Genomic DNA, 56,269 nt, shown 5'->3' on the forward strand with positions numbered 1-56,269 from the left:
CGTGCGCAGGGTCTCCGACCACAGCGGGGCTTCCACGCCGAGGATCGAGGACTCGCCGACGCCCTTCAGCGCGGTGGCGGGGTTCCACTCGTAGGCGTCCTTGACCTCGATGTACCCGGCCCATTTCAGGCCCAGCTTGGTGTTCTCGTCGTACTTCATGTCGAGATACGACTTGTTCGCCGGGGACAGCAGGACCTTGTTCCCGCGCGCGGCCGCGGCGGCCGTGGCCGCGTCCTCACCGTCGGTGTCCCAGAACTGCGGGACGGCGGTGGTCGGCGGGTTGACCTTGGCGATCTCGTGCCAGCCCTGCAGCTTCTTGCCGTACTTGGCCACCATCGGGATCACCCGGGCCTCGAACTTCGCGTAGTCCTCGGGCGTGGTCGCGTGCGCCTCGTCCCCGCCGATGTGCAGGTACGGCCCGGGGGTCATGGCCGCGAGTTCGCGGATGACGTCCTCGACGAACTTGTAGGTGATCTCGCTGCCGATGCACAGCGAGCTGTAGCCCACCTCGATGTCGGTGCGCGGCGGCGGGGCCTTCCCGTCGCAGTTCAGCTCGGCGTAGGTGGACTGCGCCGCGTTGGTGTGCCCCGGCATGTCGATCTCCGGCACGATCGTGACGTGCCGCGAGGCCGCGTAGGCGTTCAGCTCGGCGTAGTCGGCCTTGCTCAGGTAGCCGCCGCCGACGCCGTCGACCCCGGTGCCCGGGCCGCCGCCGACCGGCGCGAGCTTCGGCCAGCTGTCGATCTGGATCCGCCAGCCCTGGTCGTCGGCCAGGTGCAGGTGCAGATAGTTGATCTTGTACTGGGCGATCTCGTCGACGTACGCCTTGACCTCGTCCAGCGTGTGGAAGTGCCGGGCCAGGTCGAGCATCGCGCTGCGGTAGGCGAACCGCGGGTAGTCCACGATGCTGCCGCCGGCGACCGTCCACTTGCGCCACTTCTGCTGCCCGCCCTCGATGTCGGCGGGGAAGAGCTGGCGCAGCGTCTGCACGCCGGAGAACAGCCCGTCGCCGGTGTTGGCGCGGATCGTCACGCCGCTCCGGTTCACGTCGAGCTGGTAGCCCTGGTCGCCGACCCGGTCGGTCCGGCCGATGACCAGCGAGATCGCCGACGGGCCGCCGTAGTGCGAGGCGACGACCGGCAGCCGGTAGCCGGTGGACTTGCGCAGCAGCGCGGCGAGGTATTCACCGGTCTGCCTGGCTTTCTGGGAACCGGGCTGGACCCGGATTACGGTTCCCGGGCTGAGCCGGAAGTCCCGGTTCGCATTGGGTTTCGCTTCGACCGGCGCGGGGATCACGTCGGTGAGCCTGGAACCTTGGGCGGTCTGGCCCGCGGCCGTGTCCGGCTCGGCGAGTGCCGGTGTACCCAGCACCGACAGCCCGAGCACGGCGGCCCCGAGGAGACCGACCAGGGATAAGCGCTTCCTCACGGAGCACCTCCGATGGGGGACTAAGGAGTCCGTAAAGGTATAGACCAATATGTCGTGACTTACAACACCCGATCGGCGTAGTAGCCCAATATTTCGGCACGCTGCGTTGCCAACCATTACCCGTTTATGGCTGGGGTATGTTCCGTACCGGCGTAATGGAATTCGTCGCGAGTGGACGGGCCGGTGCGGGAATGTTTCACTGAGTCACCGTGAGCAGGATTCCCTGGCCGGTCCCGGAACCCGAGCTGCCCGAAGGCGTGCACCCCGCCCTCGCGGCCGCGGCCCGGGCGGTGTCGGCCGCTTACGCCGCCGCGCGCCGCGACCACACGCGTGCCGAGCTGGCGGAAACCGTGGCGGACGGCGCCGACGGCACCCCCACCATGCGCGTCGACCGGCTCGTCGAGGACGCGATCACCGAGGCCGTCGAGCAGTTCGGGGTCAACATCCTCAGCGAGGAATTGGGTTTCCTCGACCGCGGTTCGGCCGAAACCCTGGTCGTCGACCCGATGGACGGTTCGGCGAACGCGGCCGCCGGGGTGCCGCTCTGCGCGTTCGGCGGCGTGCTGGTCGCCGACGAGGAAGCCCGCGAGGCGCTGACCACCTGGCTGGACACCGGCCGCGCCTGGCACGCGGTCGCGGGAACGCTCACGACGTACCGGACCTCCGGCCGGGACGCGCTCACCGGCGCGTCGATCAGCCTGCTGCGCCCGAAGCCCCGGAGCGCCGAGACCTGGTCCCGGATCGCCGATCGCGCGGGACGCGTCAAGATCCTGTCCACCTCGGTGCTGGAATCCGCGCTGGTGGCCGAGGGCGCGATCGACGCCTTCTGTGATCCGGGTTCGGACACGCACCGGATCATGGACCTGGCGACCGCGATGGTCACCGTCCCGGCGGCAGGGGGGCGGGTGCTGGACGCGCACGGCCGCCCGCTCACCTTCGACCCGGACCTGACCCGCCGCTACTCCGGCGTGGTGGCCGCGACCCCAGCGCTGGCCGAGGAACTGGCCGCCCTCATCTCGGAGTCGTGAGCCGGTTACGACTCCACTGAGCGCAGGAAGTACCGCCAGGCGGTGACCGGGAGGACGAGCGCGCCACCCTCGGGCCGCTTGGAATCCCGCACGGCGACCGCGGGCTCGACGAACGCCACCTCGACGCAGTTGCTCTGATCCGAGTCGGTGTTGGTCCAGGTGCTCTTGCGCCACACTGCGGCGGACAGATCGGCGCCTGCTGCTGGCATCGCCGCTCCCTTCAGGGCATCACATTTCGGCGATCACCTCCTCTACCGGCTGGATCGACTCCTCCGGCGTCAAGGCCATCGCGCACAAGTGTTCGAAGACCAGCCTAGTCTTTCTCACCCGATCGGGTCTGTCGATGCGCAACGCACCGCCTTGGTACTCCACATACTGCACATCGGGCTCGTCCGGTTCCGGGAAGCTCAGCACGGTGAACCCGCCGACCATGGAGGCATGCGCGCCGATGCGTATCGGAAGGACCTGGAGAGTCACAGTCGGCAGGTTGGCCATCGCGACGAGCCGCCGCATCTGGTCCCGCATCACCTCACGGCCGCCAACCACCCGCCGCAGAGCCGATTCATCGATCACCGCGTGGAGTAGCAGTGGCTTCTCGTTGTCGGAAAGCCGTTCCTGGCGAATGCGTCGCACGGTGACCACATCGTCTACGCGAGTGTTGCTTCCGGTGATGTTTGTCGCGCTGAAGTGAGCCCGGGTGTACTCCCCGGTTTGCAGCAGTCCGGGAATGCTGAGCGGCTCGAACGTGGAAACGCGGATAGCTGCCGTCTCGTCTTCGACGTAGCTGGGTTCGTTGCTGGGGCCGAGGTAGGTGTACCACCATCCTTTCTTCTTCGCCGCCCGGGAGAGGTCGAGCAGGCTGTCGTCGCGCTCGTCGTAGATGTCCATCATGGTGCGGATCAGGTGTACATCCGCCAGGGTCTCGCCGACCTCGATGCGGTGCAGGCTGGAGCCGGTCTTGTCGAGTTTGGCGGCGGCTTCTTCCAGGGTCATGTTGGCGCGCTGGCGCATTTCGCGGAGCTTGCGCCCCAGGCGGCGCTTCTGCCGATTGGGATTGCTCTTTCCGGACAACGCAGGGGCCTCTCTGTGCTGGGATGCCCCATTGTCGCAGTCGGCCCCGACAGAATCGGAATTTCCACCGAAACCCGAAAGTGCTGCCACTTTCGGGTTTCGGTGAGCGCGTTGGTTAGCCGCGGAGGATGGTGCGGAGGGCGTCCAGGACGCCGGGGTCTTCGATGGTCGAGGGGACCGGTTCGTCGCGGCCGTCGGCGATGCCGCGCATGGTCTTGCGCAGGATCTTGCCCGAGCGGGTCTTCGGCAGTGCGTCCACAACGGACACATCGCGGAACGCGGCGACCGGGCCGATGTCCCGGCGCACGGCGGCGACCAGCTCCTCGCGCAGCCGCTCCTCGGGAATGTCCACTCCGGACTTGAGCACCACGAATCCCCGCGGCAGCTGGCCCTTCAGCTGGTCCCGCACGCCGATCACCGCGCATTCGGCGACCGCGGGATGCGCGGCGAGGACCGCCTCCATCGAACCGGTGGACAGCCGGTGCCCGGCCACGTTGATCACGTCGTCGGTGCGGCCCATGACGAACAGGTAGCCGTCCTCGTCGAGGTAACCCGAATCGCCGGTGAGGTAGTAACCCTCGTACCGGGACAGATACGCCTCGATGAACCGCGCGTCGTCGCCCCACAGCGTGGGCAGCGAACCGGGCGGCAGCGGCAGCTTGATCGCGATCGCGCCTTCCTGCCCGGCGGGCAGCGGATCGCCGGACTGGTCGAGGATCTCGACGTTCCAGCCGGGCACGGGTTTGGTGGCCGAACCCGGTTTGACCGGCATCGGTTCCAGGCCGCGCGGATTCGCCGCGATCGGCCAGCCGGTCTCGGTCTGCCACCAGTGGTCGATCACCGGAGTGCCGAGGACCTTCGACGCCCAGTGGTAGGTCTCCGGGTCGAGGCGCTCGCCCGCCAGGAACAGCGTGCGGAACTTCGACAGGTCGTACTTCGCCAGTTCGGCGGCATCCGGATCGACCTTCTTGATCGCGCGCAGCGCGGTGGGCGCGGTGAACAACGCCTGCACGCCGTGGTCGGAGATCACCCGCCAGAACGCCCCGGCGTCCGGGGTGCCGACCGGTTTTCCTTCGTACAGCACGGTTGTCGCGCCGATCAGCAGAGGCGCGTAGACGATGTAGGAATGCCCGACGACCCAGCCGACGTCGGACGCGGTCCACCACACGTCACCGGGCTGGATGTCGTAGACCGCGCCCATCGACCAGGCCAGCGCGACCGCGTGCCCGCCGGTGTCGCGCACGACGCCCTTCGGTTTCCCGGTGGTGCCGGAGGTGTAGAGGATGTAGAGCGGATCGGTGGCCGCCACCGGGACCGGATCGGCCGGGGTCGCGCCGGGCACCAGATCGGCCCAGTCGATGTCCCGCGCGGAGAGTTCGGCGCGAGCGGCTTCGCGTTGCAGGACAACGACTTTGTCCGGCTGGTGCGTGGTGGCGGCCAGGGCCTCGTCGATGATCGGCTTGTACTCCACGATCCGGGTCGGCTCGATCCCGCACGACGCGGCGACGATGACCTTCGGCTTGGCGTCCTCGATCCGCGCCGCCAGCTCCTTCGGCGCGAAACCGCCGAACACCACCGAATGCACCGCGCCGATCCGGGCGCAGCCGAGCATCGCGATGGCCGCCTCGGGCACCATCGGCAGGTAGATGATCACCCGGTCGCCCTTGCCGACGCCCAGCGAACGCAGTGCGCCCGCGAACCGGGCCACCTCGTCGCGCAGTTCGGCGTAGCTGTATCTGGTGACCGTGCCGGTGACCGGGGAATCCCAGATGAGCGCGGTCTGCTCGCCCCTGCCCTGTGCGACGTGTCGATCAAGGGCGTTGTACGAGGTGTTCAGCTCACCGTCGGGGAACCACCGGTAGAGCGGCGCGTTCGCGGAATCCAGTGCGCGCGCAGGCGGGCGGGACCAGTCGATCGCCGCCGCGGCCGCCAGCCAGAACCCGTCCGAATCGTCCAAACTGCGCTGATAAGTGTCGGCGTAGGCACCCATCGGGCGACCATAACCGAAGATCGCCCACAGGCAACTCTCTACTCAGGTGAAGATCTGGCCGATGCTCTCGCTCGTCTTCGCGACGACCTCGCTCACCTGCGACACCTCGGTCAGCAGCCCCTTGACCTTCGCCCACCGGCTGCGCACGACCGCCGGTTCGACCTCCTCGGCACGCGCCGGATCGCCCAGATTCCGGGCGTCCTGGACGAGATCGGCGAGGTTGTCCTCGAGGACCTCCCTGCCCGCCGGTTCCCGATCGGCGACTTCCGCTCGCAGCCGTTCCAGCAGCTCGATCAGCTCGGCCAGGGCCTGCTCGCGGCCTTCCGGGGCCGCGTAGTAGGTGCCGCCGCTGATCGCGCCGCTGCTGGTGCCGCCGGTGATGATCGGGGCGTTGCTGACCCCGTGGATGTTGACCTGGTGGCGAGGCTCCTTGCTCACTTCTTCCCTCCGGAGGCGGGTTTGGCCTGGCCGACGGTGCCGCCGCTGATCGGGCCGCTGCTCGTGCCGCCGAGGATGATCGGGGCGTTGCTGGTGCCGTTGATGTTGACGTCGTTGTTGACGACCATCAGCGCGCGCTGTTCGAACTGGGCCGCCGAGTATCCGGCGTCCCGCATGATCTGGCTGATCGCGGGCACCAGGCGGCTTTCCATGATCTTGTCGTAGCGGTCGACGTCGACGACCTGGAAGTAGTTGCGGTACTCGGCCGCCGCGGCCATTTCCCGCAGCGTGCTCAGGGATCCGTAGCGATCCGGGTCGATCACGCCGCGTTCCCGGGTCAGCGGGCGCAGCCAGGACAGCACACCGAGGATCCGGGCCGGGACGGTCGCGGGCAGTTTGAGCCAGTCCAGCACGCCCTGCCCGACCGGGCGCAGCGAATCCGGCGGGAGCTTGTCGATCGCCTGGTACGCGGGCCGGATCGGCGGCAGCACGCACGGCGTCCATTCGAGGTACAGCGTGCTCTCGTCGACCGCGGCGTGCAGGTACATCGCCATCACCAGGTCCCGGTTCCAGGTCTCGACCTGGAAGCACAGGTAGTACCGCGACCATTCCCGGGGCTGCTTGCGCAGCTCGGTCACCTCGGCCTCGGGGAGGGCGCCGTTCGGCGGCCGGTCCAGATCCGGGAGGTAGTGCACGGTGGCCGGTTCACCGAGATGGCCGATGAGTTCCTTGGCCGAGGCGTACACCGCGTCGATGATCCGCATCCCGCGCAGTCGCCGGTCCGGGGACAGCGAGGTGCTCGACTGCAGGACCGCCATTTCCGCCCGGACGCGTTCGTAGAGCGATTCGGTGGTCAGCTCGTCGAACGGCGAACCGTCGGGTTTCGTTTCCTCGTCCAGTTTCTCCAGCGGCAGCACCATCGACCACGCCTGCCGGAACCGGCCCGCGCCGACGAACGGGTCGTACCCGCGGTGCACGACCAGCGGCGCGCCGCCCGGTGGCACTTCCTGTGCGGTGTCCAGGTGGCGGGTGAGCTGGCGCAGGAAACGCGACGGGCTCAGGTTGAGCAGCGGCCGGTCCGAGTTGAGGAACCGCAGCGGCGGCCGGGTGCGCGCCCCGCGGCCGAAGTGCACGGTCAGCAGGCGCCAGACGACGAGCCGATCGGCGAGCAGGATGCCCAGCGTCAGCAGCAGGATCACCCAGGCCAGCACCGACCACACGGTTTCGTCCGGCGGGCTTTCCACCAGCACGGCCTCGTCCCGGTACCGCGAGCGGGAGCCGCTCGAGGAGCTCGACTCCAGTTCGTTCCACAGCCGGGTGAGCAGGCCGGAGAAGACGAGCAGCAGGACCAGCAACCCCGCGCCCAGGGCGAAAGCCTTGCCCGAGACCGGTTTCGGCGCGCCGCGCTTGCCCAGCGCGGCGGGCACCGACAGCAGCAGCGCCAGCCCGATCCAGCCGTAGAGCAGGACGTCGTTCCACGCGACGTAGACGAACAGCGCCATCAGCACCAGCAGGGCGGCGTCCCGGACCTTGCGCCGGACTCGGGAGGCGACGGCCTCGCCGAGCACGGCGGCCGCGTCCAGGCCCGGCGACGGCGGCACCGGGCGGGTGGGTTCGACCAGGAACTCCCGGATCGCGTTGTCCGCGAACACCGGGTCGAGGTGCGCGGCGGCGCACAGGTACCGCGTGGTGTCGTCCTGCTGTGTCCACTGTGGACTGTTCTGGTCCGGATCGGCCTGGGTCATCTCGCTCCCTGTCGGCGTCACGGTCGTGCGTTCTCGATCATGGTGCTGTGCAGCGGCTGGGTGGCGGACCAGGATTCGACCGGGGCGGCGGCGTAGACGAAGTACTCGATCCCGCCGGTCCGCCAGTACACCGAGCGGACGTGGCGGCGGCCCTCCGGCGCGTCCCACTCGAACTCCCAGACCACGGCTTCGTGGCCGCGCAGGGTCGCCTCGCGCAGTTCCTGGAGTGCGTAGCCGGACCGCTGCGCGACCTGTCGTTCGTATTCGACGTGGCTGTCCAGGATGGATTTCCCGTCCACCGGCCCGCCGCCGAACTTGAACACCCGCCGGGAGTCGGCGGGATCCGTGGCCTGGACGGTGTTCGGGCCGCCCGTGTTCTCCAGGTCCCAGCCGATGGGGACCACCGTCGTCAGGTTTCCCGGGCCGGACGCCCGGCGAAAGCCGTCCGGCACGGCGGGCGCGCTGGTGCTGCGCGTCGGATACCGGCTCCTGGTCGGCTTCGAGGTCTCGGACCGCGTCGCCACGATCGTTTCCTCTACCGGAAGACCGGGCAGGGCGGCAGGATCGTCGTTGTCCGGTTCCGCGCGGACCACCAGCAGCGTGACGCCGACCGCCGCGCACAGGACGAGGTTGGCGGCGGCCACCGCCAACGCGACCGTTCGGGAGGAAGGCTGCGTCGCGGGATCTGGCATGGGACCCCCTGGTCGGATCTCGCGAACGCAAGATGCAGAGTGCATGTTCGCGGGCGCATGACAGTAACATGAATCACCCCCATATCCGCCCGTTTCGGAGGTTTCGGATGAGCAACGCGATGCCGTCCCCGGTCGACGCGCTCGAGCGGGAGGTGGCCGACCATCCGGAGGACGCCGAACTGCGGCTGCGGCTGGGGCTCGCGCTGGAGACCATGGCCGAACAGGCGCGCAGCCTCACCCGCGAACGGGTGCGCGTGATCACCACCCGGCGGCAGCTGGAAATCTGCGAATACGCGGCGAACCGGATCCTCGAACTTGATCTGGACGACGAGCGGCTCACCGCGTCCGCGCGGGCGCTGCGCGATCAGGTGCGCGCGGGCCGGAGCTGGGTGTGGGTGCGGCGGCCGCTCGCCCTGACGCTGGCCGTGGTAATCGGTTGCCTGGGCATGCTCGCGGTGGTGCTCGGCGCGCTTTTCGAAAGCATTCCGATCGTGGTGGCGGCCGGGGTGCTGGGCAGCGCGGCGCTGGCCGCGATCGTGCTGCGTTACCGGCGGGAGAGCTGGCGGCTGGTCGCCGAGCGCGCGTTGCCGGTGGTCTGGCAGCCCGGCGCCTGAACGTATAGCGGATGGGGCAGGGGCAACGAATCGCCGCCACCTGCGTCCACGAGGCATGCGGCCGACATACTGTGTCGGTAGCACACGCACGGCGATCGAACGAGGGGAGCGGGGAGTGGACACGTTCGCGAGCTCGCTGCTGTCGTTCGCGCACCAGCTTTTCGGGCCGGGGATCTGCCCGGGTGACTGGGTGTGGGCGACCAGCACGGCGGGGGCGCTGGTCGCGCTGTTCCCGGTGCTCGGCGCGGTCGTCGTCGCGCTCATCCGCAAGGGCACCGGCAACCGGTACGACACCACGATCACCGCGGCCATCGGGATCGTCGGGACGGTCGCGGTGCTGGTGATCCCGTGGCTGCTGCTCAACGGCATCTCGAGCACCTACCGCGCCGCGCGGTCCGAGCCCAAGAGCTCCGGGCTCTCCTCGGCGGAGCTGGCCACGTTCGACAACGACTACTGCTCCTTCATCGGGAACCAGAAGCAGTACCTGGGCGGTGGCCGGAACATCTACGAGTCGTTGTTCTACCCGCACAACGACAAACTCGAATACGGCTACTACCTGATCGCGCTGATCGCGTTGCCCGCACTCGCGCTGCTGTTCGTGAAACTGCAGGCGAACGCGGCGATGCGCCGCGGTCCGAAGTGGCCGACCCGGTTCTTCTGGATCCCGTTCGTGCTGCTGGTGGTGCTCTCCGGCGGCGTCGAGGCGAACGCGGCCGTGCACCTGTGGCTGGGCTTCGTGCCGATCAGCGTGCTCGGCATCATCCCGGTGGCGCTGGTCGGGCCGCCCGCGTGGTCGACGATCAACCGGTCCGAGCGGCCGCCGGAGAAACCGCAGCCCGAGCCGTACCGGCCGCCGCCACCGCCGCCCCAGGAACCGAAGCAGTACCCGCCGACCGCGATGGCGCAGGAGCCGCAACTGGCCGCGGCGCCCGGTCCGGTGCCGGTGCCGCCCGGGTCCAGCGCGGCGGGCAGCAGCCGGTACCGGCGGATCCGGCAACTCGGCCACGGGGGTTTCGGCACGGTCTGGCAGGCCGTGGACAACCAGCTGGGCCGGACGGTCGCGCTGAAGATCGCGCACGCCCCGGACCGGGACACCGAGCAGCGCATGGAACGCGAGGCCCGGGCGCTGGCGGTGGTGAACCATCCGAACTGCGTGCGGGTGTACGACCTGGTCGAGGAACCGGACGGGCTCGCGCTGGTGATGGAGTACCTGGAGGGCCAGTCGCTGTCCGCGGTGGTGGACGGGAACGGGCCGCTGGACGACATCGCCGCGGGCCGGTTGTGGGCGACCATGGCGGGCGCGCTCGCCGCGGCGCACGACAAGGGCGTGCTGCACCGCGACGTGAAGCCGTCGAACGTGATCATCGACCCGGCCGGGCTGGCGCACCTGATCGACTTCGGGATCGCGCGCAGCCAGGGCGATTCGACGCTCACCGCGACCGGGATGATGGTCGGCACGCCCGACTTCGTCGCCCCGGAGACCGCCGCCGGAGCCCCGGCGAGCCCGGCCTCGGACGCGTGGCAGCTCGCCGCGACGGTGAGCTACGCCCTCGCCGGGCAGCCGCCGCGGGGCACCCGGGAAACCCCGATGGCCGCGTTGATGGCGGCCGCGCGGGCGGAACCGGTGTCGAAGCTGCCCCAGCGGACCGTGCACCACCGGTTGCTGATCGCCTCCCTGGACTCCGAACCGCGCCGCCGGCCGACCCTCACCGCGGTCCGGCGCGAGGTCGAAGGCTGGCTGGCGCGGGCGGGGAAGTCGCCGGACGGCCCGGTCACCCGGATCATCACGCCGCAGCACACGTCCCAGCGCCGCCCGTTGCGGTAGGAACTCGATTGCGGGGTCCGGGGCGTGATCATTAGGGTCCCGGCATGTCATTGCGTGCTCGAATGCGTGCGGCCTTACCGGAGGCGATGCGCGCCCGCGACCGGGTCGCCGTCAAAGCCCTGCGCACCGCCCTCGCCGCGCTGGACAACGCCGAAGCGGTGCCCATGCCGGAATCGCGAGGCGGGGCGATCGAGCATTCGCCGGTCGGCGTCGGCGCCGCGGAGGTGGCGCGGCGCGAACTCAGCGAGACCAGCATCGCGGAGATCGTGCGAGCCGAGGCCACCGAACGGCTGGAAACCGCGGCGACCCTGACCGGGACGGCGCACGCGGAACGGGCCGAACAGCTGCGCGCGGAAGCCGCCGTGCTGCTGCGCCTCCTCGACGAACCCCCGGCCTGACGGGGGTGGGTCGTGAGCGTTTGGACCGGTTCTAACCGGTCAAAACGCTCACGACCCCACGTCACTGGCGGCTTCGCCGCAAGGTGACCCCGCCGCCCCGGGCCGCCGTCGCCGCGGCAGGAAGGGACCTTCGCTATCGCTCAACCGGAGCGAGGGAGATTTACTACGGTTAAACGTGAGTAAAGGTCCCTTGCTGCAAGTTTGGCCGCCGGTCAGCACCACGGCGAGCAGGACAACAAAGACCATCGCGACATAGCGGACCCCGGGCCGGAGCCGTTCGAATCGGACAGTGCTCGGTTACCGCCAGGACGGCAGCCAGAGTTCGGACTGCCACTGCTCGTTGGTGATCGAGTCCCCGTTGAGGATCGGCCACAGCCAGGCGAAGTTCGCCACCACGAGCCCGGTGTACAGCGCGACGGCCAGCAGGCCGGTGCCTCTTCGCTCGAAGCCGCGTTTGGCGCGGCCGAGGATCTGCCCCAGCGCCAACGTCAGCCCGAGCACCAGGAACGGCGCCAGCGGGGTGGCGTAGAAGAAGTACATCTGCCGGTCGAGGTTGAGGAACCACGGCGCCAGTCCGGCCAGGTAGCCGACCAGCACGGCCGCGTAGCGCCAGTCCGCCCGGAAGATCCACCGCCAGATACCCCAGCCGAGCATCGGCAGCGCGAGCCACCACATCGCCGGGGTGCCGATCAGCATCGTCGCGCGCACGCAGTTCGAGCCGCCGCAGCCGGTCGCCGAACTGCCGGTCTCGATGTAGTAGAGCATCGGCCGCAGCCCCATCGGCCACGTCCACGGTTTCGACTCCCACGGATGCGGATCGTTCTTCGGCGTGAGCAGCGTTTCGTGGAAGTGCAGCACGTTCATCGAATAATCGCCCAGCGACCGCAGCGCGGGCGGGATCCACCCGAAGATCCCCGGGGCGATGTCCTTGATCTCGACGTAGTGCCGGTCGGTGCCCGTTTCGCTGGCGAACCAGGCCCACCAGCTGCCCAGGTAGGTCAGGAACGCGATCGCGACGAACGCCCACAGCGCCGGGGCGACATCGCGGACCAAGGTGCCCACCCACGGCCGCTCCACCCCGGCCGCCCGCCGCGCGGCGACGTCGAACGCCACGCACAGCAGGCCGAACGCGGCCATGTAGTAGAGCCCGGACCATTTGACCGCGAACGCGAGCCCGATCATCAGCCCGGCGGCGAACCGCCACCACCGGAAACCGAGCCGGGGCCCGAACGGCGATTCGTCGATCCAGCCTTCGGCCACCACGGTCGCGAGCCGGGCCCGCACCTGCTCCCGGTCGACCAGCAGGCACGCGAATCCGGCCAGGACGAACATCGCGATGAAGATGTCCAGCATCCCCATCCGGGACTGCACGTGCAGCACGCCGTCGCAGATGACCAGGATGCCCGCGATCCCGCCGAGCAGCGTGGACCGGGTGAGCCGCCGCGCGATCCGGATGGTCAGCAGGATGATCACCGTGCCGGCCAGCGCCGCGGTGAACCGCCAGCCCCAGCCGTTGTAGCCGAACAGCCACTCGCCGATCGCGATCAGCTGCTTGGCCAGTGGCGGGTGCACCACCAGCTCGTAGCCGTAGTTGTCCTCGTAACCGCCGTTGCGCAGCATCTGCCACGCCTGCGGGACGTAGTGCTTCTCGTCGAAGACCGGGGCGCCCTTGTCGGTGGGGAAGCCCAGGTTCTGCAACCGGATCACGCCGCCGATCGCCGTGAGCACCAGCGTGACCACCCAGCCGCGCAGCCGATCGGCCGGCATCGGCTTGCCCAGCAGGGTCGCCTCGCGGTCCGAAGGTGGTTGCGGTGACGCGGTCTGATCCGGGTCCGGGCGGGTCAGCGTTGCGGTCACGGGGTCTGATCCTAGGGCCCGGGAGGTGAATTCGTCGTCGGCGTCCGAGTCATCGCGACCAGGTGACCGCCCGTAAGCTGGGCTCATGCCGAACGTGACGGCGGCTTCCGGGCGCCTGGTCCTCGCGGCCACCCCGCTCGGCGACGCCCGGGACGCCTCGCCGCGCCTGGCGACGGCGCTCGCCGAGGCCGAGGTCATCGCCGCCGAGGACACCCGCCGCCTGCGCGCGCTCGCCGCCGCGCTCGAGGTGACCCCGACCGGGCGGGTGGTCAGCTTCTACGAGGACGTCGAGACTGCCCGGCTGCCGAAGCTGCTCGAGGAGCTGCACGCCGGGCGGACCGTCCTGCTGGTCACCGACGCCGGGATGCCCAGCGTGTCCGATCCCGGGTTTCGCCTGGTCGCCGCGTGCGTCGCCGAGGACCTGCCGGTGACCTGCCTGCCCGGCCCGTCCGCGGTGACCACCGCGCTCGCCCTGTCCGGCCTGCCGTGCGACCGGTTCTGCTTCGAGGGATTCGCGCCGCGCAAACCGGGCGAGCGCGCGAAGTGGCTGAAGACGCTGGCCGGCGAACCGCGGACCGCGGTCTTCTTCGAGTCGCCGCACCGGCTGGCCGGGACCCTGCGCGACGCCGCCGGGGTGCTCGGCGACGATCGGCGCGCGGCCGTGTGCCGGGAACTGACCAAGACCTACGAGGAGATCCGCCGCGGCACGCTCGCCGAACTGGCGGACTGGGCCGAGGCGGGCGTGCGCGGGGAGATCACCGTGGTGCTCGCCGGGGCCGAACCCCGCGAGGTGAGCGTCGCAGACCTCGTCGGCGAGGTCGCCGACCGGGTCGCCGCGGGCGAGCGGCTCAAATCCGCCGCGGCGGAGGTCGCCGCCGCCACCGGCGTGTCCCAGAAGGAACTGTACGACGCCGTGCTCGCCGCCCGCCGCGCGTGATTCAACGTCCCCCAATGCGGCATTGGGGGCGTTGAGGGTTACGAATGCCGCATTGGGGGCACGGCTCGCTGGGAGAAGGCACTTCGGGGCAAGTGTGCCCTGGTTGCGCGCGCGAGTGCTCGGCACTTCGCCGCCGAAGTGCGCCTCCACCCAGTACCTAAAGTCCCCCAATGCGGCATTCGGGGCGTTGGGCGACACCAATGCCGCATTGGTGTCTTCGCGGGATCAGGTGAGGAGGGCGTGGACGGCTTGGCGGGCCTTGTCCGGGTCGGGGTCGCCGCCGGTGATCACGTCGGTGTAGAGGAAGGATTCGCCGATCCGCACGATCAGGTAGGCGAGGTCGGGCACCGGCAGCGGCGGGTCGATCGCGCCCCGCGCGATCTCGCGTTCGAGCACCTCGGCCACCTTCGCGATCGCGCGCCGCTGCACCACGCTCGCCTTCGTGGTGAGCACCCGCAGCGCGCGTTCCGGTTCGCGGCGCAGAAAACCGCGGAACGCCTCGTCCGCCCGGACCGCGCGCACGAAGTCGCCGACGATCCGCCCCACGAGGTCCGCGCCGCCCTCGCGCCGCGCCCGGTGCTTCCGGTCGAACACCGGCTCGGCCAGCGACCAGAGCACCTCGCCGAGCAACTCGTCCCGGTTGCCGACCCAGCGGAACAGGGTCGCCCGGCCGACCCCCAACTCCGCGGCGAGCTCGGCCATATCGACCCGCCGCCCGGCGAGGAACCAGCCGCGGGCCACCGCCAGGGCGCGCAGGGCATCTGGTCGCGTCATGAGACATATCGTAGGATCGTCTCATGCGAGCTGTGCAAGTCACCGAATTCGGTGGTCCCGAAGTGCTGACTCCCGTCGACCTGCCGGATCCGGTTCCCGGTGCCGGCCAGCTGCTCATCGAGGTCGACCACGCCGGGGTGAACTACGCCGACACGCACCAGGCGGAGAACTCCTACCTCGCGCCGAGCAAGCTGCCGCTGGTCCCCGGCGGCGAGGTCGTCGGCCGGACCGCGGACGGGCGCCGGGTCGTCGCGCTGATCGACGGCGGCGGGTACGCCGAGCGGGCCCTGGGCAATCCGGCCACCGCGTTCGACGTCCCGGACGGCGTGGACGATCTGACCGCGCTCGCGTTCATCGTGCAGGGCGTCACCGCCTGGGTGCTGCTGCGCAAGAACGCACACCTGGAGCCGGGCGAATCGGTGGTCGTGCACGCCGCCGCGGGCGGGGTCGGCAGCATCGCCGTGCAGCTGGCGAAGGCCTGGGGCGCGGGCCGCGTGATCGCCACGGCGAGCAGCGAGCACAAGCGCGCCCTCGCCGGGGAACTGGGCGCCGACGCGGTCGTCGATTCGACCGCCGAGGACATGACCGCCGCGCTGCGCGAGGCCAACGGCGGCAACCGGGTCGACGTCGTCCTGGACATGACCGGCGGCCGGGTGACCGATCAGAGCATCGCCGCGCTCGCGCCGTTCGGCCGCCTGGCCTTCTACGGCATGGCCAGCCGGGAACAGCCGAAGCCCGTCGAACTCCGCAACCTGCTCGGGCACAGCACCACGGTCGCCGGGATGTGGCTGCCGCACGCGTTCACCTTGCCGGGCAACGTGTTCGGCACCGCGTTGCACGAGCTGTTCGACCTGGCGCGGGCCGGTGACGTGCGCGCGATCGCGGGTGGCGAATACGGCCTTTCGCAAGCGCGCCAGGCGCACGAGGCCCTGCGCTCCCGCGGCACGGTCGGCAAACTGATCCTCGACCCCCGCCGCTGAGCCGTCCTACGCGGGCGGGCGCGCCAGCAGGTCTTCCAGCGGCGCGGCCTTGTGCAGGCATTCGCGCCATTCGGCTTCCGGATCGGAATCGGCGGTGATCCCGCCGCCGACGCCGAGCGAAACGGTTCCCCGGTGCAGTTCGAGCGTGCGGATCGCGACGTTCAGTTCCAGCCCGGCGACCGGCGAGGCCATCCCGATCGCGCCGGTGTACACCCCGCGCGCGGTGTGCTCCAGTTCCGCGATGAGGTCCAGCGCGCGGATCTTCGGCGCACCGGTGACCGAACCGGGCGGGAACAGGGCGTCCAGCAGATCCGCGTCGTCCCGCTCCCCGGCGAGCAGTCCCTCCACTGTGGACTCCAGATGCCAGACCCCGGGTGCGGGGCGGACTTTCAGCAGTTCGGGCACCCGCACGCTGCCCACCGCGCACACCCGGCCGAGATCGTTGCGCACCAGATCGGTGATCATCACGTTCTCGGCGACGTCCTTTTCGGACTCGCGCAACCGCTGGGCGAGGTGGTCGTCGGCGGCGCCGCGGCGCGGCAGGGTGCCCTTGATCGGCGTGGACCGCGCCCGATTCCCGTGCCGTGCGAGGAAAAGCTCCGGCGACAGCGACGCGACCGCGCCCCAGCGCCCGGCCAGGTAGGCGGCCCGCCGCGGCCCGAACCGCCGCACCCCCTCGGCGAACAGTTCCGCGGGCACCCCGTCGAAGGGGCCGTCGAACCGGGTGCAGATGTTGGCCTGGAACAGTTCCCCGGCCTCGATCGCGTGCACGCACGACTTCACGGCGACGTGGTGGTCGGCGGGCAACGGTCGCCGCAATGTCACCGGGGTCCAGCCGGTGGTCCCGGGCGGCGGGCCCGCGAGCAGCGAGGCGAGTTCGGCGGCCAGCGCGTCCGGTTCCGGCGCGCCGTCGGGGACCAGCGCCTCGAACCACCACCGGCCCCGGGAGTCCAGGCGCAGCACGTGATCGGCCCAGCCCCAGACGGCCTTCGGCAACGCGCCGGTGCGCCCGGACGGATCGATCAGGTCGTAGGACAGGTACCCGATCCAACCGCCGCCGACCACATCCGGTGGCGCTTCGCGTACGCTCGGTTGCCTTGCGGGACACGCCAACGGATTCACCGCGGCCGCGGCGTCCACACTGGGCGCGAGCACCGCGCGGGCGCCGAACCACTCCCCGGCCAGCGCCGCGGGCGGGGCCAGCCCGAGCGCGCGGGCGCGCGCGTCGAGCAGCAGCAACGCCCGATCCGGCGTCGCGCTCGACCGCAACCGCTTGCGCATCACCCGCATGGCGCCCATTGTCGCCGGTGACCCGGCCCACCCCCGCGTGAGTCCGCTCACCGGGCGGCGGTGATCGCGGGCTTGTAGCCTCGCGGTTATGGCCAAACGGCTGATACCCCTGGAAACGCGGCAGATCGCGCGGGTGACCGGGGCCGGTTCGGTCGGCCGCACCGACGAGCGGTTCGGCATCCACGCGACCGATCTCGGCATCCCGTGGGACGGCGGTGACGGGCGGATCTACCTCCTCTTCGGCGACACCTACGGCCGCGGCTGGGGCGGCGACGGCGGTGGCCCCGCGGACGCGGACTGGCGTTGCAACGTCCTCGCCTTCTCCCGCACCCGCGAACTGGGTGACGGGCTGGACCTGGAGGACGTGGTGGCCCGGCCGGACGGCGCGGCGACCCAGGTCATCCCGTCCGGGAGCGGGCGCGAGGCGACCGTGATCCCGAACGCCGGGATCGCGGTCGACGGCGTCCAGTACGTGCACTACATGTCCGTGCGGGAATGGGGCCCGCCCGGCCGGTGGCGGACGAACTACGCGGGCATCGCGGTGTCCCGCGACGGCGGCCGGACCTGGGACAAACCGCGTTCGGCGCGCTGGCCGAACCGGTGGTGGGCGGAAAGCCGGTTCCAGATCGGGGCGTTCACCCGGGACGCGCGGCACGTGTACCTGTACGGCACCACGAACGGGCGGTTCGACGACGCCTACCTGGCACGGGTGTCCCCGGCCGGGGTCGCCGACGTCTCCGCGTACGAGTACTGGACCGGCGACGGCTGGGCGCGCGGGGAGAAGGAGGCGGCGCCGGTCTTCCCCGGGCCGGTCGGTGAGCTGTCCGTCGGCTACAACGTCCACTTCGGACTGTGGCTGGCCATGCACCTGGACGAGGACCGGGCGGCGATCGTGCTGCGCACCGCCGAACACCCGGAGGGCCCGTGGACCGGCGGCGAGGTGGTGGTGTCCGGACAGGACTATCCCGCGCTCTACGGCGGTTACCTGCACCCGTGGGCGATGGATTCCGACGAGATCTACTTCCTGCTGTCGCAGTGGGGCCCGTACAACGTGTTCCTCCTGCGAACCCGCCTGTCGGAGTCGTGAGCGGCTGGGTTCGCACTTCGTCGGCCAAGTGCGACCCGAGGCGCCGAAAGCGCGGGCACTTCCGGCTTTCGCCCCGAACGTCGAACTCGCGTGCCCGAACGTGTAACTCGCTTACCCGAGTGTGAAACTCGCGTGCCCGAGTGTGTAACTCGCCTACCGGAATGGGGAACTCGTACGACCGGAACGCGGGACTCGTACGACCGGAACGCGGGACTCGCGCGACGGGAGCGGGGGACTCGCGGCGCGAGCGCCGAAAGCGCGCGCACTTTCGGCTTTCGCGCGGGCTTGCCGCGCGGCCTAGAGCAGGACGTCGGCCAGGGTGAACGGGTAGACGAGCGCGTCCTGGCCGATCTGGCCGCGGACGCCGGGGACGACCGGATCGTTGCCGTGCTGGTGCAGGCCGAGCCGCGCGTGGAACCATCCCGGGCGGCCCGGGATGCCGTTGTGGTTGGTCAGCCACAGCACGACCTCGCTGTCCGCCCACTTGTCCGGCTGCAGCCGGTGCCAGCGATCGTTGTCGGCGTACACCAGCACCCGCTGGATGCCCGAGGAGTGCCGGAACGCCTTGATCCACGACTTGATGAACCGGTCGTCCACGCCCGCCGCGTGGACCTCGAGCGCGGGCGCCAGCGAACCGGGCTGGAAGGCGCCGAGGCGGCGGCCCGTGCGCGCGCAGTGCTCGGCCTGGTCCTGCGGGGCGCCGGGCCGGGCGTAGTGCCGGATCCCGGTGTGCAGGCCCGCCTCCTGAGCGCGGCCGACCTGGCGTTCGGCCCCCGAATCGCTCCAGTTCATGCTCTCGGTGACGGTGATCGAGGCGAACGTGAACGCGCCCGCACGGACCGCGCTCCAGTCGTCCACGGTCTCGTGCAGGGACAGGTTGATGCCCCGCGCGTCCTCGTCAGCCGTCATCAAGCGGTGACCCTAACCCGCGAAGCGGGCCGAATGGGGGAACAAACCACCATCGGGCCCGCCGCGCGGGCTCGGATCAGGCGTTCTCGCGCTGGAACGTGCGCGCGCCCCACCACACCGCGAGGGCGGCCAGGACCACCAGCACGATGCTGCCGGTGAGCATGGCGTCCAGGGTGACGTCGCCGCGGAAGCTGGCGCGTTCGGCGTCCACCACATGTGTGAACGGGTTGATCCTCGAGATCGCGTACAACCAGTCCGGCGCGAGCGCGGCGGTGATCGGCACGAGGATCCCGGACAGCAGCAACACCGGCATCAGCACCGCGTTGAGCAGGGCGGGGAAGGTCTCCTCGCTCTTGATGGTCAACGCGACCGCGTACGACGCCGAGGCCAGGGTCACCGCGGTCAGCGCGACGATCACCAGGCTCAGCACGATCCCGCCGATCGGCGCGTTCAGATCGAACACCAGGTACGCCAGCACGGTGATCAGAATCGCCTGCACGACCGTCTGCACCGCGTTGGCCAGCACCTTGCCGAGCAGCAGCGCGACCCGGCTGACCGGGGTCACGCGCAGCCGCTCGACCACGCCGCTGCGGTAGTCCGCGAGCAGCCCGAACCCGGCGAACGAGCAGCCGAACAGCGCGAGCTGGATGATCAGCGCGGGGGTCAGGATCGTCCAGCTGTCGCCCGGCGGGAAACCGGGCGTGCTCGAGACGATCTTCTCCATCAACGGTCCGAACAGGACCAGGTACAGCACCGGCTGCATGATCCCGATCGCGATCCAGGCCGGATTGCGCAGCGAGAGCGCCATGTCCCGCCGGAAGATCAGCCAGATGTCACGCAACATGGGTGGCCTCCTCGGCGGGCACGGGCTCGGCGCCCGCTTCGGCGTCGCGCAGGGTGCGGCCGGTCAGGGTGAGGAACACGTCGTCCAGGGTCGGGCGGTGCACCTGCATCGAGGCCATCGGGATCCCCGCCGCGTCCAGCGCGCGCAGCAGTTCCGGCAGGGCGGTGTCCCCGCGGGGGACCCGGAACCGCACGGTGTCCTCCACGACGGCCACCTCGTGCGCGCCTTCCAGCTTCCCGGCGAGCTCGGCCGCCGCCGCGACGGACTCCAGCGGCACGCCGATCGTCACGCCGTCCCCGGAGACGCGGGCCTTGAGCGAATCGGGGCTGCCCTCGGCCACGATCTCGCCGTTGTCGATCACCAGGATCCGGTCGCAGAGCGAATCGGCCTCGTCCAGGTAGTGCGTGGTCAGGAACAGGGTGACACCGTGGTCCGCGCGCAGGCGGCGGATGTGGTCCCACAGGTTGGCGCGGCTCTGCGGGTCCAGGCCGGTGGTCGGCTCGTCGAAGAAGACGAGCTTCGGATCGTGGATGAGCCCCAGTGCGATGTCCAGCCGCCGGCGCTGGCCCCCGGACAGCGTCTTGGTGAGCCGCTGGTCCAGACCGGTCAGGTCGAGCCGCTCGGTCAGTTCGGCGCCGCGTTTCCGGGCGTCGGCTTTGGCCAGGCCGTAGAGCCTGCCCTGCAGTTCGATCTCCTCGATGACCTTGCACTCGGGTGCGGTGCCGCCGCCCTGGGCGACGTACCCGATGCGCTTGCGCACGCCCAGCGGGTCCTTCAGCAGATCGCAGCCGCCCACCGTGGCCGTGCCCGCGGTCGGGCGCAGCAGCGTGGTGAGCATCCGCAGCGTGGTGGTCTTGCCGGCGCCGTTCGGGCCCAGGAAGCCGACGAGTTCCCCCTCGGCCACATCGATATCGACCCCCTTGACGGCGTCGACGGTGCGGCCGCGGGCGGTGAACCGCCGAGCGAGACCGCGTGCCGTGATCATGAAATCCCCTCTCTTGGTAGTCAAACTTGACTAGTGTCGGCCGACACTGTGCCTGAGTATCGTCCGCTAGTCAAACTTGATTACTGGCGCGATCTAGGGATTTTCGGGTTCGCCCATCACCTGGTCCGCATCGTCGGCCATCACGAACTCGCCCGCCTCGAGCTGGGCGATGAGTTCGCGCAGCCAGGTCACGTTGGCGTTGGCGTGCAGCTCCCAGAGCCGGTACAGCACCGCGACGTGCGCGGGCTCGCCGAACTTGTGCTCGGTCATCAGGCGGGCGGCGCTCAGGTCGCCCTCCATCCGCACGAGCTGCTGCCGCAGCAGGGCCACCACCCGGCCGCGGGGCAACATCGTCATCAGGGCGGTCGCGGCCGACTGGTCGTGGCGGGGGTCGGCCGGATCGGACAACGCCCGGGCCAGCAGCACCTGGAACTCGGTCTCGCCGTCCTCGGTGAGCCGGTAGGCCACCCGGTCCGGGCCCGCGTCCCCCTGCTCGACCTGCACCTGCTCGAGCAGGTGCTCGGCGGTCATCTTCTTCAGCGCGTGGTAGATCGAGCCAGGCTGCACGTTGGCCCACTTGTCGGCCGACCAGGTGAGCAGCTCGCGGCGCACCTGGTAGCCGTGCGCCTTGCCGTACATCCGTACGACGCCGAGCACCAAAAGCCGGGTCGCCGACACCGGACCTCCTCGGGTTCCCTCGATAACAATGCACGAGACAGCATCCGTAGGCTAAATAGGTATGAGCACCCCCGTGTTGACCGCGGTGGCCTGGCCCTACGCCAACGGCCCCCGCCACATCGGCCACGTGTCCGGTATCGGCGTCCCGTCGGACGTCTTCGCCCGCTACCAGCGAATGGCCGGCAACCGGGTGCTGATGGTCTCCGGGAGCGACGAGCACGGCACGCCGATCCTGGTCCAGGCGGACAAGGAAGGGCTGACCCCGCAGCAGACCGTCGACAAGTACCACCGCGTCGTCGCCGAGGACCTGCGCGGCCTCGGCGTCACCTACGACCTCTACACCCGCACCACCACCGGCAACCACGCGCACGTCGTGCAGGAGATCTTCCTGGCCCTCCACCGCAACGGGTACGTGGTGCCGAAGCAGACCACCGGCGCGATCAGCCCGTCCACCGGGCGGACCCTGCCGGACCGCTACATCGAGGGCACCTGCCCGATCTGCGGCTACGACGGCGCGCGCGGCGACCAGTGCGACAACTGCGGCAACCAGCTCGACGCCGCCGAACTGATCAACCCGAAGTCGCGGATCAACGGGGAGACGCCGAAGTTCGTCGAGACCGAGCACCTGTTCCTGGACCTGCCGGCGTTCACCGAAACGCTGGGCAAGTGGCTGTCCACCAAGACCGACTGGCGGCCCAACGTCCTGAACTTCACCCGGAACCTGGTCGACGACATGCGGCCCCGGCCGATCACCCGCGACCTGGACTGGGGCGTGACCATCCCGCTGGACGGCTGGCGGGACCAGCCGCTGAAGAAGTTCTACGTCTGGTTCGACGCGGTGATCGGGTACTTCTCGGCGAGCGTGGAATGGGCCCGCCGGTCCGGGAACCCGGACGCCTGGCGGGAATGGTGGAACAACCCCGACGCCCAGGTCGTGCACTTCATGGGCAAGGACAACATCACGTTCCACGCCCAGATCTGGCCCGCGCTGCTGCTCGGCCACAACGGCCAGGGCGACCGGGGCGGGGAGCCGGGGCCCTACGGCGTGCTGAACCTGCCGACCGAGATCGCCTCCAGCGAGTTCCTCACCATGAGCGGGTCGAAGTTCTCCACCTCGCGCGGGACCGTGATCTACCTGCACGACTTCCTGCGCGAGTTCGGCCCGGACACGCTGCGGTACTTCATCTCGGCGGCCGGTCCGGAGACCCAGGACGTGGACTTCACCTGGGACGAGTTCGTCCGGCGGACCAACTTCGAACTGGCCAACGAGTGGGGCAACCTGGTCAACCGCTCGATCTCCATGGCGCACAAGAACAACGGCGGGGTCCCGGTCCCGCGGGTGCCGCAGCAGGCCGACGAGGACCTGAAAGCCCTGGCGCGCCAGGCTTTCGACACCGTCGGCGGGCACCTGTCGCGGTCCCGGTTCCGGGCCGGGATCAGCGAGGCCATGCGGGTGGTCTCCGCGGCGAACAAGTACCTCTCCGATCAGGAGCCGTGGAAGCTCAAGGAGGATCCCGAGCGGCGGGATTCGGTGCTGCACACCGCGTTGCAGGTCGTCTCGGACGCCAACACGCTGCTCACGCCGTTCCTGCCGCATTCGGCGCAGAAGGTGCACGAGGCGCTGGGCGGCACCGGGGTGTGGGCTGCGCAGCCGGAACTGCAGGACGTGCCGGACCTGGACATCGAGGGCCGGATCAACCCGATCCTCACCGGGAACTACGCGGGCGAGCAGGCGCGCTGGGAGTCCACGCCGATCGAGGCCGGGCGCCCGCTGGAGAAGCCGACCCCGCTGTTCGCCAAGCTCGATCCGAAGCTCGGCGAGACCGGCCCGGAATGGGCTCCGATCGAATCGTGAGCAAGGGAGAACTGCCACCGGTTCCGGAAGCCCTTCCGGAACCGGTGGTCGACGCGCACACCCATCTGGACGCCTGCGGCGCGGTCACCGCGGCCGACGTGTCGGCGATGGCCGATCGCGCCGAGGCGGCCGGGGTGACCCGGGTGATCACCGTCGCGGACGACCTCGCCGCCGCCCGCTGGGCCGCCGAAGCGTCCACATGGGACCCCCGGGTGTTCGCCGCGGTGGCGATACATCCCACCCGCACCAAGGATTTCGGCGAGCCCGAACGGTCCGAAGTGGAGCGTCTCGCCCGGGGCGACCGGGTGGTGGCGGTGGGCGAGACCGGGCTCGACTACTACTGGGACTACTCGCCGGCCGACGCCCAGCAGGAGGCGTTCCGCTGGCACATCGACCTCGCCAAGCGGCTCGGCAAAGCGCTGATGATCCACGACCGCGACGCGCACGAAGACGTGCTGCGGATCCTCGACGAGGAAGGCGCGCCGGACGACGTGGTGTTCCACTGCTTCTCCGGGGACGCCGAGATCGCCCGCCGGTGCGTGGACTCCGGATACGTGCTTTCCTTCGCCGGAACGGTGACCTTCCGCAACGCGCGGGCGTTGCGGGAAGCGGCGAAGCTGGTGCCCGCCGATCAGTTCCTGGTGGAGACCGACGCGCCGTTCCTCACCCCGCATCCGTTCCGGGGCAGGCCGAACGAGCCCTACTGCACGGCCTACACCGTGCGCAACCTGGCTGAGCTGCGCGAAGAAAGCGTCGCGGAGATCGCTTCGGCGGCCCGGCGCACGGCGGAACGCGTGTTCCGATTGCCCACCGTCACATCGACTTGAACGGACTGCGACATTCGGGCGGCAACCCTCCACTGCCAGACGAGTGACGAACGTCACGACACTCCGGACGGTGTTTGCGCAACCCGGCCACCTTCGTTACTGTCCCGTGATCGTGCCGGTGGGTCGCGAGTTCCAGGCGATCACCGGAACGCCCACAGTCACGTCGGTGCACGTCGGGGATGCGGAACGGGCAACGAAGCCTGATGCCGCAAGGGATGGCGCTGACTGCGGGAGCCGGATGGCATGGCGCGCCGCGTGCGCGCCGACATGAAGGCAACGGCCTTTGTTGAAAGGGATCGACTCGCTGTGACTGGTAGTAGACCGGCTGACGTGCGCCGTGACGCCTCCTTCTCGGGCTTCTTCGCTCCGGCCGAGGAGGGCTCCGGCGGGGTCGCGACCCTCGAGCGCCCCGAGTTCGACGAGCTGGACTTCTCCGACGACCCGCAGGTGACGCGCCAGGACGTGTTCGCCGCGCTGGGACCGGACGCCGGCGACCTGATGGCCGAGGCGAACGTCGACGTCGACGAGCTGATCCGGCTCATCAACGCCGAAACCACCATGCTCCCGCCGATCGTCATCCCGGACGAGGCGGTCGAGGACAAGACCGCCAAGAAGGCGAAGAAGGTCGCCGTCGACGACGGGCTGGCCGCCGCGACCCGCACCTGGAAGCGCCGCTTCCTCCGGGGTTCCGCGCTCGCCCTGCTGATCAGCCTGGGCGGTGGCGGCGCCGCCGCGATGGCGATGAACAAGAGCGTGACCGTCGACGTCGACGGTCAGCAGCAGACCGTGCACAGCTTCGGCGACACGGTCGGCGAGGTCCTCAAGGACGCCGGCCTGACCGTCGGCGAGCACGACTCGCTTTCGCCCTCCCCGCAGGCCGCGGTCGGCGACGGCGGCACCATCAAGCTCGAGCGCGGGCGCAAGCTCAACCTCGTCGTGGACGGCACCCCGCAGGAGTCCTGGGTCCGCGCGACCAACCTGACCGAGGCGCTGGGCCAGCTCGGCCTGGCCAACCTGCTCAAGCAGGGCACCTGGTTCTCCATGCCGCAGTCCGGTGAGCTGCCCCTGGAGGGCGCCACCGTCGAGGTGAAGACCCTCAAGAACGTCACGCTCTACGACGGCGGCAGCGAGCCCCGCAAGGTGACCACCACCGCGGTGACCACCAAGGAGTTCCTGGGCGAGATGAAGCTGACCCTCGGGCCGGACGACGCGGCCGAGGGCGGGCTGGACTTCAAGCTGACCGACGGCGCCGAGGTGCACCTGTCCCGCACCGGCGTGTCGGTGATCAACCAGGAAGAGGAGATCGCCCCGCCGGAGCAGAAGGTCGACGACCCCACCCTGGAAAAGGGCAAGCAGAACGTCGTCGACCAGGGCACCCCCGGCAAGAAGATCGTCACCTACCGGGTCACCAAGAAGAACAACCAGGAGACCGCCCGCGAGGAGATCTCCACCCAGGTCGTCACCGAGGCCAAGCCGAAGATCATCAAGGTCGGCACCAAGCAGCCGCCGCAGCCGGCCATCAGCGACGGCTCCGCGTGGGACCGCATCGCGAAGTGCGAGTCCGGCGGCAACTGGTCGATCAACACCGGCAACGGCTACTACGGCGGCCTGCAGTTCGACGCGAGCACCTGGAAGGCCTACGGCGGCACCCAGTACGCGCCGCTGCCGCACCAGGCGACGCGGGAGCAGCAGATCGCCGTGGCGACCAAGATGCGCGACGCGCGGGGCGGCTACGGCGCCTGGCCGCACTGCGGCAAGCTCGCCTGAGGCCGTTCACTAGGCTTCACGTGTGACACACCTGCTCGGGCCTGCCGAGATCCGTGGGCTGGCCGCCGAGCTGGACGTCCGGCCGACCAAGAAACTCGGGCAGAACTTCGTCCACGACCCCAACACCGTCCGGCGGATCGTGGAACTGGCCGGGGTCGGCCCCGCGGACACCGTGCTCGAGGTCGGTCCCGGGCTGGGGTCGCTCACCCTCGGCCTGCTCGGCTCCGGGGCGCGGGTGGTGGCCGTGGAAATCGACCCGGTCCTCGCCGCCCGGCTGCCTGCCACGGTCGCCGAGCACGCGCCGGAGGCCGCCGACCGGCTGACCGTGCGCACCGAGGACGCCTTGCGCCTGCGGGCGGCCGAACTCGCCGCGGCGCCCGCGGCGCTGGTCGCGAACCTGCCCTACAACGTGGCCGTTCCCGTGGTGCTGCACCTGCTCGCCGAACTTCCGTCGCTCGCCCGCGGGCTGGTGATGGTCCAGACCGAGGTCGCGGACCGGATGGCGGCCGGGCCGGGCAGCCGGGTCTACGGGGTCCCGAGCGTGAAGCTCGCGTGGTACGGGCGCGCGCGGAAGGTCGCCCCGGTGCCGCGATCGGTGTTCTGGCCGGTGCCGAACGTCGACTCCGCGCTGGTCGCCTTCGAACGCGGGGAGCCGGTGGCCGAGGTCGACCGCGAGGTGCTCTTCTCGCTCGTGGACGCCGCGTTCTCCCAGCGGCGCAAGACCCTGCGGGCCGCGCTCGCGTCCTGGGCGGGCTCGGCGGAACGGGCGGGCGAACTGCTCCGGGCGGCGGGTATCGATCCGCGCACCCGGGGTGAGCAGCTGGCGGTCCGGGACTTCGCGCGCCTCGCCGCACAGCTCTGATCCGGCTTCACTCTTCGGAGTGGTGGCGTTGTGACGGTGTGTGCCGATCCCGGGGTGGGGAACTGGGGATCCTGCTATGTGGGCACGGCCAGACGTGTGATCTGGGCCAAGAGACTTGCGTCAGGTCCGCCTGATCGGGTGTACTCATCTGGCATCCATCCCGAGCGACCGAGAGACCTGGCTCGCCGAAGTCGCAGCAACCACCTCCTCGAAGGCAGGTGCTACCGCCAGGACCGATGGAGGAACCTGTGTATCGGACGCGAATGCTCACCAGGCGACGTGTCGTCGATGAGTGCCGCCGCACAGTATGTGCGTGTCGACGCTCAACCGCTCTCGCCTGAGTTCTTCCTTTCGCCGCAACCGATTCTGCTGAACCGTCCATAGTAGACGGTCAAATTCTGTGACGGTCGACGCGCGCCCGGGTTGGCGCGCGCCTGTCCTTGGAGCATTCGTGATCACTGTTGAGAATCTCAGCAAGTCCTTCCCCGGCAACGGTTCGCCGGTGCTCGCCCTGCGCGACGTGAACGTCGACGTCGACGCGGGCGCGCTGTACGGCGTGGTCGGCCCGGCCGGCTCGGGCAAGTCCACTCTCGCCCGCTGCGTCGCGCTGCAGGAGCGGCCCGACCGCGGCACGGTCCGGCTGGACGGCCTGAACACCGCCACCCTCGACGGCCGGCGGCTGCGTGAGATCCGCCGGCAGGTCGGGGTGGTCGACGCGAAGTCCGAGCTGCACGCCGAGCGCACCATCGCGGGCAACATCGCGGCCCCGCTCGAGCAGCTCGGGCTGGACGGGCCGCAGCGCAAGAGCCGGGTGGGCGCCATGCTCGATCTGGTCGGGCTCACCCAGCGCGCCGCGCAGCGGCCGAGCGAGCTGACCCCGGGCCAGCGGCGCCGGGTCGCGGTGGCCCGGGCGCTCGCCGCCGGGCCCGCGGTGCTGCTCGCCGACGACCCGACCGCCGGGATCGGTCACGAGGAGACCGGCGCGGTGCTGACCGTGCTCGACCGCGCGCGGGCCGAACTCGGGGTGACCCTGCTGGTGACCACGCCGGACGCCGGCGTGGTGCGCCGGGTGTGCGACGACGTCGCGGTCCTGGAAGAGGGCAGCCTGGTGGAGCAGGGCAAGGTGCTCGACCTGGTGACCGACCCGGCGAGCCGCACCGCGCAGGCGCTGCTGCCGGCGATCGAGACGTCCCGGGCGCAGTCGGCGCGGTACGACCGCGCGGTGGACGTGGTGCTGATCGGCTTCGCCACCGTCGGGGCGCTGCTGCCGGAGGCGGCGGGCCGCTTCGACGTCGAACTCGCCACCATCGGCGGCGGCCTGACCCGGGTCGGCGACACCCCGGTCGCCCGGTTCCGGGTGGGCGTGCGGGGCCAGCAGGCCGACGCCGCCCTCGCGTGGATCGCCGAGCGCGGCGGCCACGTCACCCACACCGCCCGCGGCCCCCAGGGCGTCGCGGCTTAGCGGCGGCAGGAAGGGACCTTCGCTACGGCTCAACGGGAGCGGGGGACCTTTACTCCGGTTAGACCGGAGTAAAGGTCCCCCGCTATTTTTTTGGTGACCGGGTGCTGGGGGTCGTTTGGTGACCGGGTGCTGGGGGTCGTGAGTGGCCAGGCCGGTTAGAACCGGCCGGAACGCTCACGACCCATCCCACTCGGCGCCCCCTACCCCCGCCCTCCCCGCGCCAGCGCGGTGACCAGAGCCGCCGCGACGGCGAGGATGCCGGTCGCCCACCAGCTCGCCGTGGCGAAGCCGTGCACCACGGCGGCGGGCGCGGTCATCCCGACCGAAGACGCGGTCGCGCTCGCCGCGATGGTGTTCAGCGACGCGGTGCCCAGGGACGCGCCCACCTGCTGCGAGGTCGTGATGAACGCCGACGCCACCCCGGCGTCGCGGGCGGCGACCCCGCTGGTCGCGGTGTTCATCACGGTCGGCATGACCAGCCCGGCCCCGATGCCCAGCACCAGTTCGGCGGGCATGATCAGGCCCCAGAACGGGCTCGCCGGGGTCAGCTGGGTGAGCGCCAGCATCGCTCCCGCGAGCAGCAGGAGCCCCACCGCCAGCAGCGGGCGCGGTCCCGTGCGCGGGAACAGCCTGCGCGTCACCTGCGTCGAGACCACCACGTTGCCCGCGAGCAGCGGCAGGAACGCCAGCCCGGCGGCCAGCGCCCCGTAGCCCATGATCACCTGCAGCTGGTAGGTCAGGAAGAAGAACATCCCGAACATGCCGAACGCCGCCGCGCCGACCGCGAGGTACGCGGCGGCCCGGCTCCGATCGGCGACCACCGCGAGCGGCAGCAAGGGGTTCGCGACGCGGGCCTGCCGGACCGCGAACCCGGCGAGCAGCACCACGGCCGCGCCCAGCAGGCCGAGCACCAGCCCCGAGCCCCAGCCGCGGGTGGCGACCTCGGACAGCGCGTAGACCAGCGCGACGATCCCGCCGCTGCCGAGCAGCCCGCTCACCCAGTCCAGCCGGGTCTCGCGGTGCCGCGCCACGTCCGGCAGCAGGAACCAGCCCGCGCCCCCGGCGACCACCGCGATCGGCAGGTTCACGTACAGGCACCAGCGCCAGTCCAGGTACTCGGTCAGCGTGCCACCGACCAGCAGGCCGACCGCGGCCCCGGACATCATGATCGCGCTGAACACCCCGATCGCCTTCGCGCGTTCGCGGGTCTCGGTGAACGTGGTGGTCAGCAGGGACATGGTCGACGGCGTGAGCAGCGCGGCGAACACGCCCTGCGCGGCGCGCGCCCCGATGAGCATCTCCGGACCGGTGGCCGCCCCGCCGACCGCCGACGCGATCGCGAACCCCGCGACGCCGACCAGCAGGGTGTTCCGGCGGCCGAGCCGGTCGGCCAGCCGCCCGCCGACCAGCAGGAGCCCGCCGAAGGCGAGCGTGTACGCGCTGATGGTCCACTGGCGGCCGACATCGGACAGGCCGAGGTCGCGCTGGGCCGCGGGCAGCGCGATGTTCACCACGGTGGTGTCCAGGATGACCAGCAGCTGCGCCAGCCCGACGATGGCCAGCACCCACCATCTGCGCCGGTCCGGCGCCGCCACGGGCGCGGGAGCGAGAGTCGTCATGAGGGTCCCCTTGTGAAGTGTGAGGAGTGAACAGGCACGGGTAAGCTGCGGCGACGAGGCTTACTTACCGGCCGACTAGTTAACTAGCTTGCCGTAAGGTAAGTGGTAACTAGTCGGGCGTCAAGTAAGTTTGCGAGCGTTCTCAGAGAGGCGGGAGATGGCGGCGCGGCGTAGCGACACCCGGGAGCGCATCCAGCGGGTCGCACTGGAGCTGTTCAGCGAGAACGGCTACGAGAAGACATCCCTGCGCGAGATAGCCGAGCGCCTGGACGTGACCAAGGCCGCGCTCTACTACCACTTCCGCACCAAGGAAGACATCGTCCTGAGCCTGATCGCCGACCTCGAGGGCGCGGTCGGCGAACTCGTCGAATGGGGCCGCGCGCGGGACGGGGACCCCATCGAGACCCGGATCGAACTGCTCCGGCGGTTCGCCGCGATCACCGAGGGGCAGTACGGCCCGGTGCTGAGCTTCATCCAGCAGAACATGCCCGCGATGAAGAGCCTCGGCATCAAACCCCGGCTCGGCGAGCGGATGACGGAGCTGTTCGAACTGGTCTGCGCCGACGAGCGCGACCCCGAGGCGCAGCTGCGCGCCCGGCTGGCGCTGGCGGCGCTGCTGTTCGGCGCGAACCCCGCGTTCCTGGTCGGGCAATCCACCGGGGTCGACTCGACGATCGCCCTGAAGGTGGCGCTTGAGCTGGCTTCCCCGCGGCCGTCGCGGGACGCCACGTAGGCTTGGCGGCGTGCTTGCCGTCGTACCACCGCCAGTGACCGTCCGGGTGCCCTCCAAGATCAACCTGCACCTCTCGGTCGGCGAGCCCCGCAGGGACGGTTTCCACGAACTCACCACCGTTTTCCATGCCCTGTCGCTGACCGACGAGGTCACCGTGGCCGCGACCGAGGATCCGGGGGTCGAGGTCTACGGCGAGGGCGAGGGGTCGGTGCCGACCGGCGCGAACAACCTCGCCTGGCGCGCGGTGCAGGCGCTGGCCGCGCACGTCGGCAAGGCCGGCGGCGAGCCGAAGGTGCGCGTGGTGCTGCGCAAGGGCATCCCGGTCGCCGGGGGCATGGCGGGCGGCAGCGCCGACGCGGCCGCCACGCTGGTCGGCCTGGCCTCGCTGTGGAAGCTGGACATCGGCCGCGACGAGCTGGCCGAGGTCGCCGCGAAACTCGGCAGCGACGTGCCGTTCGCGATCTACGGCGGCACCGCGCTCGGCACCGGCCGCGGCGAGCAGCTGGTGCCGGTGCTGTCCCGGCACACGTTCCACTGGGTGCTGGCCTTCGACCAGCGCGGCCTGTCCACGCCCCGGGTGTACGGCGAGCTGGATCGCCTGCGCGCCGAGGGCGACCCGCCGCGCGTCGGTTCGCACGCGCCGGTGGTGGAGGCGCTGGCTTCCGGCGACCCGCGCCAGCTCGCCCTGTTGCTGGGCAACGATCTGCAGGCCGCGGCCGTGTCGCTGCGCCCGGGGTTGCGGCGCACGCTGCGGGCCGGGGTGAACGCGGGCGCGCTCGCCGGGACCGTTTCCGGTTCCGGGCCGACGTGCGCGTTCCTCTGCGCCGACGCGGAATCCGCGCTCGAGGTGGCCGCCGAGCTGTCCGGCGCCGGGGTGTGCCGCACGGTCCGGGTCGCGCACGGCCCGGTGCCCGGCGCCCGCCTGGTCGGCGGCGACGACGCCCCGCGCCCCATGCCGCCCCAGGTGCACGCGTGAACCGGACACTGTGGACGGTGGAGAGCTAGCTGATGGTCAACCTGATCAACCTGGAATCGGTTTCCAAGTCCTACGGCGTGCGTCCGCTGCTGGACTCGGTTTCCCTCGGCGTGGGGGAAGGCGACCGGATCGGGGTCGTCGGGCTCAACGGCGGCGGCAAGACGACGTTGCTCGAGGTGCTCGCCGGGATCGCGCCGCCGGATTCCGGGCGGGTGAGCCGGGTCGGCGGGCTGCGGATGGCGGTGGTCACCCAGCGGACCGAACTGCGCGGCGAGACCGTCCGCGAGGCGGCGCTGTCCGCCTACGGCGCCGAACACGAATGGGCGGCCGACGCGCGCGTCCGGTCTATTGTGGACGGACTGGGACTTTCCGGGCTGGGGCTGGAAACGCCGACGGCGAACCTGTCCGGCGGGGAGCGGCGGCGGATCGCGCTGGCCACGGCCCTGGTCGGTGAGCTGGACCTGATCGTGCTCGACGAGCCGACCAACCATCTCGACGTCGAAGGGGTGCGCTGGCTGGCCGATCACCTGCTCGCCCGCCGGGTCGCGCTGGTGGTCGTCACGCACGACCGGTGGTTCCTGGACACCGTGTGCTCCCGGACCTGGGAGGTCGTCGACGGCCGCGTCGAACAGTACGAGGGCGGTTACGCCGACTGGGTCTTCGGCCGCGCCGAGCGGGCCCGCCTGGCCGCGACGGCGGAGGAGAAGCGGCGCAACCTGGCCCGCAAGGAACTCGCCTGGCTGCAACGCGGCGCGAAGGCGCGGACCTCCAAACCGCGGTACCGCGTCGACGCCGCCGAGGCGCTGATCGCCGACGTGCCCGAACCGCGCGACTCGGTCGAGCTGATGGCCTTCGCCAAACGCCGCCTGGGCAAGACCGTGCTCGAACTGGAGGACACCACCCTGCGGGTCGGCGACCGGGCACTGCTCGACAACGTCACCTGGCGGATCGGCCCGGGCGATCGGATCGGCCTGGTCGGGGTGAACGGCTCCGGGAAGACCACCCTGCTGAAACTGCTCGCCGGTGAGACGGAACCGGTGTACGGCAAGCGAATCCAGGGCAAGACGGTCCGGCTCGCGCATCTGACCCAGGAACTGGAGGACCTCCCCGGGCACCTCCGCGTGCTGGAGGCCGTCGAGCAGATCGCCGGGCGCGTGGTGCTCGGCAAGCAGGAACTCTCGGCTTCCCAGCTCGCCGAGAAACTCGGCTTCCCGCCCGCCAAGCAGTGGACGCCGGTCGAGGACCTCTCCGGCGGCGAGCGGCGGCGCCTGCAACTCGCGCGCCTGCTGATGGGCGAGCCGAACGTGCTGCTGCTGGACGAGCCCACCAACGATCTCGACATCGACACCCTGCAACAACTCGAGGACCTGCTCGACTCGTGGCCGGGCAGCATGGTGGTCGTCTCGCACGACCGCTACCTGGTCGAGCGCGTCTGCGACACGGTGGTCGCGTTGTTCGGCGACGGCCGGATCACCCACCTGCCCGGCGGGATCGACGAGTACCTCGCCCGCCGCGCGCGGCTCGCCGAGGACCAGCAGGCGGCGAACCAGCGCGGCAAGGCCGCCGAGCCGAGCGCGCAGAAGGTGAGCGCGGCCGAGAAACGCGCCGCGGGCAAGGAGCTCGCGCGGCTGGAACGCCGGTTGAACACCTTGCACGACAAGGAAACCAAGCTCCACGACGCGCTCGCCGCGGCGGCCACCGATCCGGCGAAGCTGATCGAGCTGAACACCGAGCTGAAGGCCGTGCTCGCGGAGAAGGACGACGTCGAGTCGCGCTGGCTGGAGACCTCGGAACTGGCCGAATAGCGGGCGCGCTAGGGAGGAACCCCTTCGGGCGGGGTACTCCGGGGGCACAACCGGCAGAATGTGCCGACCGGAGCACGCCGTTCCGGGCGGCGGATAAGGTGTTCCGCATGAGTAGGTTCGTGGACACGCTGGTCGCCACCGCGGCCGGCGGCGGTCAGCAGCGCGGCATGGTCACCGGTGAGCCCCACGAACCGGTTCGAAGGACCTGGGCCGAAGTGCACGAGCAGGCCAAACGCGTCGCGGGCGCGCTGGTCGAAGGCGGCACCGGGCCGGGCAGCGCGGTCGCCGTATTGGCCGCGGCGCCGGCCCTGATCGCGCCGACCGTGCAGGCCGTCTGGCTCGCCGGGGGCAGCGTCACCATGCTGCACCAGCCCACCCCGCGCACCGACCTCGCGGAATGGGCCGAGGACACGGTCCGCGTGCTGCGCATGATCGGCTCCGAGCTGGTGCTGCTCGGCGAACCGTTCGACCAGCTCGCCCCGGTGCTCACCGAGCACGGCATCGGTTTCCGCATGATCACCGACCTGTTCTCCGGCGAGCCGCTCGCCGAACCGGTGCCCAGCGCCGAGGATTCGCTCGCGCTGCTGCAGCTCACCAGCGGGTCCACCGCCGAGCCGAAGGCCGTGAAGATCACCTACGGCAACCTGTACTCGAACGTCAAGGCCATGGTGGACCGGGCCGAGTTCGTCTTCGACGAAGACGTGATGGTGTCCTGGCTGCCCACCTTCCACGACATGGGCATGGTCGGGTTCCTCACCGTGCCGATGACCTTCGGCGTCGAGCTGATCAAGATCACCCCGGTCGAGTTCCTCTCCGGCCCGCTGATCTGGCCGCGGCTGATCACCAAGTACCGCGCCACCACCACGGCCGCGCCGAACTTCGCCTACGCGATCGTCGGGCGGCGGATGAACGGGGTCGACGAGGACGACGCCTTCGACCTGTCCACGCTGCGGATCGCGCTCAACGGCGCCGAACCCATCGACGAGACCGCGGTCAAGACGTTCACCGACGCGGGCGCCCGGTTCAAGATGCCCGCGGAGTGCGTCTTCCCGGCTTACGGCATGGCCGAGGCGACGCTCGCGGTGTCGTTCGCGCCGCTGTTCACCGGGTTGACCCTGGACTTCGTCGAGGCGGACGCGCTGGAAGCCGACAACCGCGCGGTGCCGGTGCCGGAGGGCGATCCGCGCCGGGGCACCGACGACGTCCGCTCGTTCGCGATCCTCGGCCGCCCGCTGGACGGGCTCGAGGCGGAGATCGTCGACGACCGGGGAAACCGGCTCGGCGAGCGCGAAGTCGGCGAGATCAGGCTGCGCGGGGAAGCCGTCACGCCCGGCTACCTGACCATGGACGGCCCGGTGTCCACTCAGGACGCCGAGGGCTGGTTCGCCACCGGCGATCTGGGCTACCTGGTGGACGGCCAGATCGTCATCTGCGGGCGCCGCAAGGACGTCATCATCATGGGCGGCCGCAACATCTACCCCACCGACATCGAACGCGCGGCCACCTCGGTGGACGGTGTCCGCGCGGGCAACGCGGTCGCCGTCCGGATCGACGCGGGCACCCGGCGGGAGCGGTTCGCCGTGGTGCTCGAGTCCAAACTGGCCGGTGACTCCGACGCCGAACGCGTGCTGGCCAAGGAGGTCGCGGCCCGCGTCCGGGACGCTGTGGACATGCGCCCGTTCGCCGTGGTGGTGCTGCCGACCGGCAGCCTGCCGAAGACGCCCTCGGGCAAGGTCAAGCGCGCGGCCACGGCGACCCAGTTCGCGGACCGGATCGAGAACGCCTCCAAGACCAGCTAACCGCGGACCTTCCGCCGCCACAGCGGTTTGCGCGTGTGCGAGTGCTCCAGCGCGGGCGCGATGTGGAACCGTTCGGTCGCGGTCTCCGCGCGTCCGGCCAGCGTGCTCTCCACCAGTTGGAGGAAGACGTCGACCTCGGCCTGGTCGTACCCGCGCTTGCCCAGCGCGGGCCGGCCGAAGGAGACGCTGTGCACCTCCTCCGGGGTCACCGTGTCCTCACCGCGCAGGGTCGCGGCGACCCGGATGAGGAAGGTGTCCACGTCCGCCACCGAATAACCGCGGGTGCCGATCGCGGCGAGGGCGAACTGGACGTCGTACACGTCGTCCGCGGTCAGTGTCATCAGCTGTCCTGGAAGTGCTCGATGCGGGCGGTGGTGGGTGAGTCGTGCCAGTCGGCGCGCTCGGCGGTGGCCTGGGACTGCTCGCGGGCCAGCGGCACCTCGTGGACCCGCCGCCCGGTGCGATTGGCCAGCTCTTCCTCGACCGCGTCGAGGAACTCGTCGACTTCGCGCTCGTCGTAGCCGCGCTTGCCGATCAGCGGTTTGCCGAACATGACGTGGTGGACCTCGGCGGCGGTCAGATCGTCCTCGTCGGCCAGCGTCTTCGCGATGCGCTGGAGGAACTCGTCCACCTCGCCCTTGGCGTAACCGCGCCTTCCGATCGGCGAATTCGAGAATTCGACGTTGTGGACGTCTTCGGGCGTGAAGGACATGAAACTCTCCCAGATCCGAGGGCTCGGGTCGACGCTGTCGCCGCCTACCTTGCTAGCCGCCGCGCGGGGCTCCGGGGAAGACTTCGCCGATTCGTCGACTCGATCAGGGGTGGGAACACACGCCTTCGGGTGAGCCCGGGCTACGCAGCGCTGATGTGAGCGCTTTCACATTCGCGCGTTCGCCGGGGGCGGTCAGCCCGCGTGGAAGGTGTTCTGGGCCGCGGTGAGGCCGTCGCGGATCAGCGCCTCGACCGCGTCGGCGCAGCGGTCGATGTTGAGCGCGAGTTCCTTGCGCTCGACGGTCGAGAAGTCCTTGAGGACGTAGTCGGCCGGGTCCATCCGGCCCGGCGGACGGTCGATGCCGAAGCGAACGCGGTAATAGTCCTTGGTGCCCAACGACTTCGTGATCGAGCGGAGTCCGTTGTGGCCGTTGTCGCCACCGCCGAGCTTGAGCTTCAGCGCGCCGTAGGGCAGGTCCAGCTCGTCGTGCACCACGACGACCCCGGACGGGGCGACCTTGTAGAACCGGGCGGTGCCCGCGACCGGGCCGCCGGAGAGGTTCATGAACGAACGCGGTTTGGCGCACACGACCTTGCGCCCGGCCAGACGACCCTCGAGCACCTCGGCGCCGCCCTTGTGCGCCTTGAACTTCCCGCCGACGCGGGCGGCGAGTTCGTCGAGGACCAGGAAACCGATGTTGTGCCGGTTGCCCTCGTACCGGGGACCGGGATTGCCGAGGCCGACGAGCAGCACCTGCTCGCCGGCCCCGGGGAGGTCGGTCGGTTGACCCATGGTGGTGGGTTACTCGGCGTCGCCGCCGGTCTCCGGCTTGTCCTCGACGACACCGGCGCCCTCGGCGTCGGCCTCGGCCTCCATGGACGCCTCGCTCGGCGCCTCGTTGACCGCCACGACCAGCGCCTCCGGGTCGGTGAGCAGTTCGGCCCCGGCGGGCAGGGCGACCTGGCCGGCGTTGATGTGGGTGCCCGCGCCCAGGCCCTCGATGGAGACCTCGACCTGCTCGGGGATGTGCAGCGCCTCGACCTCGACCGACAGGGTGTCCAGGTCCTGGTTCACCAGGGTGCCCGGGCCGGCGTCGCCGGTCAGCACGACCGGGACGTCCACGGTGACCTTCTCGCCGCGCTTGACCACGAGCAGGTCGACGTGCTCGATGTAGTTCTTCAGCGGGTGCACGGTGATGGTCTTGGTCAGGGCCAGTTCGGTGCCCTTGCCGTCGGTGTTCTCGACGTCGAGGGTCAGCACGGCGTTGCTGCCGTTCTCCCGGATCACGCGCGCGAACTCGATGGCCGGCAGGGCCAGATGACGCGGGTCCGAGCCGTGGCCGTACAGCACCGCGGGGATCTTGCCGGCGCGACGGGTGCGACGCGCGGCGCCCTTGCCGAACTCGGTGCGGGGCTCGACGGACAGACGTACCTCGGACACGGTGTTGCACTCCTTCAAATCGGCACAGATGTGGCGGCGGGGGATGGGGCTGTGAATCTGCTGTTCTGGGCTGTTCGGCGGCGAATTCCACAACGTGCACAGCGCGTGGCTACTCAAGCCGCCGCGTCGATCACGTCGGACACCGGGTGCGCACGGAGCCCGCCTCGCCGAGACAACCTGCACAGTGTAGAGCAGGCGGTCACACCCCGGTTGCGCCGGGTCGCCCGGCCACGTAAGAACCTGGTAAGGCGGGTGACGGAACCTTCGTCAGACGGTGGCGTCAGACCACTATGCACGGGTCGGATACTGATCGACGAGGTGTTCCATGCGAGTTCGAGTAGTCCTGCCAGCGGCGCTGGCCGTCGCGGTGGCGACCCTCCTCGGTGCCTGTTCGGTCGCGGTATCCGGCAGCGGGGACGTGTCCGCCGCGGACCGGGTGCGCGCCGACCGGCGCGCAGTCCAGCGAGCCGCGGTCGACGAGGCCCTGCGGACGCTGTCCGGACAGGGCGCGATCGCCTATCGCGTCACCGGAACGGACGCCGGGGGCAACCCGCTCGAGCTGACGCTGAACGTCACCCGCAACGGCACCGTTTCCGGTTCGTTCCCGGCCGGCGGTCAGCAGGTCAAGGCGGTCCGGGTGGACGGCAAGCTGTACCTGACCGCGCCCGCGGCCTACTGGCAGTCGCAGGGGATCGACGCGGCCAAGGCGGGCGAGTACGCGACCCGGTGGGTGCGCGCCGATCCGGCACGGCTCCCGCTCGACCCCGGGGCCGCGCTCACCCCGGCCGCGGCGGCCGATGCCTTGCGCGGCAGCCTGGCGACCATGGACCACGTGGCCGAGCCGATCCGGCGGACCCTCGCCGACGGGACCGAGGTGTTCGACCTCAACACCGGCGCCGGGCGGCTGGAGGTCAGCACCGCGAAACCGCATCGGGTGGTGAGCGCGGAACCGACGCTCTTCGGCGCGGCCGTCGGGCAGGCGTTCGGGGTGGGCGGTTCGGTGCGGCCGCAGGCGCTCACCGGGGACGCGGTGCGGGCGCTGGGCACCGAGGTCGAAGGGGCCGCGGCGAACCTGGGGCAGCCGCTGGTCGCGGGATCGGTGGTGCAGACGGCCGTGGAGGACAAGAAACTGGACTGCGTGAGCACCGGCGCGTGCACCGAGACCGTGCAGGTGCGGAACACGGTGAGCGGCGCGGCCACCGGGGTGTCGGTGCGGGTGGTGCTCAGGTCGGTCGTGACCGCCGAGGGGCTCGGCCTGCGCGACTGCGGTCAGGAAGCGGTCGCGGCGCCGAACACGGTCACCGGGCTGTCCTGCACGGTCAAGTTCGACCTGCCGCGGACCTCGGGTTCGGCGCAGGTGGTGGCGCTGCCCACGATCACCGGCGACCTGCTGGCCCAGCTCGACGCGGAGGCGCTGAAGCAGAAGGTGCGCACCGAGTTCTCCGCACTCGGCGGCTGAGCGGTCGTGAGCGGACAAGCCGGTTAGAACCGGCCCGAACACTCACGACTCCGTCTTCGCGTCGTGGGCCTCGCGTGCTTTGAGGATCGCGGTGACGTTGAGTTCCGCCCATTCGGTGATCGCGTCGATCGGGGCGCGCATCGAGTGCCCCAGTTCGGTGAGTTCGTAGGTCACCTTCGGGGGGATTTCCGGGTACACGGTCCGGATCACCAGGCCGTCCCGTTCCAGCGCCCGCAGGGTCTGGGTGAGGACCTTCGGGGCGACGCCGATGCCCTCGCGGAGCTTGGTGAAGCGCATCGGGCCGTTCCGGAGCAGCAGCACCACGAGCACGGTCCACCGGTCGCCGATGCGGTCCAGAACCATCCGGGTCGGGCAGTTCGCATCGGTGACGTCGCCGCGGATCAGCTCGCCTGCCTCGTTGGTAACCACCAGGTATCTATAGCACGTTGAAGTACTCGGTAACCAGTGGTTACCGTCGGCCCCGACGAAATCGATCACTGAACGTGAGGAGTTCGAAGATGGCGAAGCTGGTGGTGTTCGGGGCGACCGGATACGCCGGGGGCAAGATCGTCGAGGAGGCGCTGCGCCGCGGGCACGAGGTCGTCGCGGTGGCCCGGCACGCGGATTCCCTGGCGCCCCGCGACGGCCTGACCGTGCGAGCCGGGTCGATCCACGACGACGCCCTGCTGGCCGAGGTCGCGACCGGGGCCGACGTGCTGATCAGCGCGATCCCCGCCCGCCCGATGGAGGACGGCGGCCGCCTGCTGGAGGCGGTGCCCGCGCTGGCCAAGGCGGCGCAGGACCTCCGCGTGCGGATCGGCGTGGTCGGCGGCGCGGGCAGCCTGCGGGTTTCCGAGGGCGGGCCGCGGGTGATCGACAACCCGGAGTTCCCCGCGGAGTACAAGCCGGAGGCGAGCAGCCACGCCGAGGTGCTCGACGCGTTCCGCGAGCTGCCCGAGGGGGTCGACTGGTTCTACGTGAGCCCGGCGGCCCAGTTCGGCGCGTACGTCCCGGGCGAACGGACCGGGAAGTACCGGGTCGGCGGCGACGTGCTGCTGGTCGACGACCAGGGTGTTTCGACGATCAGCGGGGACGACTACGCGATCGCGTTCCTCGACGAGATCGAGCAGCCCGCGCACCGGCGGCGGCGGTTCACCGTCGCCTACTGAGTTCGGTTACCGGGGTGCCCGAAAGTGCGCGCACTTTCGGGCACCCCGGCGAAAGGCCAGGTCAGGCGTTGCCGTCGAAGAGGCTGGTCACCGAGCCGTCCTCGAAGACCTCCTGGATGGCGCGGGCCAGCAGGGGGGCGATCGACAGGACGGTCAGCCCGGGGAAGCGCTTCTCCTCCGGGATGGGGAGCGTGTTGGTGACGATGACCTCGCGCGCCTTGCAGTTGCTCAGGCGGTCGGTCGCCGGATCGGACAGGATCCCGTGCGTCGACGCGATGACCACGTCCGCCGCGCCCTCGTCGAGCAGCGCGTCGGTGGCCTTCACGATCGTGCCGCCGGTGTCGATCATGTCGTCGATCAGCACGCACAGCTGGCCCTGGACCTTGCCGACGACCCGGTTGGCGACCGCCTGGTTCGGCTTGTCCGGGTCGCGGGTCTTGTGGATGAACGCGATCGGCCGGTCACCGAGCTGCGCCGCCCACTTCTCGGCCAGCCGCACCCGGCCCGAATCCGGGGACACCACGGTGATCTGCTCGCCGCCGTAGGTCTTCTCGATGTGCTCGCACAGCACGCTCTGCGCCAGCAGGTGGTCGACCGGGCCGTCGAAGAAACCCTGGATCTGCGCGGTGTGCAGGTCCACGGTCATGATCCGGTCGGCGCCCGCGGTCTTGAACAGGTCGGCGATGAGCCGCGCCGAGATCGGCTCGCGGCCCTTGTGCTTCTTGTCCTGCCGTGCGTACGGGTAGAACGGCATGATCACGGTGATCCGCTTGGCGCTCGCGCGCTTCAGCGCGTCCACCATGATCAGCTGCTCCATCACCCACTCGTTGATCGGGCTGGGGTGGCTCTGGATCACGAAGGCGTCGGTGCCGCGGACGGACTCCTGGAACCGGACGAAGATCTCGCCGTTGGCGAAGGTGTGCGCGGTCTGCGGGGTGATCGTCACATTGAGGTGTTCGGCCACCTCCTCGGCCAGCTCGCGGTGCGCGCGGCCGGAGAAGAGCATCAGGTTCTTCTTCGGCGTGCCGGACTTCGGGCTCATGATTGCGACTCCCCGTCGGGTTTCTCGGTTTCCTCCTTCTCGGCGAGCGCGGCCTCGGCCGCCTCCGCCGCGGGTGTGCCCGGTCTGCGCCGGACCACCCAGCCTTCGATATTCCGCTGCGGCCCGCCCGAGACGGCCAGCGCGCCCGGCGGGACGTTCCGCCGGATCACGGTTCCCGCGCCGCTGTACGCGCCGTCGCCCACGGACACCGGGGCCACGAACATGTTGTCGGAGCCGGTCCGCACGTGGGAGCCGATGGTGGTGTGGTGCTTGTGCACGCCGTCGTAGTTGACGAACACGCTGGCCGCGCCGATGTTGCTCTGCTCGCCGATCGTCGCGTCCCCGACGTAGGTCAGGTGCGGCACCTTCGAACCGGCGCCGATGTCCGCGTTCTTCGTCTCGACGAACGTGCCGATCTTGCCCTTCTCGCCCAGTTTCGTGCCGGGGCGCAGGTAGGCGAACGGGCCGACGTTCGCGCGGTCGCCGATCTCCGCGTCCGAGCCGTGCGTGCGGACGACCTTCGCGCCCGCGCCCACCCGGACGTCGGTGAGCGTGCTGTCCGGGCCGATCACCGCGTCCTCGCCGACGGTCGTGGCGCCGCGCAGCTGCACACCCGGTTCGAGGACCACGTCCCGGGCCAGCGTGACCCCGGAGTCGATCCAGGTGGTGGCGGGATCGGCCACGGTGACCCCGGCGCGCTGCCAGCGCCGCACGATCCGCCGGTTCAGCTCGGCGCCGAGCGCGGCGAGCTGAACGCGGTCGTTCACACCCTCGACCTGCCACGGATCGTCGATCACCAGCGCGCCCACGGACCGGCCGTCGCCGCGGGCGATGCCGAGGACGTCGGTCAGGTAGAGCTCGCCCTGCGCGTTGTCGGTGGACAGCCGGGACAGGCCGTCGGCGAGCACGGCGGCGTCGAACGCGTACACCCCGGAGTTGATCTCGGTGATGTCCAGCTGCTCGGGCGTCGCGTCCTTGTGCTCGACGATCCCGGTCACCGCCCCGCCCGCGTCGCGCACGATCCGGCCGTAGCCGGTCGGGTCCTCGACGACCGCGGTCAGCACGGTCACCGCGTTGCCGCTGCCGGAGTGCTCGGCGAGCAGCGCGGCCAGGGTCTCGGTGTCCAGCAGCGGAATGTCGCCGTAGCCGACCAGCACGGTGCCGCCCAGGCCGGGCGGCAGCGCGGACAGCGCGCAGGACACCGCGTGCCCGGTGCCGTTCTGCTGCTCCTGCACCGCGGTGGTGACGGTCCGGCCGAGCGCCTTGCCCACCAGTTCGAGGTGCTCGCCGACCGCTTCGCGCCCGTGCCCGACGACCACCACCAGGTTTTCCGGGTCCAGCCCGGCCGCGGCGCGCACCGCGTGCTCGACGAGCGGCCGCCCGGCGATCGGGTGCAGCACCTTCGGGGTCTTCGATCGCATGCGGGTGCCCTCACCCGCGGCGAGGATCAGCGTGCTCAGCGGGCCGGTGGTCACGGCGCTCCCAAGATTCCAGACGGCTACCTGTACCGGGGCACGATCCTACGTGTGCTCTTCCAGGCCCCACGTGGGGTCGGTCTGCGAGCCCTCGTCGGGCCAGCTGACCACCGTTTCCCCGGCCGACGAGGTGGCCGAGGCGATCTGGTTGCCGCCGCCGCGTTTCGCCTGGTACATGGCCGCGTCGGCGCGGGAGAGCACCTGGTCGGCGCGCTCCTGCGGGCGCAGCGAGACCAGGCCCACCGACAGCGTCACCCCGTGCGAGAGGTGGTGCGGCAGCTGAGCGACGGCCGTCACGGCGCGGCCGAGCGCCTGCCGGGCCGCGGAGACCGGCGCGCCCGGCAGCAGCACGATGAACTCGTCCCCGCCGTACCGGGCGACGATGTCGTCGCCGCGCAGCGCGTCCCGCAGCGTGCTGGCCACCACGCGCAGCACGTCGTCGCCTTCGGCGTGCGAGTGCCGGTCGTTGACGTCCTTGAATCCGTCCAGGTCCACCAGGGCGACCGCGAGGGGCTGCGCGGTCGCCGTGGAGGCCAGGGTGCGCAGGTGCTCGTCGAGCGCGCGGCGGTTGGGCAGGCCGGTGAGCGGGTCCTGCAGCGCCTGCTGGGTGATCGCGCCGTGTTCGGCGGAGAGCCGTTCGTGCTCGCGGCGCGTGTTCAGGGTGGCGATCTGCGACTCGCGCAGCGTCCACAGCTCGCTCTCCAGCGCCGCGGCGTAATCGATGAGCGAGCGGGTGGCCTCGGTGCCGGTGTCGTGGTCGAGGCGGGCCAGTTCGCGCGCGAGGTTGAGCCGCATGGACGGCTGCGAGTTGTCCTCGGCGAGGTTGTTGCGCGCGGCGATGAGCGCCTTCAGCGCGTCGTCGCGGCGGCCGACCTGGTCCAGGCAGCGGGCCAGGGCGACGGTCACGATCCCCGCCTCGTGCGGGTAGGCGGGTTCGCTGGACAGCCGCTGCAACCGTTCGATGTGCGCGCCGTCCGGGGTGGCGAACGCGAGTGCCGCGGCGAGCACGCCGACCTGGTCGACCGCGGGGACGCCCACCCGGCGCGGGAACAGCGACTCGGCGAACGGCGCCTCCACCGCGACCGCCATCGACGCGGCGGTGCGGAACTTGTCGGCGGCCTCGTCGTGGCGGTTGACCCGCTCCAGGCGCAGGCCCCAGCCGAGCAGCATCTTGACCCGGTTGACCAGTTGCAGGGTGATCTCGTGCGGCCCCGCGCTCTCCCGGATGGCCTGGTGCGCCCGCGCGATCACCTCTTCGGCGGCCTCGTAGACGCCGAGCTGGTTGAGCACGAGCCAGCAGTCGACCAGCGCGGACGCCTGGAACTTGGACCAGGCCCGCTTGCCGATGTGGACGTCCGGGGTCTCCGAATCGTCGAGGATGGCCAGCGCCCGCGCGATCTCGGTGAGCGCGGCGTCCTCCTGCTCGGCGAGCACCAGGCGGCGGCCGCGCAGCGCGTGCGCGTCGGCGCGCAGCAGGGCCAGCCCGTGGCGCCGGGTGTGCGCGAGCATCTCGTCGAGCAGCGGTTCGGCCTCGGCGGCGAGGCCGCGGGTGACCAGGCGGGCCAGGGCCGCGGCCCGGAGCAACTGGGCGACGAGCATCGGCTCGCCGCGGCGCTGGGTCTCCTCGAGCAGCTCGTCGAGGGTCTTGACGATGTCGAGCTGCTCGGCGTGATCGGTGCGCTGGACGGCGGCGATCAGTTCCCGGGCGCGACCGACCAGCCAGGCGTCGGACAGCTCGACCAGTGCCGGCCGCCTGTTGTTTCCCTGTTCCGTCGCTTCGCCGGTCGCCGCAGCCACCCCCTAGCTCATCCGAGTCGAAACAGCTCCGCCGCCAGGATTCGAACCTGAACTGTCAGAACCAAAATCTGAAGTGCTGCCGATTACACTACGGCGGATCGCGCCTGGTCAGGATAGTCGGCTCGCCATCGGCCCGTCTTCTGGGGGTTTCCGGCGCGTCTACTGGGCGTTTCACCCCGATTCGGTGGTGTGGACGCCGGTGGTTCCGGGCACTCCACAGCGAGGCGAAGCTCCTGTACCGTAACTTACGGCATCGTAGGTAAGGCGACCCTTGGTAGGGCGTGACGCGCAGGAAGAAGTGAAGTGCATGACGGCCACCCTCGACCGTTCCCCCGGTTCCGAAGAACCTTCCGCCAAGGGCCCCAAGCCCGTCCTGGACGGCAAGCGGCCCTTCCCCGTCCAGATCTCGGTGTACGCCGGTGTGATCGCACCGCTGGTGGCGTTGCTCGCCGCCGTTCCGTTCGCCTGGGGGTGGGGGCTGAGCTGGGTGGATGTCGGGTTGTTCGTGCTGATGTACGCGATCGGCTGCGCCGGGGTCACCGTCGGCTACCACCGCCACTTCACGCACGGTTCGTTCAAGGCCAAGAAGGGCCTGCGGGTGGCGCTGGCGCTGGCGGGGAGCACCGCGGTGCAGGGGCCGGTGATCACCTGGGTCGCCGACCACCGGCGGCACCACGCGTTCTCCGACCGCGACGGCGACCCGCATTCGCCGTGGGCGTTCGGCACCACGCCGGTGGCCATCGCGAAGGGCTTCTGGCACGCGCACATGGGCTGGCTCTTCCAGCGGGACCGCAGCAACCAGGAGCGGTTCGCCCCGGATCTGCTCAAGGATATGGCGATCAAGAAGGTCGACGACCTGTTCTGGCTGTGGACGCTGCTCAGCCTGGTGGTGCCCGCCCTGCTCGGCGGCCTGCTCACCTGGTCGCTGTGGGGCGCGGTGACCGCGTTCTTCTGGGCCGGACTGGTGCGCGTCTGCGTGCTGCACCACGTGACCTGGTCGGTCAACTCGATCTGCCACATGATCGGTGAGCGCCCGTTCACCGCGCGGGACAAGTCGGCGAACTTCTGGCCGCTGGCGATCTTCTCCTTCGGCGAGTCCTGGCACAACCTGCACCACGCGGACCCGACCTCGGCCCGGCACGGCGTGCAGCGCGGCCAGATCGACATCTCGGCGCGGATCATCTGGCTGTTCGAGAAGTTCGGGTGGGCCTACAACGTGCGCTGGCCCACTCCGCAGCGGCTTGCTCGGCTGGCGGCCGAAACCAAATAGCGCGGAGGTCTAGGCTGCCCGTTGTGGCAGCTAGACGGCGGGCGAAACGCGAGGCCACCGGAGCGCGACCTGCTGCTCCGGTGACTCGGGTGCGGATGACCGGTACCGAGCGCAGGCAACAGCTTCTCAACGTGGCGAGAGAGCTCTTCGCCGAGAAGGGGTTCGACGGCGCCTCGATCGAGGAGATCGCGCACCGGGCGAACGTGTCGAAACCCGTTGTGTACGAGCACTTCGGCGGTAAGGAAGGGATCTACGCGGTCGTCGTCGACCGGGAGACCCAGTCGCTGCTCGACCGGATGGTGTCCACTTTGCACGGTGGGCATCCGAAGGCGATGCTCGAACAGGCCGCGGTCGCGCTGCTCAGTTACGTGGAGGATTCGCACGACGGTTTCCGGATACTGGTGCGCGATTCGCCGGTCGCCAGTTCCACCGGGACGTTCTCCACTTTGCTCAACGACATCGCGAGTCAGGTCGAACATATTCTCGGGCAGCAGTTCACGGCGCGCGGGTACGACGAGAAGCTGGCCGCGCTGTACGCGCAGGCGCTCGTCGGCATGGTGGCCCTGACCGGCCAGTGGTGGCTGGACGCCCGCAAGCCCAAACGCGACGAGGTCGCCGCCCATCTGGTGAACCTGGCCTGGAACGGCCTGTCCCATCTGGAACACAAACCGAAACTGCGCCTGCACTGATTCAAGGTGTTTGCAAGGTCCACCCCCGAGGGTGTCCGGCAGGGCAATCGGGAGGTGTCATGGGGTTCTTCAGGAAGGCGTTCGTGGCGGCGCTGGCGGTGTGCGCCCTCGGCTCGGTCACCGCGTCGGCGGCCGGTGGCAAGTGGACGCAACTGGCCGACCAGACCTACGACGAATCGGTCGCGGCCGTGGCGAGGGCGGACACGTCCGGGCGGTACGTCCGGGCACAGTTCGTCGCCTCGCTCGCGTGGTACGCCGGGCAGAAGGTCGGGTGGCAGGACCAGCGGACCCGGGACTGGCTGGACCGGCTCTACGGGCTGCGCACGCCCACCACGGCCTACGGGCTCGGGGCGGCCTACGACGCGTATGGCGACGGGACCACGAATCCCGCGACCACGGCCTACACGATCACCGGGGCCTGGCACGTCGGCTGGACCCTGATCGCGGGGTACGACGGCGGCGGGGTGCCCGCCGACCGGATGCGGGAGATCGCGGGCTGGCTGGACCGGATCCCGCTCGCGGCGGGCGGGAAGTGCGCGGCCTATTCCGAGCACCGCTACGACGCCGGGAAGCCGTGCGTGTGGAACGTTTCGGCGGCGGGCGCCTGGTTCCTGTGGCAGGCGCAGAAGCGCGGCCTGATCGCGGACACCGTGCTGGCGAAGGTCCGGGCCTGGCGGGACCACGTGCGGGGCCACTTCGACGCTGGCTCGGGCGCCTGGACCTACCAGGCGGGCAGTTCGGGCCGCCAGGACGTGTGGCACAACGCGGCCACCGTCGCGGCGATGAACGAACTCGATCCCAGCATCGGCAAGCCCGCGCTGGCGGGTCACTTCCGGAACTGGCCCGCCAGCGGCGCGAACGCGGGCCTGCTGCCGTACGACTGCGCGAAGGCCGAGGCCAATTACGCGGCCATCAAGGCGAGTGCGACCAAACCGGTCACCGACCCGATCGAGATCCTGCAGAGCAGGGCGGGCTACGCCCCGGCGCTGCTGCGGATCGCGCGGGTCTGCGGGGACCAGTAGGCCTGGGGGGGCCTGGGGGCGCGAGCTCGGCCCGCCACAGGGGAGTGGGCCGAGCTCGCCGTCACGGTTCGTCGTGGAGGTACTGGCGGCGTTCGGCCGGGGTCGGTTCCCGCGGGTGGCGCTGCCGGGCGAGGGCGCTGAGCCGATCGGCCGGGACGCACACCTCGCAGGTCCAGGCGTCGGTGGTGCCGTCGCCCCGCCCGACGGTGAGCAGGTTGTCCGCGCCGAACGCCACGCTGGTGACGGGGGCCGGGACGTGCCGTTCGAACACGACCGGTTCCCGGCGGGTGGCCCAGCGCCACAGGCGCACCTTCGCGTCGTTGCCGACGCTGGCCAGGAACTGGCCGTCCGGGCTGAACGCCAGCCCGAAGACCAGGCTGTAGTGGCCGGTGAGCAGGACCGGCGCGCCCTCGCCGCGGCTGGGCCAGACGCGGATCGTGCCGTCGTTGCCCGCGCCCGCGAGGAACGCGCCGTCCGGGCTGAACGCCACGGTCCGCATCCCGTCGGCCCCGGGCAGGATCCGCGGCGCGCCGGAGCCGGGCAACGACCACACTCGCACGACACCGGTGGCGTCGGCGGCGGCCAACCGGGCGCCGTCCGGGCTGAACGCGACGTCCCGGGCGGCGCCCCCGCCGGTGTGCAGCACGGTTTCCGGGCCGTTCCCGTCGATCGGCCGGATCCGCACGGTGCCGTCCTCGCCGCCGCTCGCGACGATCCGGCCGTCCGGTCCGAACGCGACACTCCACACCGGACCTTTATGTCCACTGAGGACAGTGACGGGCCGGTCGCCGTCCCAGACGCGCACCTGGCCGTCGTCGCCCGCGGTCGCGACCAGCCGCCCGCCCGGGCCGAACGCCACGCCCCGGACCGGACCGCGGTGGCCGCGCAACGGCACCGCGGGCGCGGAGCCGTCGATCCGGTGGATCAGCGCGGTCCCGTCTTCGGCCGCGGTGGCCAGCCGCCGCGAATCCGGGCTCAGCGCCACGTCCTGGACGGCTCCGGGGTGCCCGGCCAGGACGCGGAGTCCCGGTTTCGGGCTGGGATCCCAGAGCCGCACGGTGCCGTCGTCGCCCGCGGTGGCGGCCAGCCGGTCGCCCGGGCCGAACGCCACGGCCCGGATCGGCCCGCCGTGCCCGCGCAGGACGACCGCGTCCCCGCGGTCCTCGGCCTGCACGACGTGGGCCGTGCGGTCCTGCCCGCCGCTGAGCACGTGCTGCCCGTCCTGGCCGAACGCCACCGATTTGACGCTGTCCCGGTGGGGCCAGAGCACCACCGGCGGCCCGTCATCCGCCGCGGGCCAGATCCGGATCCGGCCGTCCGCGCCACCCGCGGCGACGCGCCCGCCGTCCGGGCTGAAGGCGACGGCCGCGACCGGGCCACCGGGATCGGCCCGGACGGCGAGGGCGCGTGCGCTCGCCGGATCCCAGACGCGCACGGTGCCGTCCGCGCCGGAACTGGCCACCCGCGCACCCCGCGGATCGAACGCGACGCCCAGCACCTTGCCCGCGTGGCCGGTCAGGATCGCGGGTTCCCCGGTGCCGTCGGCGGTTCGGACGCGCACGGTTCCGTCGGCGCCCGCGCTGGCGACTCGCGTGCCGTCCGGGCTGAAGGCGACGGCGGCCACCGCGCCCTGGTGGCCGGTCAGGATCGCGGGTTCCCCGGTGCCGTCGGCGCGCCGGACGCGCACGGTTCCGTCGGCACCGGCGCTGGCGACTCGCGTGCCGTCCGGGCTGAAGGCGACGGCGAGCGCGGGACCCCGGTGACCGGTGAGCACGACCGGCTCGCGGTCGCGGGCGACCGGCCAGATCCGCACGGTTCCGTCGGCGCCCGCCCCGGCCACCCGGGCGCCGTCCGGGCTGACGTCGACCCCCAGGACCGGCCCCTGGTGACCGGTGAAGGTGGCCCGCACCCGGGATTCCACCAGCGACTGGGCGAGCACGGCCTGAGCCGGTTCGCTCGGCTCGCGTTCGACCGCCTTTCCGGCCAGTGCCAAGGAGAGTTCGGGATCCAGCGGCAGCAGGTTCCGGGCGTCGGCGATCAGCTGGCCCACCCGTGCCTGGTTGCGTTCGCGTGCCGCGCGATCGGCCTGCACCAGCGCGACCGAGGTGAGCACGAGCAGGACCACCAGGGCGGCGCCGAGCCCGGCGAGCGCGGCGTGGATCCGGCGGCGGCGCGCGGTGAGTTCCCGTTCCGCGTGGCGCCGGCTCGCGGTGAGGAAAGCCCGTTCCACGTCGTTGAGCCGATCGGTCGCGCGGTCGCGCCACAGGGCCAGCCGGGAACCGCGGTAGAGCATGCCCTCGTCCCGGCCGTGCTGGTCCCATTCCAGCGCGTGCTCGGTCAGGCGGCGGTGGGCCCGGAGCAGTTCGCGGTCCTCGTTGATCCAGTTCCGCAGGGTCGGCCAGCCCCGGATCAGGCTCTCGTGGGTGACGGTCACGGTGTCCTCGTCGAGGCTGATCAGCCGGGCGTCGGCCAGATGCGCGAGCACCTCGGCGACCTCGCCGGAATCGGCCCGGCCGAGCAGTTCGCGGCGGTGGGCGCGCCGCCGGGTGTCCTCGGGGCCTTCCCCGGGAACGGTCAGCCGCAGGAAGACCTCGCGCGCGATCGCCCGCTGCCCGGGGTCGAGACCGGCGTAGACCTCGTCCGCGCTCTGCGCGATGGCGCCGCGGACGCCGCCCGCCCGGACGTAGTGGCCGACGGTGAGCACGTCGCCGTCCCGGCGCCGCCAGGTTTCCAGCAGCGCGTGGGAGATCAGCGGCAGCGCCGCGGGTTCGCCGAGCACGTCGGCCAGCACGGTTTCGACCAGCGCCGGTTCCACGGTCAGCCCGGCGAACCGGGCGGGCTCTTCGATCACCGCGCGCAGGCAGGCTTCCGCCATCGGCCCGACGAGCACCTGCTGGTCGCGCAACAGGGCGATGAGCGCGGGGAACTCCGCGCACGAGGGGTAGAAGTCGGCGCGCACGCCGAGGACGACCCGGGCGGGGACGGACGGGGTGTTCACGACCGAGAGGAGCGCCTCGATGAAGTGCGCCCGTTCCTGGTCGTCCGCGCACAGGGTGAAGATCTCCTCGAACTGGTCGATCAGCAGCAGGGCCGCCGATCCGGTGGTCCCGGACCCGCGCAGCAGCGGGCCGAGGCAGGCCGGATCGGCGGTCAGGTTCCGGTGCAGCGCGGCCGCGGGCGTGCCGGTGGCCGCGGCGAGGCGGGCGGCGAGTTCGCGCAGCGGGTGCTCGCCCGGGGTGAGCAGGACGGACGTCCAGCCGGTGAACCCGGGCACCCGGTCCGCGCGGATCGCGGCGAGCAGGCCCGCCCGCAGCAGCGAGGACTTGCCGCTGCCGGACGGCCCGAACACCGCGAGGAACCGCTGGTCCGCCAGGCGGCCCAGGAGTTCGTCCAGCAGGGCCTGGCGGCCGAAGAAGCGCGCGGCGTCCTCGGCCTGGAAGGTGCGCAGGCCCAGGTAGGGGGCCTCGCCCGCCGGGACGCGGCGCTCCGGCGGCGCGGATCGCACCGGTTCGGCGGCCGGGGCCGGAACTTCCCGGGAATCCGGTGTCCAGGACGGTGCGAAACCGAGATCGGCGGCCGGTGGGGTGGCCGCGGACCGGATGCGCCGGTGCAGTTCCTGCAGGGCGGGCCCCGGTTCCACGTCGAGTTCGCCGTCCAGCCGCCGGTGCAGCGCGGCGTAGGTGGCCAGCGCCTCGGCCGGCCGGCCCTGCCGCCACAGGGAAACCATGAGCTGACCGACGAGCGGTTCGGCCAGCGGGCTTTCCCCGAGTTCGCGTTCGAGCCGTTCGCCCGCTTCGGCGTACCGCCCGAGGTCGATCATCGCCTGGCCCCACGCGGCGCACACCCGGACGCGTTGCCGCCGCAGGCTTTCCCGGATCTCCTCGGCCCACCGGCCGGCGAGGTCCTGCAGCGGTGGCCCGCCCCAGAGTTCGAGGGCCTGGTGCAGCAGTTCGGCCCGCTCGGCGGCATCCGCGACGTCGCGGGCCCGGCGGGTGAGCGCCTCGAACCGGTGCAGATCGATCCGCTCGGCGGGGCAGTCCAGCAGGTAGCAGCCGCCCCGCTGCCGGATCGCGATCTCCGGGCCGGTCCGCGCGTCGCGCAGGATCCGCCGCAGCCTGCTGATGTAGCTGTAGAGCGCGCCGCGGACCTGGGTCGGCGGATCCTCGCCCCAGACCCGGTCGATCAGCGATTCGACCGGATGCGGGCGGCCCGCGCCGATCAGGAGCACGGCCAGCACGCAGCGCTGCTTGGCCGAGCCCAGCGCCACCCGGCGATCATCGACCCACATTTCCAACGGGCCCAGGACCCGGAATTCCATCGCTCGACTCCCCCAACCGCGCGGCGGCCGCCTCCCCGGCGCCAATTAAAACCCGGCGACCGGGAAAAGGGATGATTATCACCCGTTCGGAGGGGAGACGTGGAGTTTTGTGCGCAGCGCGAACGATTGACCCGCTAACTCTCCACTCGTTCGGTCAAATCCGCGAGCAGCACGCGGAGGAGATCGGCGAGTTGCTCGCGCTGGTCCGCCGAAAGCGCGGAGAGCAGGGATTCCTCGTGCCGCAGCAGATCGTCCACGGTCCGTTCGATGAGGGCGTGGCCGCGGTCGGTCAGTTCGACCAGCACACCGCGGCCGTCCGCACCGGACCGCACCCGCCGCACCAGGCCGTCGCGTTCGGCGCGGGCCACCCGCTGGGAGATCGCGCCCGCGCTGACCAGGGCGCGCCGGGCCAGTTCGCCGGAGGCCAGCCGGTAGGGCGGGCCAGCGCGGCGCAGGGTGCTGAGCAGGTCGCGGGTGGCGGCGTCCATCTCGAGGCGGATCATCGTCCGCCGCCGGTCCTCGTCCAGCAGTTTCGCGATCCGCCAGATGCGCGTGATCACGCCGATCGACGACACCGGCGTGCCGGGACGTTCGCGCAGCCAGGCCCGCTGGATCGCGTCCACCTCGTCGCTTGACGGTTTCCCGGAGCCGGGCGTAGCGTCGCTCATGTAGTTACTTTAACAGTAAAGGACTTGGGGTTTTGACTGAGGCAAGAGAAGTCGTGGTCACCGGTGGCGGGACGGGAATCGGTTACGCGATCGCCGCCCGATTCGCGAAGCTGGGCGACCGGGTGACCATCACCGGGCGGCGCGAACAGGTGCTCGCCGAGGCGGCGATGTTGCTGGGCGCGAAGTACGTCGCCTTCGACGCCGCCGATCCGGCCGCGGTCACCGGCGCGCTCGCGGACCTGCCCGCGACCGTCGACGTCCTGGTGAACAACGCGGGCGGGAACACCGATCTGCGGGCGGAAAGCCCCGCGGAAACCGATCTCGCGGCGCTCGCCGCGGGCTGGCGGGCGAATTTCGACGCCAACGTGCTCTCCGCGGTTCTGGTGACCGCCGCGCTGACCCCGCGGCTGGCCGACCACGCGCGGCTGGTCACCATCGGCTCGATCGCCGCCCGCACGGGCGCGGGTTCCTACGGCGCGGCGAAGGCGGCGGTGGAGGCGTGGAACGCCGAACTGGCGACCACCCTCGGCCCGCGCGGCATCACCGCGAACGTCGTGGCGCCCGGGCTGATCGTGGACACCGAGTTCTTCCACGGCAAACTCAGCGACGAACTCCGGACCAAGCTGGTCGAGAACACCCGCACCAAACGCCCCGGCGAACCCGACGACATCGCGGAAACCGTCGCCTTCCTCGCCTCCCCGGGCGCCCGGCACGTCACCGGCCAGATCCTCCACGTCAACGGCGGCGCCCACCTCGGCCACTGATCCGCGAGTCGCACAGCTTTCATGAGGGGACCCCTCCGGACAAATTTTGTCTGGAGGGGTCCCCTCATGAAAGCCGGTGTTAGGAGGGGACCCCTCATGACATCTGATCAGGCGGGGGTGACGCGGAGGAGTTTGTCGTTGCCGCCGCTGGAGGTGGTGACGTAGAGGGCGCCGTCCGGGCCGGTGCGGGCGGCGCGCAGGCGGCCGTACTTGTCGTCGAACTCGCGCGGCAGCCACACCTCGGTCACCTGGCCGCCACCGTCCACGGTGAACATCAGCAGCTTCTGGCCCTTGAGGGCGACCACGGCCAGCCGCCCGTCGAGCGGGCCCCATTGCGGCCCGGACACGAAGGCCGCGCCGCAGATGGCCTCGGTGATCCCGCCGCTGGTCCACAGTGGACGGATGGCGTCCGGGAACCGGTCGGTGTCGGTCATCGGGACGCTCTCGTCGTAGGAGTCCTCGGTGCCGCCGCGGGACGGGTCCCAGCCGTAGTTGCCGCCCTTGCGCAGCGGGTTGATCTCGTCGTTCACCGTCGGCCCGTGCTCGGACAGGAAGACCTGATCGGTGCCCGGCCGCACCGCGACCCCCTGGACGTTGCGGTTCCCGTAGGTGTAGAGCCGCTGCTCGTTCGGATCGGGGGAACCGGCGAACGGGTTGTCGGGCAATCCCTTCCCGGTGTTCAGGTCGATCCGCAGCACCTTGCCGCCGAGGCTGTGCCGGTCCTGCGCGATCGCCGGGCGGGCCGAGTCGCCGGTGCCGACGAGCAGCGCGCCGTCCGGCGCCAGGGTCGGGCGGCATCCCGAATGCCGCCCGCTCGGGTTGACCGGCAGCCCGGTCAGCAGGTCCCCGGCGCGCGCCGCGCTCCGGCCGTCGGGTGCCAGCGTCCAGGTCACCAGCCGGACGTCCACCGCGCGGCCGCCCTCGGTGTGCGTCTGGCAGGTGGTGAACCGCCGCGAACGCTCGAAGTCGGGATGCACCACCAAGCCCATCAGCCCGCCCTCGCCCCGCACCAGCACGTCCCCGAAGTCCGCGGCCACCTCGGTGACCGCGGAACCGGGTGCGGTCCCGGCGAGCAGGGCGAGCCGCCCGGGCCGCTGGGTCACCAGCACCTTGCCGTCGGGCAGGAAGCCGATGTCCCAGCCGTGTTCCAGGCCGCCGGTGACCTCGTCCACCCGCAGCGCGACGGCACCGGGCGGCGCGGTCGGCACGGTCGCGGCGGATGGCCTCGCGGACGCGGGCGGCTCGGCGGTGCACCCGGACGCGACGGCCACCAGGCAGAGCAGGGGCACGATCTTGCGCATACGACCGATTGTCCCCGCTCCGCCCGGTTTTCACCCCCGGCGGATCGTTTCCACCGCGGATTTCCAGGGAATCGCTTACCGGGATTCCACCGGCAGGCCCGCCGCGGTCCAGTCCTCGATGCCCTCGCGGTACTTGCGCACGTTCGTGTACCCGAGGCCCTCCAGTTTCGACGCGACCGCCTGGCTGTTGCCGCAGGCCGGGTTCGAGCAGTAGGTGACGATCGCCGCCGCCTTGTCCGGCAGCAGCCCGGCCGCCCGCTCGGCGACCTCGTCGGCGACCAGCGGCACCGCGCCGGGCAGGTGCTGCTTCGCCCAGTAGTGCTCGCCGAGCGCGTCGATCACCGTGACCGCACCGGCCTCGATGGCCGCCCGCAGGTCCGCGCGGCTGATCAGTTCCGTCATGAGCAGTGCTCCTCCCAGGTAAGTGGACTAGAGTCCGTATCTGATGAACGACGATAACGGACCACAGTCCGGTTATGCAAGGGAGCTGCTGTCCATCGGCAGGAAGCCGCCCCGGGAACGGGCCGACGCGGCGCGCAACCGCGAGCGGATCGTCCAGGCGGCCGAGCGGCTGTTCGCCGAGCACGGGGTCGGCGCGGTGTCGATGGACCAGATCGCCGCCGAGGCCGGGGTGGGCAAGGGGACCCTGTTCCGGCGGTTCGGGGACAAGGCGGGCCTGGCCGCCGAACTCCTCGGCGCGCGGGAAAGCGAACTGCAGGAAGCCGTGCTGCGCGGCGCGCCACCGCTCGGTCCCGGCGCGCCCGCGGGTGACCGGCTGCTCGCCTTCCTCACCACGTACGCGGATTTCCTCGACGCGAACCTCGATCTGGTGCACATGTCGGAGACCGCCAGCGCGGGGGCGCGGTACCGCGTCGGCGCGTACGCGTTCTGGCACCGGCACACCGAACTGCTCGTGCACGAGGCACGGCCGGAACTCGACGCCGACTTCTTCGCGCACATGCTGCTCGCCCCGCTCGCGTCCGACCAGCGCAAGGCCCTCGCCGGGGACTACTCCCTGGCCAGGCTGCGCGACGGGATCCGCGCGCTCGCCGCGCTGGTGCTCACCGGCGACCCCGGGGAATCAGCGCGAGCGGTAAAGCGTTGAGCGGCGGGCAACGTCTGAAGAGGTGAAGGGGCCGCCGGGGGTGCGGTCCGCGGATCCACGGAGGAGAGCCATGAGCGCCGCACTGGCCGACTGGGCGCTGGTCGAGCCCCTTTACCTCGAGCACGCCGACGCCGCCTTCGCCGCCGCCGCGTCGATCCTGGGGTCGGCGCAGGACGCCGAGGACATCCTCCAGGACGCCACCGTCAAGGCGGCCTGCAAGATCCACACCCTGCGGGATCCCGGGCGGGCGCGCGGCTGGTACCTGGCGATCGTCGGCAAGCAGGCGCTCGACCGCTGGCGGCAGCGGCACCGCCAGCGACAGGCCGAGGCACCGCTCGACGACCGGACCGAGCAGACCTGGCAGGTGGCCGTGCTGCCGGTCGACCGCTATCCCGAACTGCGGCTCGCGCTCGACTTCATCGACACCCTCCCGGACCGGCAGCGCGTGGCGTACCTGCTCTGCCACTACTTCGGACTGGACCGCGAATCGATCGCCGACATCCTGGGCTGCGAGCCCGCGACCGTCTCGGTGCACCTGTTCCGCGCCCGGGCGAAGGTGAACCGGGAGTTCCGGTGGAGGTGAGCGCCACCGATTCGGTCCGCGCGTTCCTCGGGCAGATCGGGCGGGTGGCGCTGCTCGACGCGGAACAGGAGGTCGACCTCGCGAAACGGATCGAGGCCGGGCTGTACGCGGGTGAGCGGCTGCGCTCGGGCGGGTCGCTCGGCCCGGAACTGCGGCGCGATCTCGAACGGGTCGCGGCCG

General features: G+C 71.0%; 51 protein-coding genes, 1 tRNA gene, 1 pseudogene and 1 riboswitch (2 of these 54 cut by a window edge). Of the genes and pseudogenes, 25 read left to right on the top strand and 28 right to left on the bottom strand.

Annotated features, from left to right (window positions below; all coding sequences use genetic code 11):
* Positions 1-1,428, bottom strand: the 5' portion of a protein-coding gene (locus FXO23_RS32230; RefSeq protein WP_246258158.1) for a beta-N-acetylhexosaminidase. Its footprint begins 177 nt before the window's first position; the window shows 1,428 of its 1,605 coding nt (coding positions 1-1,428); the start codon lies at positions 1,426-1,428; its stop codon lies off the left edge, out of view.
* 209 nt (positions 1,429-1,637) lie between these two features.
* Here FXO23_RS32230 and FXO23_RS32235 point away from each other — a divergent pair, with 209 nt between their 5' ends.
* Positions 1,638-2,456 carry an inositol monophosphatase family protein gene (locus tag FXO23_RS32235; RefSeq protein WP_158889272.1) on the top strand — a complete coding sequence of 273 codons (819 nt, stop codon included), beginning with the start codon at positions 1,638-1,640 and terminating at the stop codon, positions 2,454-2,456.
* Positions 2,457-2,461: 5 nt separating this feature from the next.
* On the opposite strand, the gene FXO23_RS32240 is transcribed toward FXO23_RS32235, so the two are convergent.
* From FXO23_RS32240 to FXO23_RS32265, 6 genes are all read right to left on the bottom strand, one after another.
* Positions 2,462-2,665: a DUF397 domain-containing protein gene (locus FXO23_RS32240; RefSeq protein ID WP_158889273.1), complete on the bottom strand. Its 204-nt coding sequence runs from the start codon at positions 2,663-2,665 to the stop codon at positions 2,462-2,464.
* Between the two features lie 19 nt (positions 2,666-2,684).
* Positions 2,685-3,527, bottom strand: a complete 843-nt coding sequence (locus FXO23_RS32245) for a helix-turn-helix domain-containing protein (RefSeq protein WP_158889274.1) — start codon at positions 3,525-3,527, stop codon at positions 2,685-2,687.
* Between the two features lie 115 nt (positions 3,528-3,642).
* Entirely contained in the window at positions 3,643-5,517 is a 1,875-nt protein-coding gene (locus tag FXO23_RS32250; RefSeq protein WP_158889275.1) for a propionyl-CoA synthetase, read from the bottom strand.
* 42 nt (positions 5,518-5,559) lie between these two features.
* Positions 5,560-5,955, bottom strand: a complete 396-nt coding sequence (locus FXO23_RS32255) for a hypothetical protein (RefSeq protein ID WP_158889276.1) — start codon at positions 5,953-5,955, stop codon at positions 5,560-5,562.
* Entirely contained in the window at positions 5,952-7,700 is a 1,749-nt protein-coding gene (locus FXO23_RS32260) for a hypothetical protein (protein ID WP_158889277.1), read from the bottom strand. Before FXO23_RS32260 ends, FXO23_RS32255 begins: the two co-directional genes overlap by 4 nt.
* Positions 7,701-7,717: 17 nt before the next feature.
* On the bottom strand, positions 7,718-8,392 hold the full coding sequence (locus tag FXO23_RS32265; protein WP_158889278.1) for a hypothetical protein: 675 nt from the start codon (positions 8,390-8,392) through the stop codon (positions 7,718-7,720).
* Positions 8,393-8,499: 107 nt separating this feature from the next.
* Here FXO23_RS32265 and FXO23_RS32270 point away from each other — a divergent pair, with 107 nt between their 5' ends.
* The 3 genes from FXO23_RS32270 (at position 8,500) to FXO23_RS32280 (ending at position 11,229) form a co-directional block, all read left to right on the top strand.
* Entirely contained in the window at positions 8,500-9,006 is a 507-nt protein-coding gene (locus FXO23_RS32270) for a hypothetical protein (RefSeq protein WP_158889279.1), read from the top strand.
* Between the two features lie 115 nt (positions 9,007-9,121).
* Complete coding sequence (locus FXO23_RS32275; RefSeq protein WP_158889280.1) at positions 9,122-10,831, top strand: serine/threonine-protein kinase; 1,710 nt, start codon at positions 9,122-9,124, stop codon at positions 10,829-10,831.
* A gap of 44 nt (positions 10,832-10,875) precedes the next feature.
* Positions 10,876-11,229, top strand: coding sequence for a GatB/YqeY domain-containing protein (locus FXO23_RS32280; protein WP_246258159.1), 354 nt, complete (start codon positions 10,876-10,878; stop codon positions 11,227-11,229).
* 297 nt (positions 11,230-11,526) lie between these two features.
* Here FXO23_RS32280 and FXO23_RS32285 read toward each other — a convergent pair whose 3' ends face one another.
* Positions 11,527-13,086, bottom strand: a complete 1,560-nt coding sequence (locus tag FXO23_RS32285; protein ID WP_158889281.1) for a dolichyl-phosphate-mannose--protein mannosyltransferase — start codon at positions 13,084-13,086, stop codon at positions 11,527-11,529.
* An 85-nt stretch (positions 13,087-13,171) separates the two neighbouring features.
* On the opposite strand from FXO23_RS32285, the gene rsmI reads away from it, so the two are divergent.
* A complete protein-coding gene (gene rsmI / locus FXO23_RS32290) occupies positions 13,172-14,023 on the top strand; it encodes a 16S rRNA (cytidine(1402)-2'-O)-methyltransferase (protein ID WP_158889282.1) in 852 nt (283 codons plus the stop codon).
* A gap of 225 nt (positions 14,024-14,248) precedes the next feature.
* On the opposite strand, the gene FXO23_RS32295 is transcribed toward rsmI, so the two are convergent.
* The gene (locus FXO23_RS32295; protein ID WP_158889283.1) at positions 14,249-14,797 is read right to left on the bottom strand and encodes a QsdR family transcriptional regulator; all 549 of its coding nucleotides are present in this window, start codon (positions 14,795-14,797) and stop codon (positions 14,249-14,251) included.
* Positions 14,798-14,820: 23 nt separating this feature from the next.
* Here FXO23_RS32295 and FXO23_RS32300 point away from each other — a divergent pair, with 23 nt between their 5' ends.
* The gene (locus FXO23_RS32300) at positions 14,821-15,777 is read left to right on the top strand and encodes a quinone oxidoreductase family protein (RefSeq protein ID WP_158889284.1); all 957 of its coding nucleotides are present in this window, start codon (positions 14,821-14,823) and stop codon (positions 15,775-15,777) included.
* A gap of 6 nt (positions 15,778-15,783) precedes the next feature.
* Here the strand turns inward: FXO23_RS32300 and FXO23_RS32305 are convergent, their stop codons facing one another.
* Complete coding sequence (locus FXO23_RS32305; RefSeq protein ID WP_158889285.1) at positions 15,784-17,067, bottom strand: aminodeoxychorismate synthase component I; 1,284 nt, start codon at positions 17,065-17,067, stop codon at positions 15,784-15,786.
* 88 nt (positions 17,068-17,155) lie between these two features.
* Between FXO23_RS32305 and FXO23_RS32310 the strand changes: the two genes are divergently transcribed.
* Positions 17,156-18,154 carry a glycoside hydrolase family 183 protein gene (locus FXO23_RS32310; RefSeq protein ID WP_425484926.1) on the top strand — a complete coding sequence of 333 codons (999 nt, stop codon included), beginning with the start codon at positions 17,156-17,158 and terminating at the stop codon, positions 18,152-18,154.
* A gap of 297 nt (positions 18,155-18,451) precedes the next feature.
* On the opposite strand, the gene FXO23_RS32315 is transcribed toward FXO23_RS32310, so the two are convergent.
* The 4 genes from FXO23_RS32315 to FXO23_RS32330 all read right to left on the bottom strand — a co-directional run bounded on the left by FXO23_RS32315 (position 18,452) and on the right by FXO23_RS32330 (position 21,570).
* The gene (locus FXO23_RS32315) at positions 18,452-19,063 is read right to left on the bottom strand and encodes a GH25 family lysozyme (RefSeq protein ID WP_158889286.1); all 612 of its coding nucleotides are present in this window, start codon (positions 19,061-19,063) and stop codon (positions 18,452-18,454) included.
* Positions 19,064-19,139: 76 nt separating this feature from the next.
* Entirely contained in the window at positions 19,140-19,907 is a 768-nt protein-coding gene (locus FXO23_RS32320) for an ABC transporter permease (RefSeq protein WP_158889287.1), read from the bottom strand.
* A complete protein-coding gene (locus tag FXO23_RS32325) occupies positions 19,897-20,892 on the bottom strand; it encodes an ATP-binding cassette domain-containing protein (protein ID WP_158889288.1) in 996 nt (331 codons plus the stop codon). The genes FXO23_RS32320 and FXO23_RS32325 overlap by 11 nt, the downstream gene beginning before the upstream one ends.
* Before the next feature lie 93 nt (positions 20,893-20,985).
* Positions 20,986-21,570: a PadR family transcriptional regulator gene (locus FXO23_RS32330; RefSeq protein WP_158889289.1), complete on the bottom strand. Its 585-nt coding sequence runs from the start codon at positions 21,568-21,570 to the stop codon at positions 20,986-20,988.
* A 61-nt stretch (positions 21,571-21,631) separates the two neighbouring features.
* On the opposite strand from FXO23_RS32330, the gene metG reads away from it, so the two are divergent.
* The 5 genes from metG to FXO23_RS32355 all read left to right on the top strand — a co-directional run bounded on the left by metG (position 21,632) and on the right by FXO23_RS32355 (position 28,343).
* Positions 21,632-23,425 carry a methionine--tRNA ligase gene (metG, locus tag FXO23_RS32335; RefSeq protein ID WP_158889290.1) on the top strand — a complete coding sequence of 598 codons (1,794 nt, stop codon included), beginning with the start codon at positions 21,632-21,634 and terminating at the stop codon, positions 23,423-23,425.
* On the top strand, positions 23,422-24,252 hold the full coding sequence (locus FXO23_RS32340) for a TatD family hydrolase (protein ID WP_425484927.1): 831 nt from the start codon (positions 23,422-23,424) through the stop codon (positions 24,250-24,252). The genes metG and FXO23_RS32340 overlap by 4 nt, the downstream gene beginning before the upstream one ends.
* A 330-nt stretch (positions 24,253-24,582) precedes the next feature.
* Entirely contained in the window at positions 24,583-26,019 is a 1,437-nt protein-coding gene (locus FXO23_RS32345) for a resuscitation-promoting factor (RefSeq protein WP_425484928.1), read from the top strand.
* Positions 26,020-26,041: 22 nt separating this feature from the next.
* On the top strand, positions 26,042-26,881 hold the full coding sequence (rsmA, locus tag FXO23_RS32350) for a 16S rRNA (adenine(1518)-N(6)/adenine(1519)-N(6))-dimethyltransferase RsmA (protein WP_158889292.1): 840 nt from the start codon (positions 26,042-26,044) through the stop codon (positions 26,879-26,881).
* A gap of 152 nt (positions 26,882-27,033) precedes the next feature.
* A riboswitch (SAM riboswitch) is annotated at positions 27,034-27,124 on the top strand.
* Positions 27,125-27,332: 208 nt separating this feature from the next.
* Positions 27,333-28,343, top strand: a complete 1,011-nt coding sequence (locus tag FXO23_RS32355; protein WP_158889293.1) for a methionine ABC transporter ATP-binding protein — start codon at positions 27,333-27,335, stop codon at positions 28,341-28,343.
* A 200-nt stretch (positions 28,344-28,543) separates the two neighbouring features.
* On the opposite strand, the gene FXO23_RS32360 is transcribed toward FXO23_RS32355, so the two are convergent.
* Positions 28,544-29,962, bottom strand: a complete 1,419-nt coding sequence (locus FXO23_RS32360; RefSeq protein ID WP_246258160.1) for an MFS transporter — start codon at positions 29,960-29,962, stop codon at positions 28,544-28,546.
* A gap of 157 nt (positions 29,963-30,119) precedes the next feature.
* On the opposite strand from FXO23_RS32360, the gene FXO23_RS32365 reads away from it, so the two are divergent.
* The 4 genes from FXO23_RS32365 to FXO23_RS32380 all read left to right on the top strand — a co-directional run bounded on the left by FXO23_RS32365 (position 30,120) and on the right by FXO23_RS32380 (position 35,275).
* The gene (locus tag FXO23_RS32365) at positions 30,120-30,695 is read left to right on the top strand and encodes a TetR/AcrR family transcriptional regulator (RefSeq protein WP_158889294.1); all 576 of its coding nucleotides are present in this window, start codon (positions 30,120-30,122) and stop codon (positions 30,693-30,695) included.
* Between the two features lie 10 nt (positions 30,696-30,705).
* On the top strand, positions 30,706-31,671 hold the full coding sequence (locus FXO23_RS32370) for a 4-(cytidine 5'-diphospho)-2-C-methyl-D-erythritol kinase (RefSeq protein ID WP_158889295.1): 966 nt from the start codon (positions 30,706-30,708) through the stop codon (positions 31,669-31,671).
* Between the two features lie 32 nt (positions 31,672-31,703).
* Positions 31,704-33,476 (top strand): ABC-F family ATP-binding cassette domain-containing protein, encoded by a 1,773-nt coding sequence (locus FXO23_RS32375; protein ID WP_158889296.1) that lies wholly within the window; start codon positions 31,704-31,706, stop codon positions 33,474-33,476.
* Positions 33,477-33,583: 107 nt separating this feature from the next.
* A complete protein-coding gene (locus FXO23_RS32380) occupies positions 33,584-35,275 on the top strand; it encodes a fatty acyl-AMP ligase (protein ID WP_158889297.1) in 1,692 nt (563 codons plus the stop codon).
* Here the strand turns inward: FXO23_RS32380 and FXO23_RS32385 are convergent.
* The 4 genes from FXO23_RS32385 to FXO23_RS32400 all read right to left on the bottom strand — a co-directional run bounded on the left by FXO23_RS32385 (position 35,272) and on the right by FXO23_RS32400 (position 37,427).
* Entirely contained in the window at positions 35,272-35,616 is a 345-nt protein-coding gene (locus tag FXO23_RS32385) for a DivIVA domain-containing protein (protein WP_158889298.1), read from the bottom strand. The two genes, FXO23_RS32380 and FXO23_RS32385, sit on opposite strands and share 4 nt — an antisense overlap.
* Complete coding sequence (locus tag FXO23_RS32390) at positions 35,616-35,987, bottom strand: DivIVA domain-containing protein (protein WP_158889299.1); 372 nt, start codon at positions 35,985-35,987, stop codon at positions 35,616-35,618. The genes FXO23_RS32385 and FXO23_RS32390 overlap by 1 nt, the downstream gene beginning before the upstream one ends.
* Before the next feature lie 192 nt (positions 35,988-36,179).
* A complete protein-coding gene (gene pth, locus FXO23_RS32395; RefSeq protein WP_158889300.1) occupies positions 36,180-36,779 on the bottom strand; it encodes an aminoacyl-tRNA hydrolase in 600 nt (199 codons plus the stop codon).
* 9 nt (positions 36,780-36,788) lie between these two features.
* Positions 36,789-37,427, bottom strand: coding sequence for a 50S ribosomal protein L25/general stress protein Ctc (locus FXO23_RS32400; RefSeq protein WP_158889301.1), 639 nt, complete (start codon positions 37,425-37,427; stop codon positions 36,789-36,791).
* A gap of 325 nt (positions 37,428-37,752) precedes the next feature.
* On the opposite strand from FXO23_RS32400, the gene FXO23_RS32405 reads away from it, so the two are divergent.
* On the top strand, positions 37,753-38,886 hold the full coding sequence (locus tag FXO23_RS32405; protein ID WP_158889302.1) for a hypothetical protein: 1,134 nt from the start codon (positions 37,753-37,755) through the stop codon (positions 38,884-38,886).
* Between the two features lie 42 nt (positions 38,887-38,928).
* On the opposite strand, the gene FXO23_RS32410 is transcribed toward FXO23_RS32405, so the two are convergent.
* Positions 38,929-39,315 carry a winged helix-turn-helix transcriptional regulator gene (locus FXO23_RS32410; protein WP_246258161.1) on the bottom strand — a complete coding sequence of 129 codons (387 nt, stop codon included), beginning with the start codon at positions 39,313-39,315 and terminating at the stop codon, positions 38,929-38,931.
* An 89-nt stretch (positions 39,316-39,404) separates the two neighbouring features.
* Here FXO23_RS32410 and FXO23_RS32415 point away from each other — a divergent pair, with 89 nt between their 5' ends.
* A complete protein-coding gene (locus FXO23_RS32415) occupies positions 39,405-40,055 on the top strand; it encodes an NAD(P)-dependent oxidoreductase (RefSeq protein ID WP_158889303.1) in 651 nt (216 codons plus the stop codon).
* Between the two features lie 61 nt (positions 40,056-40,116).
* Here FXO23_RS32415 and FXO23_RS32420 read toward each other — a convergent pair whose 3' ends face one another.
* The 4 genes from FXO23_RS32420 to FXO23_RS32435 all read right to left on the bottom strand — a co-directional run bounded on the left by FXO23_RS32420 (position 40,117) and on the right by FXO23_RS32435 (position 44,467).
* The gene (locus tag FXO23_RS32420; protein WP_158889304.1) at positions 40,117-41,097 is read right to left on the bottom strand and encodes a ribose-phosphate diphosphokinase; all 981 of its coding nucleotides are present in this window, start codon (positions 41,095-41,097) and stop codon (positions 40,117-40,119) included.
* Positions 41,094-42,572 carry a bifunctional UDP-N-acetylglucosamine diphosphorylase/glucosamine-1-phosphate N-acetyltransferase GlmU gene (glmU, locus tag FXO23_RS32425; protein WP_281356651.1) on the bottom strand — a complete coding sequence of 493 codons (1,479 nt, stop codon included), beginning with the start codon at positions 42,570-42,572 and terminating at the stop codon, positions 41,094-41,096. The genes FXO23_RS32420 and glmU overlap by 4 nt, the downstream gene beginning before the upstream one ends.
* 45 nt (positions 42,573-42,617) lie before the next feature.
* Positions 42,618-44,369, bottom strand: a complete 1,752-nt coding sequence (locus FXO23_RS32430; RefSeq protein ID WP_246258162.1) for a GGDEF domain-containing protein — start codon at positions 44,367-44,369, stop codon at positions 42,618-42,620.
* 26 nt (positions 44,370-44,395) lie between these two features.
* A tRNA-Gln gene (locus FXO23_RS32435) sits at positions 44,396-44,467 on the bottom strand.
* A 209-nt stretch (positions 44,468-44,676) separates the two neighbouring features.
* Between FXO23_RS32435 and FXO23_RS32440 the strand changes: the two genes are divergently transcribed.
* The 3 genes from FXO23_RS32440 (at position 44,677) to FXO23_RS32450 (ending at position 47,350) form a co-directional block, all read left to right on the top strand.
* Positions 44,677-45,639, top strand: a complete 963-nt coding sequence (locus FXO23_RS32440) for an acyl-CoA desaturase (RefSeq protein WP_158889305.1) — start codon at positions 44,677-44,679, stop codon at positions 45,637-45,639.
* Between the two features lie 95 nt (positions 45,640-45,734).
* On the top strand, positions 45,735-46,328 hold the full coding sequence (locus FXO23_RS32445) for a TetR/AcrR family transcriptional regulator (RefSeq protein WP_179956938.1): 594 nt from the start codon (positions 45,735-45,737) through the stop codon (positions 46,326-46,328).
* Positions 46,329-46,387: 59 nt separating this feature from the next.
* Positions 46,388-47,350 carry a hypothetical protein gene (locus FXO23_RS32450; RefSeq protein WP_158889306.1) on the top strand — a complete coding sequence of 321 codons (963 nt, stop codon included), beginning with the start codon at positions 46,388-46,390 and terminating at the stop codon, positions 47,348-47,350.
* 61 nt (positions 47,351-47,411) lie between these two features.
* On the opposite strand, the gene FXO23_RS32455 is transcribed toward FXO23_RS32450, so the two are convergent.
* Complete coding sequence (locus FXO23_RS32455) at positions 47,412-51,668, bottom strand: nSTAND1 domain-containing NTPase (RefSeq protein WP_158889307.1); 4,257 nt, start codon at positions 51,666-51,668, stop codon at positions 47,412-47,414.
* A 134-nt stretch (positions 51,669-51,802) separates the two neighbouring features.
* Positions 51,803-52,336, bottom strand: a complete 534-nt coding sequence (locus tag FXO23_RS32460) for a MarR family winged helix-turn-helix transcriptional regulator (RefSeq protein ID WP_158889308.1) — start codon at positions 52,334-52,336, stop codon at positions 51,803-51,805.
* 32 nt (positions 52,337-52,368) lie between these two features.
* Between FXO23_RS32460 and FXO23_RS32465 the strand changes: the two genes are divergently transcribed.
* Complete coding sequence (locus FXO23_RS32465) at positions 52,369-53,100, top strand: SDR family NAD(P)-dependent oxidoreductase (RefSeq protein WP_158889309.1); 732 nt, start codon at positions 52,369-52,371, stop codon at positions 53,098-53,100.
* Positions 53,101-53,207: 107 nt separating this feature from the next.
* On the opposite strand, the gene FXO23_RS32470 is transcribed toward FXO23_RS32465, so the two are convergent.
* Together FXO23_RS32470 and FXO23_RS32475 are read right to left on the bottom strand one after the other, a co-directional pair.
* On the bottom strand, positions 53,208-54,401 hold the full coding sequence (locus FXO23_RS32470; protein ID WP_158889310.1) for a PQQ-dependent sugar dehydrogenase: 1,194 nt from the start codon (positions 54,399-54,401) through the stop codon (positions 53,208-53,210).
* Positions 54,402-54,476: 75 nt separating this feature from the next.
* Entirely contained in the window at positions 54,477-54,803 is a 327-nt protein-coding gene (locus FXO23_RS32475; protein WP_158889311.1) for a rhodanese-like domain-containing protein, read from the bottom strand.
* Between the two features lie 43 nt (positions 54,804-54,846).
* Between FXO23_RS32475 and FXO23_RS32480 the strand changes: the two genes are divergently transcribed.
* From FXO23_RS32480 to FXO23_RS32490, 3 genes and pseudogenes are all read left to right on the top strand, one after another.
* Positions 54,847-55,506 carry a TetR/AcrR family transcriptional regulator gene (locus FXO23_RS32480; protein WP_158889312.1) on the top strand — a complete coding sequence of 220 codons (660 nt, stop codon included), beginning with the start codon at positions 54,847-54,849 and terminating at the stop codon, positions 55,504-55,506.
* Positions 55,507-55,576: 70 nt separating this feature from the next.
* Positions 55,577-56,011 (top strand): annotated as a pseudogene (locus FXO23_RS32485) (RNA polymerase sigma factor); the annotation flags it as partial.
* Positions 55,966-56,269 carry the beginning of an RNA polymerase sigma factor gene (locus tag FXO23_RS32490; RefSeq protein ID WP_425484930.1) on the top strand. It continues 728 nt past the right edge of the window, so only the first 304 of its 1,032 coding nucleotides appear in the window; it begins with the start codon at positions 55,966-55,968; its stop codon lies off the right edge, out of view. The pseudogene FXO23_RS32485 and the gene FXO23_RS32490, both read left to right, overlap by 46 nt.

The sequence above is a fragment of the Amycolatopsis anabasis genome, assembly GCF_009765355.1.
Lineage (GTDB): Bacteria > Actinomycetota > Actinomycetes > Mycobacteriales > Pseudonocardiaceae > Amycolatopsis > Amycolatopsis anabasis.

What these genes read in the sequence shown, in the direction of transcription:
- FXO23_RS32480 (WP_158889312.1), top strand. Translation starts at nt 54,847, where the DNA reads ATGAACGACGATAACGGACCACAGTCCGGTTATGCAAGGGAGCTGCTG.
- FXO23_RS32450 (WP_158889306.1), top strand. Translation starts at nt 46,388, where the DNA reads ATGGGGTTCTTCAGGAAGGCGTTCGTGGCGGCGCTGGCGGTGTGCGCC.
- FXO23_RS32440 (WP_158889305.1), top strand. Translation starts at nt 44,677, where the DNA reads ATGACGGCCACCCTCGACCGTTCCCCCGGTTCCGAAGAACCTTCCGCC.
- FXO23_RS32460 (WP_158889308.1), bottom strand. Translation starts at nt 52,336, where the DNA reads ATGAGCGACGCTACGCCCGGCTCCGGGAAACCGTCAAGCGACGAGGTG.
- rsmI (WP_158889282.1), top strand. Translation starts at nt 13,172, where the DNA reads ATGCCGAACGTGACGGCGGCTTCCGGGCGCCTGGTCCTCGCGGCCACC.
- FXO23_RS32455 (WP_158889307.1), bottom strand. Translation starts at nt 51,668, where the DNA reads ATGGAATTCCGGGTCCTGGGCCCGTTGGAAATGTGGGTCGATGATCGC.
- FXO23_RS32295 (WP_158889283.1), bottom strand. Translation starts at nt 14,797, where the DNA reads ATGACGCGACCAGATGCCCTGCGCGCCCTGGCGGTGGCCCGCGGCTGG.
- FXO23_RS32250 (WP_158889275.1), bottom strand. Translation starts at nt 5,517, where the DNA reads ATGGGTGCCTACGCCGACACTTATCAGCGCAGTTTGGACGATTCGGAC.
- FXO23_RS32300 (WP_158889284.1), top strand. Translation starts at nt 14,821, where the DNA reads ATGCGAGCTGTGCAAGTCACCGAATTCGGTGGTCCCGAAGTGCTGACT.
- FXO23_RS32310 (WP_425484926.1), top strand. Translation starts at nt 17,156, where the DNA reads ATGGCCAAACGGCTGATACCCCTGGAAACGCGGCAGATCGCGCGGGTG.
- FXO23_RS32470 (WP_158889310.1), bottom strand. Translation starts at nt 54,401, where the DNA reads ATGCGCAAGATCGTGCCCCTGCTCTGCCTGGTGGCCGTCGCGTCCGGG.
- FXO23_RS32445 (WP_179956938.1), top strand. Translation starts at nt 45,735, where the DNA reads ATGACCGGTACCGAGCGCAGGCAACAGCTTCTCAACGTGGCGAGAGAG.
- FXO23_RS32270 (WP_158889279.1), top strand. Translation starts at nt 8,500, where the DNA reads ATGAGCAACGCGATGCCGTCCCCGGTCGACGCGCTCGAGCGGGAGGTG.
- FXO23_RS32390 (WP_158889299.1), bottom strand. Translation starts at nt 35,987, where the DNA reads ATGTCCTTCACGCCCGAAGACGTCCACAACGTCGAATTCTCGAATTCG.
- FXO23_RS32420 (WP_158889304.1), bottom strand. Translation starts at nt 41,097, where the DNA reads ATGAGCCCGAAGTCCGGCACGCCGAAGAAGAACCTGATGCTCTTCTCC.
- FXO23_RS32475 (WP_158889311.1), bottom strand. Translation starts at nt 54,803, where the DNA reads ATGACGGAACTGATCAGCCGCGCGGACCTGCGGGCGGCCATCGAGGCC.
- FXO23_RS32365 (WP_158889294.1), top strand. Translation starts at nt 30,120, where the DNA reads ATGGCGGCGCGGCGTAGCGACACCCGGGAGCGCATCCAGCGGGTCGCA.
- FXO23_RS32405 (WP_158889302.1), top strand. Translation starts at nt 37,753, where the DNA reads ATGCGAGTTCGAGTAGTCCTGCCAGCGGCGCTGGCCGTCGCGGTGGCG.
- FXO23_RS32305 (WP_158889285.1), bottom strand. Translation starts at nt 17,067, where the DNA reads ATGCGGGTGATGCGCAAGCGGTTGCGGTCGAGCGCGACGCCGGATCGG.
- FXO23_RS32265 (WP_158889278.1), bottom strand. Translation starts at nt 8,392, where the DNA reads ATGCCAGATCCCGCGACGCAGCCTTCCTCCCGAACGGTCGCGTTGGCG.
- FXO23_RS32415 (WP_158889303.1), top strand. Translation starts at nt 39,405, where the DNA reads ATGGCGAAGCTGGTGGTGTTCGGGGCGACCGGATACGCCGGGGGCAAG.
- FXO23_RS32385 (WP_158889298.1), bottom strand. Translation starts at nt 35,616, where the DNA reads ATGACACTGACCGCGGACGACGTGTACGACGTCCAGTTCGCCCTCGCC.
- FXO23_RS32260 (WP_158889277.1), bottom strand. Translation starts at nt 7,700, where the DNA reads ATGACCCAGGCCGATCCGGACCAGAACAGTCCACAGTGGACACAGCAG.
- FXO23_RS32380 (WP_158889297.1), top strand. Translation starts at nt 33,584, where the DNA reads ATGAGTAGGTTCGTGGACACGCTGGTCGCCACCGCGGCCGGCGGCGGT.
- FXO23_RS32375 (WP_158889296.1), top strand. Translation starts at nt 31,704, where the DNA reads ATGGTCAACCTGATCAACCTGGAATCGGTTTCCAAGTCCTACGGCGTG.
- pth (WP_158889300.1), bottom strand. Translation starts at nt 36,779, where the DNA reads ATGGGTCAACCGACCGACCTCCCCGGGGCCGGCGAGCAGGTGCTGCTC.
- FXO23_RS32320 (WP_158889287.1), bottom strand. Translation starts at nt 19,907, where the DNA reads ATGTTGCGTGACATCTGGCTGATCTTCCGGCGGGACATGGCGCTCTCG.
- FXO23_RS32315 (WP_158889286.1), bottom strand. Translation starts at nt 19,063, where the DNA reads ATGACGGCTGACGAGGACGCGCGGGGCATCAACCTGTCCCTGCACGAG.
- FXO23_RS32325 (WP_158889288.1), bottom strand. Translation starts at nt 20,892, where the DNA reads ATGATCACGGCACGCGGTCTCGCTCGGCGGTTCACCGCCCGCGGCCGC.
- metG (WP_158889290.1), top strand. Translation starts at nt 21,632, where the DNA reads ATGAGCACCCCCGTGTTGACCGCGGTGGCCTGGCCCTACGCCAACGGC.
- FXO23_RS32280 (WP_246258159.1), top strand. Translation starts at nt 10,876, where the DNA reads ATGTCATTGCGTGCTCGAATGCGTGCGGCCTTACCGGAGGCGATGCGC.
- FXO23_RS32360 (WP_246258160.1), bottom strand. Translation starts at nt 29,962, where the DNA reads ATGACGACTCTCGCTCCCGCGCCCGTGGCGGCGCCGGACCGGCGCAGA.
- FXO23_RS32240 (WP_158889273.1), bottom strand. Translation starts at nt 2,665, where the DNA reads ATGCCAGCAGCAGGCGCCGATCTGTCCGCCGCAGTGTGGCGCAAGAGC.